Origin of the sequence: Micromonospora polyrhachis, assembly GCF_014203835.1 — a bacterium.
GTDB lineage: Bacteria > Actinomycetota > Actinomycetes > Mycobacteriales > Micromonosporaceae > Micromonospora_H > Micromonospora_H polyrhachis.
On sequence record NZ_JACHJW010000001.1, the window covers coordinates 3144729 to 3201034 of the forward strand.

The 56306-nt window shown below is 69.0% G+C and carries 59 protein-coding genes and 1 pseudogene (2 of these 60 cut by a window edge); 43 read left to right on the forward strand and 17 right to left on the reverse strand.

The genetic code is table 11. The annotated features are described in order from the left end of the window. Together FHR38_RS13535 and FHR38_RS13540 are read right to left on the reverse strand one after the other, a co-directional pair. Positions 1-695, reverse strand: partial view of an erythromycin esterase family protein gene (locus FHR38_RS13535; RefSeq protein ID WP_184535010.1) — the 5' portion only. It extends 661 nt beyond the left edge of the window; 695 of the gene's 1356 nt are visible here — the first part of the coding sequence; it begins with the start codon at positions 693-695; its stop codon lies off the left edge, out of view. Positions 696-1339: 644 nt separating this feature from the next. After that, on the reverse strand, positions 1340-1771 hold the full coding sequence (locus FHR38_RS13540; RefSeq protein ID WP_184535011.1) for a hypothetical protein: 432 nt from the start codon (positions 1769-1771) through the stop codon (positions 1340-1342). A 272-nt stretch (positions 1772-2043) separates the two neighbouring features. Here FHR38_RS13540 and FHR38_RS13545 point away from each other — a divergent pair, with 272 nt between their 5' ends. The 9 genes from FHR38_RS13545 (at position 2044) to FHR38_RS13585 (ending at position 12064) form a co-directional block, all read left to right on the forward strand. Further along, complete coding sequence (locus FHR38_RS13545) at positions 2044-2736, forward strand: response regulator transcription factor (protein WP_184535012.1); 693 nt, start codon at positions 2044-2046, stop codon at positions 2734-2736. Continuing rightward, a complete protein-coding gene (locus FHR38_RS13550) occupies positions 2733-3812 on the forward strand; it encodes a HAMP domain-containing sensor histidine kinase (protein ID WP_312882103.1) in 1080 nt (359 codons plus the stop codon). Before FHR38_RS13545 ends, FHR38_RS13550 begins: the two co-directional genes overlap by 4 nt. 890 nt (positions 3813-4702) lie before the next feature. Further along, entirely contained in the window at positions 4703-6001 is a 1299-nt protein-coding gene (locus tag FHR38_RS13555; RefSeq protein ID WP_312882105.1) for a DUF4153 domain-containing protein, read from the forward strand. A 60-nt stretch (positions 6002-6061) separates the two neighbouring features. Further along, positions 6062-6475, forward strand: coding sequence for a DUF485 domain-containing protein (locus FHR38_RS13560; protein ID WP_184535014.1), 414 nt, complete (start codon positions 6062-6064; stop codon positions 6473-6475). Positions 6476-6517: 42 nt separating this feature from the next. Further along, on the forward strand, positions 6518-8161 hold the full coding sequence (locus tag FHR38_RS13565) for a sodium/solute symporter (RefSeq protein ID WP_184539628.1): 1644 nt from the start codon (positions 6518-6520) through the stop codon (positions 8159-8161). Positions 8162-8315: 154 nt separating this feature from the next. Further along, complete coding sequence (locus tag FHR38_RS13570) at positions 8316-9077, forward strand: ABC transporter ATP-binding protein (protein WP_184535015.1); 762 nt, start codon at positions 8316-8318, stop codon at positions 9075-9077. 103 nt (positions 9078-9180) lie between these two features. Then, positions 9181-10890: an ABC transporter permease gene (locus FHR38_RS13575; RefSeq protein ID WP_312882107.1), complete on the forward strand. Its 1710-nt coding sequence runs from the start codon at positions 9181-9183 to the stop codon at positions 10888-10890. Between the two features lie 47 nt (positions 10891-10937). After that, positions 10938-11486 (forward strand): SRPBCC family protein, encoded by a 549-nt coding sequence (locus tag FHR38_RS13580; protein ID WP_184535016.1) that lies wholly within the window; start codon positions 10938-10940, stop codon positions 11484-11486. Positions 11487-11530: 44 nt separating this feature from the next. Then, complete coding sequence (locus FHR38_RS13585) at positions 11531-12064, forward strand: flavin reductase family protein (protein ID WP_184535017.1); 534 nt, start codon at positions 11531-11533, stop codon at positions 12062-12064. Between the two features lie 22 nt (positions 12065-12086). On the opposite strand, the gene FHR38_RS13590 is transcribed toward FHR38_RS13585, so the two are convergent. Next, positions 12087-12680 carry a dihydrofolate reductase family protein gene (locus FHR38_RS13590; protein ID WP_184535018.1) on the reverse strand — a complete coding sequence of 198 codons (594 nt, stop codon included), beginning with the start codon at positions 12678-12680 and terminating at the stop codon, positions 12087-12089. Between the two features lie 73 nt (positions 12681-12753). Here FHR38_RS13590 and FHR38_RS13595 point away from each other — a divergent pair, with 73 nt between their 5' ends. The 14 genes from FHR38_RS13595 to FHR38_RS13660 all read left to right on the forward strand — a co-directional run bounded on the left by FHR38_RS13595 (position 12754) and on the right by FHR38_RS13660 (position 26745). Then, a complete protein-coding gene (locus FHR38_RS13595) occupies positions 12754-13320 on the forward strand; it encodes a TetR/AcrR family transcriptional regulator (protein WP_184535019.1) in 567 nt (188 codons plus the stop codon). A 189-nt stretch (positions 13321-13509) separates the two neighbouring features. Beyond that, positions 13510-13863 carry a DUF485 domain-containing protein gene (locus tag FHR38_RS13600; protein WP_184535020.1) on the forward strand — a complete coding sequence of 118 codons (354 nt, stop codon included), beginning with the start codon at positions 13510-13512 and terminating at the stop codon, positions 13861-13863. Further along, positions 13860-15533: a monocarboxylic acid transporter gene (locus FHR38_RS13605; RefSeq protein WP_184535021.1), complete on the forward strand. Its 1674-nt coding sequence runs from the start codon at positions 13860-13862 to the stop codon at positions 15531-15533. Before FHR38_RS13600 ends, FHR38_RS13605 begins: the two co-directional genes overlap by 4 nt. 161 nt (positions 15534-15694) lie before the next feature. Beyond that, positions 15695-16672 carry an NAD-dependent epimerase/dehydratase family protein gene (locus tag FHR38_RS13610; RefSeq protein WP_184535022.1) on the forward strand — a complete coding sequence of 326 codons (978 nt, stop codon included), beginning with the start codon at positions 15695-15697 and terminating at the stop codon, positions 16670-16672. 78 nt (positions 16673-16750) lie between these two features. Continuing rightward, a complete protein-coding gene (locus FHR38_RS13615) occupies positions 16751-18034 on the forward strand; it encodes an LCP family protein (protein ID WP_184535023.1) in 1284 nt (427 codons plus the stop codon). A 358-nt stretch (positions 18035-18392) separates the two neighbouring features. Further along, a complete protein-coding gene (locus FHR38_RS13620; RefSeq protein WP_246446520.1) occupies positions 18393-19424 on the forward strand; it encodes an LCP family protein in 1032 nt (343 codons plus the stop codon). Between the two features lie 293 nt (positions 19425-19717). Then, positions 19718-20662, forward strand: coding sequence for an LCP family protein (locus FHR38_RS13625; RefSeq protein ID WP_184535025.1), 945 nt, complete (start codon positions 19718-19720; stop codon positions 20660-20662). A 45-nt stretch (positions 20663-20707) separates the two neighbouring features. After that, positions 20708-21043, forward strand: a complete 336-nt coding sequence (locus FHR38_RS13630) for a rhodanese-like domain-containing protein (RefSeq protein ID WP_184535026.1) — start codon at positions 20708-20710, stop codon at positions 21041-21043. A gap of 86 nt (positions 21044-21129) precedes the next feature. Further along, positions 21130-22248: an IS630 family transposase gene (locus FHR38_RS13635; protein ID WP_312882111.1), complete on the forward strand. Its 1119-nt coding sequence runs from the start codon at positions 21130-21132 to the stop codon at positions 22246-22248. Positions 22249-22364: 116 nt separating this feature from the next. After that, positions 22365-22880, forward strand: coding sequence for a TspO/MBR family protein (locus FHR38_RS13640; RefSeq protein ID WP_184535028.1), 516 nt, complete (start codon positions 22365-22367; stop codon positions 22878-22880). A gap of 71 nt (positions 22881-22951) precedes the next feature. After that, positions 22952-23746, forward strand: coding sequence for a glycerophosphodiester phosphodiesterase (locus tag FHR38_RS13645; RefSeq protein WP_184535029.1), 795 nt, complete (start codon positions 22952-22954; stop codon positions 23744-23746). A 58-nt stretch (positions 23747-23804) separates the two neighbouring features. After that, positions 23805-25265, forward strand: a complete 1461-nt coding sequence (locus tag FHR38_RS13650) for a sensor histidine kinase (RefSeq protein WP_184535030.1) — start codon at positions 23805-23807, stop codon at positions 25263-25265. 54 nt (positions 25266-25319) lie between these two features. Continuing rightward, positions 25320-25802 carry an ATP-binding protein gene (locus FHR38_RS13655; RefSeq protein ID WP_184539632.1) on the forward strand — a complete coding sequence of 161 codons (483 nt, stop codon included), beginning with the start codon at positions 25320-25322 and terminating at the stop codon, positions 25800-25802. 55 nt (positions 25803-25857) lie between these two features. After that, positions 25858-26745: a DUF5926 family protein gene (locus FHR38_RS13660; RefSeq protein ID WP_184535031.1), complete on the forward strand. Its 888-nt coding sequence runs from the start codon at positions 25858-25860 to the stop codon at positions 26743-26745. Between the two features lie 84 nt (positions 26746-26829). On the opposite strand, the gene FHR38_RS13665 is transcribed toward FHR38_RS13660, so the two are convergent. Next, positions 26830-28050: an arginine deiminase gene (locus tag FHR38_RS13665; protein WP_184535032.1), complete on the reverse strand. Its 1221-nt coding sequence runs from the start codon at positions 28048-28050 to the stop codon at positions 26830-26832. Between the two features lie 163 nt (positions 28051-28213). On the opposite strand from FHR38_RS13665, the gene FHR38_RS13670 reads away from it, so the two are divergent. The 5 genes from FHR38_RS13670 to pheA all read left to right on the forward strand — a co-directional run bounded on the left by FHR38_RS13670 (position 28214) and on the right by pheA (position 31763). Continuing rightward, positions 28214-28963, forward strand: coding sequence for a hypothetical protein (locus tag FHR38_RS13670; RefSeq protein WP_184535033.1), 750 nt, complete (start codon positions 28214-28216; stop codon positions 28961-28963). A 177-nt stretch (positions 28964-29140) separates the two neighbouring features. Next, positions 29141-29620 carry a hypothetical protein gene (locus FHR38_RS13675; RefSeq protein WP_184535034.1) on the forward strand — a complete coding sequence of 160 codons (480 nt, stop codon included), beginning with the start codon at positions 29141-29143 and terminating at the stop codon, positions 29618-29620. Between the two features lie 150 nt (positions 29621-29770). Further along, positions 29771-30160, forward strand: coding sequence for an ACT domain-containing protein (locus tag FHR38_RS13680; RefSeq protein ID WP_184535035.1), 390 nt, complete (start codon positions 29771-29773; stop codon positions 30158-30160). An 84-nt stretch (positions 30161-30244) separates the two neighbouring features. Continuing rightward, positions 30245-30796, forward strand: coding sequence for a hypothetical protein (locus FHR38_RS13685; protein WP_312882112.1), 552 nt, complete (start codon positions 30245-30247; stop codon positions 30794-30796). A 10-nt stretch (positions 30797-30806) separates the two neighbouring features. Next, on the forward strand, positions 30807-31763 hold the full coding sequence (gene pheA / locus FHR38_RS13690) for a prephenate dehydratase (RefSeq protein WP_184535036.1): 957 nt from the start codon (positions 30807-30809) through the stop codon (positions 31761-31763). Between the two features lie 159 nt (positions 31764-31922). On the opposite strand, the gene FHR38_RS13695 is transcribed toward pheA, so the two are convergent. The 3 genes from FHR38_RS13695 to FHR38_RS13705 all read right to left on the reverse strand — a co-directional run bounded on the left by FHR38_RS13695 (position 31923) and on the right by FHR38_RS13705 (position 33701). Continuing rightward, the gene (locus FHR38_RS13695; protein ID WP_184535037.1) at positions 31923-32648 is read right to left on the reverse strand and encodes an AIM24 family protein; all 726 of its coding nucleotides are present in this window, start codon (positions 32646-32648) and stop codon (positions 31923-31925) included. 85 nt (positions 32649-32733) lie between these two features. Next, positions 32734-33081, reverse strand: a complete 348-nt coding sequence (locus FHR38_RS13700) for a metallopeptidase family protein (RefSeq protein ID WP_184539636.1) — start codon at positions 33079-33081, stop codon at positions 32734-32736. A 191-nt stretch (positions 33082-33272) separates the two neighbouring features. Further along, on the reverse strand, positions 33273-33701 hold the full coding sequence (locus FHR38_RS13705) for an OsmC family protein (RefSeq protein WP_184535038.1): 429 nt from the start codon (positions 33699-33701) through the stop codon (positions 33273-33275). A gap of 108 nt (positions 33702-33809) precedes the next feature. Between FHR38_RS13705 and FHR38_RS13710 the strand changes: the two genes are divergently transcribed. From FHR38_RS13710 to FHR38_RS13725, 4 genes are all read left to right on the forward strand, one after another. Beyond that, complete coding sequence (locus FHR38_RS13710) at positions 33810-34514, forward strand: hypothetical protein (protein WP_184535039.1); 705 nt, start codon at positions 33810-33812, stop codon at positions 34512-34514. Positions 34515-34641: 127 nt separating this feature from the next. Then, complete coding sequence (serS, locus tag FHR38_RS13715) at positions 34642-35931, forward strand: serine--tRNA ligase (protein WP_184535040.1); 1290 nt, start codon at positions 34642-34644, stop codon at positions 35929-35931. 186 nt (positions 35932-36117) lie between these two features. Next, on the forward strand, positions 36118-36939 hold the full coding sequence (locus FHR38_RS13720; RefSeq protein ID WP_184535041.1) for an HAD family hydrolase: 822 nt from the start codon (positions 36118-36120) through the stop codon (positions 36937-36939). Beyond that, entirely contained in the window at positions 36939-37751 is an 813-nt protein-coding gene (locus FHR38_RS13725; protein WP_184535042.1) for an HAD family hydrolase, read from the forward strand. The genes FHR38_RS13720 and FHR38_RS13725 overlap by 1 nt, the downstream gene beginning before the upstream one ends. 113 nt (positions 37752-37864) lie before the next feature. On the opposite strand, the gene FHR38_RS13730 is transcribed toward FHR38_RS13725, so the two are convergent. Next, positions 37865-38494, reverse strand: a complete 630-nt coding sequence (locus FHR38_RS13730; RefSeq protein WP_184535043.1) for a bacterial proteasome activator family protein — start codon at positions 38492-38494, stop codon at positions 37865-37867. A gap of 135 nt (positions 38495-38629) precedes the next feature. Here FHR38_RS13730 and FHR38_RS13735 point away from each other — a divergent pair, with 135 nt between their 5' ends. Both FHR38_RS13735 and FHR38_RS13740 read left to right on the forward strand, forming a co-directional pair. Next, positions 38630-39433, forward strand: coding sequence for an alpha/beta hydrolase family protein (locus tag FHR38_RS13735; RefSeq protein WP_184535044.1), 804 nt, complete (start codon positions 38630-38632; stop codon positions 39431-39433). A gap of 76 nt (positions 39434-39509) precedes the next feature. Further along, positions 39510-40709: an ABC transporter substrate-binding protein gene (locus FHR38_RS13740; protein ID WP_184535045.1), complete on the forward strand. Its 1200-nt coding sequence runs from the start codon at positions 39510-39512 to the stop codon at positions 40707-40709. 94 nt (positions 40710-40803) lie between these two features. Here the strand turns inward: FHR38_RS13740 and ddaH are convergent, their stop codons facing one another. Beyond that, on the reverse strand, positions 40804-41676 hold the full coding sequence (gene ddaH, locus FHR38_RS13745; RefSeq protein ID WP_376771400.1) for a dimethylargininase: 873 nt from the start codon (positions 41674-41676) through the stop codon (positions 40804-40806). A 20-nt stretch (positions 41677-41696) separates the two neighbouring features. Here ddaH and FHR38_RS13750 point away from each other — a divergent pair, with 20 nt between their 5' ends. Continuing rightward, the gene (locus FHR38_RS13750; protein ID WP_184535046.1) at positions 41697-42155 is read left to right on the forward strand and encodes an Lrp/AsnC family transcriptional regulator; all 459 of its coding nucleotides are present in this window, start codon (positions 41697-41699) and stop codon (positions 42153-42155) included. Positions 42156-42477: 322 nt separating this feature from the next. On the opposite strand, the gene FHR38_RS13755 is transcribed toward FHR38_RS13750, so the two are convergent. The 3 genes from FHR38_RS13755 to mobA all read right to left on the reverse strand — a co-directional run bounded on the left by FHR38_RS13755 (position 42478) and on the right by mobA (position 44696). Further along, positions 42478-43584, reverse strand: coding sequence for a T3SS (YopN, CesT) and YbjN peptide-binding chaperone 1 (locus FHR38_RS13755; protein ID WP_246446523.1), 1107 nt, complete (start codon positions 43582-43584; stop codon positions 42478-42480). Positions 43585-43809: 225 nt separating this feature from the next. Beyond that, entirely contained in the window at positions 43810-44073 is a 264-nt protein-coding gene (locus tag FHR38_RS13760; RefSeq protein ID WP_184535047.1) for a DUF6457 domain-containing protein, read from the reverse strand. Then, positions 44070-44696, reverse strand: coding sequence for a molybdenum cofactor guanylyltransferase (gene mobA / locus FHR38_RS13765; protein ID WP_184535048.1), 627 nt, complete (start codon positions 44694-44696; stop codon positions 44070-44072). The genes FHR38_RS13760 and mobA overlap by 4 nt, the downstream gene beginning before the upstream one ends. 215 nt (positions 44697-44911) lie before the next feature. Between mobA and fdhD the strand changes: the two genes are divergently transcribed. Then, positions 44912-45769: a formate dehydrogenase accessory sulfurtransferase FdhD gene (fdhD, locus tag FHR38_RS13770; RefSeq protein ID WP_184535049.1), complete on the forward strand. Its 858-nt coding sequence runs from the start codon at positions 44912-44914 to the stop codon at positions 45767-45769. Between the two features lie 124 nt (positions 45770-45893). Here the strand turns inward: fdhD and FHR38_RS13775 are convergent, their stop codons facing one another. Further along, positions 45894-47126 (reverse strand): DUF4192 domain-containing protein, encoded by a 1233-nt coding sequence (locus FHR38_RS13775; RefSeq protein WP_184535050.1) that lies wholly within the window; start codon positions 47124-47126, stop codon positions 45894-45896. Between the two features lie 173 nt (positions 47127-47299). Here FHR38_RS13775 and FHR38_RS13780 point away from each other — a divergent pair, with 173 nt between their 5' ends. Genes FHR38_RS13780 through FHR38_RS13795 form a run of 4 tightly spaced genes read left to right on the forward strand, consistent with a single transcriptional unit; the run spans position 47300 to position 50900 of the window. Beyond that, entirely contained in the window at positions 47300-48202 is a 903-nt protein-coding gene (locus FHR38_RS13780) for a fructosamine kinase family protein (protein ID WP_184535051.1), read from the forward strand. Positions 48203-48219: 17 nt separating this feature from the next. Continuing rightward, positions 48220-49251, forward strand: coding sequence for a GTP 3',8-cyclase MoaA (moaA, locus tag FHR38_RS13785; RefSeq protein ID WP_184535052.1), 1032 nt, complete (start codon positions 48220-48222; stop codon positions 49249-49251). A 21-nt stretch (positions 49252-49272) separates the two neighbouring features. Then, positions 49273-49524 (forward strand): MoaD/ThiS family protein, encoded by a 252-nt coding sequence (locus tag FHR38_RS13790; protein ID WP_184539642.1) that lies wholly within the window; start codon positions 49273-49275, stop codon positions 49522-49524. Positions 49525-49547: 23 nt separating this feature from the next. Beyond that, positions 49548-50900, forward strand: a complete 1353-nt coding sequence (locus FHR38_RS13795; RefSeq protein WP_184535053.1) for a metallophosphoesterase — start codon at positions 49548-49550, stop codon at positions 50898-50900. 30 nt (positions 50901-50930) lie between these two features. Here the strand turns inward: FHR38_RS13795 and FHR38_RS13800 are convergent, their stop codons facing one another. The 3 genes and pseudogenes from FHR38_RS13800 to FHR38_RS13810 all read right to left on the reverse strand — a co-directional run bounded on the left by FHR38_RS13800 (position 50931) and on the right by FHR38_RS13810 (position 54034). Next, positions 50931-51191, reverse strand: a complete 261-nt coding sequence (locus tag FHR38_RS13800; protein ID WP_184535054.1) for a hypothetical protein — start codon at positions 51189-51191, stop codon at positions 50931-50933. After that, positions 51188-51472 (reverse strand): annotated as a pseudogene (locus tag FHR38_RS13805) (DivIVA domain-containing protein); the annotation flags it as partial. The gene FHR38_RS13800 and the pseudogene FHR38_RS13805, both read right to left, overlap by 4 nt. A 2271-nt stretch (positions 51473-53743) precedes the next feature. Further along, entirely contained in the window at positions 53744-54034 is a 291-nt protein-coding gene (locus tag FHR38_RS13810) for a hypothetical protein (RefSeq protein WP_312882116.1), read from the reverse strand. Between the two features lie 362 nt (positions 54035-54396). Between FHR38_RS13810 and FHR38_RS13815 the strand changes: the two genes are divergently transcribed. Further along, positions 54397-54621 carry a winged helix-turn-helix domain-containing protein gene (locus tag FHR38_RS13815; RefSeq protein WP_184535055.1) on the forward strand — a complete coding sequence of 75 codons (225 nt, stop codon included), beginning with the start codon at positions 54397-54399 and terminating at the stop codon, positions 54619-54621. Positions 54622-54704: 83 nt separating this feature from the next. Here the strand turns inward: FHR38_RS13815 and FHR38_RS13820 are convergent, their stop codons facing one another. Further along, complete coding sequence (locus FHR38_RS13820) at positions 54705-54995, reverse strand: hypothetical protein (RefSeq protein ID WP_312882119.1); 291 nt, start codon at positions 54993-54995, stop codon at positions 54705-54707. 341 nt (positions 54996-55336) lie between these two features. Here FHR38_RS13820 and FHR38_RS13825 point away from each other — a divergent pair, with 341 nt between their 5' ends. Both FHR38_RS13825 and FHR38_RS13830 read left to right on the forward strand, forming a co-directional pair. Then, positions 55337-55561, forward strand: coding sequence for a winged helix-turn-helix domain-containing protein (locus FHR38_RS13825; RefSeq protein ID WP_184535056.1), 225 nt, complete (start codon positions 55337-55339; stop codon positions 55559-55561). A gap of 186 nt (positions 55562-55747) precedes the next feature. Then, a protein-coding gene (locus tag FHR38_RS13830) for an AAA family ATPase (RefSeq protein WP_184535057.1) crosses the window boundary here: on the forward strand, positions 55748-56306 show its beginning. The gene runs 740 nt beyond the window's last position; only the first 559 of its 1299 coding nucleotides appear in the window; its start codon is at positions 55748-55750; its stop codon lies off the right edge, out of view.

Below are 56306 nucleotides of genomic sequence, written 5' to 3' on the forward strand. Positions count from 1 at the left end.
TTCCGCTCGGTCGCACTCTTTACGTAGAGCTGGTTGACCATCCACGGGCCGGCCTCGGTGTTGACTTCCGGCCGCAGGGAACCGTACGAGATCTCGATCCCGGCGGTCAGGTCCGGACGGTATGTGGCGAGGTAGTCGGAGACCTGGTCGAAGGCGGCCTTGCCAGCGAAGCCGAGGTCGTTGCCGACGAAGTGCAGCTGCAGTCGGTCGGGGTGGGCGACGTTGTAGCGGCGCATCCAGTGGATCAGGTCGAGGTACTCCTGGGTGTTCCAGAAGACGTACTGGCCCTGGAACTCGTTCCGCATGATCTGCGCGGGGTCGCCGACACCGCGGGTGACATAGGCGTCCAGGCGTAGGCCGGTGCTCCAACTCGCCTCCAGGGCGAAGGTGGTGAAGCCCTTGGTGGCCACGAGGTGGCGGAAGACGCGCTGCTTGAGAGTGAAGAATTCGTGGCCGCTGTGGCTGGCCTCGCCTACGCCCACGACGCGGGCGTCGCCGATCATGCGCCCCAGGGCGCCCAGGTCGGCCAGGGGGTGCGCACTGCGGTTCAGGGCATTCACCGGCCCTGCGTTCGGTGCGGTCTCTGCCGCGGCAGCGGTGCCAGCAGCACTGAGAGTCCCTGCGGTGAGTACGGCGACGGTGGCGGTGGCCAGGCCGAGCAGGCGGCGACGGCTGACGGGGCGGGGGTGGCTCATGACATCTCCTTGGGCCGGCGGGTACGGCATGACCCTACACAGAAATTGGGCGTCTGCGCAATGCGCTCGCCTGAGGCGTTTGCCCAATGCGTTCGACCGTTTCACCAAGCAGAGCTTCCGGTGGCGGTGAACTGGGAGGGAGGCGCAGGGCGACTACGCGCGGCTGCACACCACTGATTGTTTGCGGCTCATCACCGAACTACGGCTGGCCCACGGGTCGGAGCCCGGACGTAGCCGCGTACGAACGACCGTCGGTCGGGCTCGCAGCCGGCCTCGTCAGCCGGGTCCGGCCGACAATGAAGGCTTCAGCTTCAGCTTCGGCTTCGGCTTCGGCTTCGGCTTCGGCTTCGGCTTCGGTGGAACACCATGCACCTGATTCCGCCGTAATGACGTATGCGGTGTTCCAGTCAGGCTAGACAGCGACCTGACGCAACGGTGCCAGAGCTGGCCGGACTTCCTCATCCGCCACTAGCGCGGCCACCGCTACGCCGAGTTTCTCGCCGCCGCATTCGTGCTCGCCACCGGCCGCCGGTTTCCGTCGCGTCGAGACCCTGTCGCGCTGGACGACTTCCTGGCCGAGGTGGGGTCCCATGCTGCCCGGCGGCGACCTCCAAGTCACCGCCTGACCATTGACGCGACCCTGGTCAGGGCGTATAGATGTGCGCAATCGAGAGAACCGCCCCGTCCTTGATGACGATGTGGGCCAACAAGCCGGGACCATCACCGGCCACCCGCTGTGCGACCTCCGCCGCAAACTGCTCCAGGGTCAACTTGCACGGTTGTTCGGCACAGGAGACGGCCATGCTGTAGTACATCGTCATGGTCGCCCCAGCGGCCAGGGTCGCCTCGACCGTCTCCTGAACCGGGTTACGGATGTACATGTCGTTGCACCACTCGGCCGAGCGATCCTGGGCGGGAATTCCGTCCTCGTCGCAGGCCCTAGTCGCCGCGTCCCCACCGAAGAACTCGATCGGGTCGTAGCCCACGATGCCCCGTCCGGGATCGAGTTGCCGCACGTAGGCGTCGATGGTCCGGTCCGTCAGCGACTTCGACGGCTCCGGCGTCGAAGATCCCATCGGTGGTGAAGTCTCCGTTACCGACCTGTCGCCGCACGCCGTCGCAGACAGCAGAGCCACGGTGGACAGCAGCAAACCCAGACGACGAACCATCGTTCGACCCACCACAAATCCCCCGTACGTTCATGAACTGCCGTCGTCACTGTAGGACCATCACGCAGCCGCGGTTATCCACAGGATCGGAAAGTTATCCACAGAGAAAGCCGGTTCTCCACAGGTTATTCACAACGTGCTCTATGGCTCTCCACGAGCGCTGCCTAGAGTCCAGCATCATGAAGGAACGTCGCGTCCTGGTCGTGGAGGACGAACGCACCATCGCCGAATCAGTGGCCGCCCGACTCCGGGCCGAGGGTTTCATCGTCACCATCGCCGGGGACGGCCCGAGCGCGGTCGAAACCGTCCGAACCTGGCAGCCGGACCTGGTCGTACTGGATGTGATGCTGCCGGGCTTCGACGGCCTGGAGGTATGCCGACGCATCCAGGCCGATCGGCCGGTGCCGGTGCTCATGCTGACCGCCCGCGACGACGAGACAGACCTGCTGGTCGGACTGGCCGTCGGGGCCGACGACTATCTGACCAAGCCGTTCTCACTGCGGGAACTGGCCGCCCGGGTGCACGCCCTGCTGCGCCGGGTGGAGCGGACGGCTGCCACCACGGCCCCGGCCTCGACCCCGACCACGCTCCGAATCGGTGACCTGGAGATCAACCAGGCCGAACGGCGGGTACGCCGGGCCGGTGTCGAGGCCCACCTCACCCCCACCGAGTTCGACCTGTTGGTGCACCTGGCTGGCCGGCCGCGCACCGTACTGCCCAGGGAACGGCTGCTGGCCGACGTCTGGGGCTGGCCCGAAGGCTCCGGCACCCGTACGGTCGACAGCCACGTCAAGGCGCTGCGCCGCAAGCTCGGGGCGGACCTGATCCGCACCGTGCACGGCGTCGGCTACGCCCTGGACGTACGACCGTGAGCGCGTTCTGGGACCGGATCAACCGGGCGCTGGACCTGCTGCCCCGCCCCCTGGACCCGGTCCGCTCGATCAAGGTGAAGCTGGGCATCCTGCTGGTCACCGCCGGGGCGGTCGGCATGAGCGTCTTCATGCTCGGCATCGGCTGGGTGCCGCCCAAGACACTGATCGTCGCCATCACCGTCGCCCTGCTGGCCTCACAGGTGATGGCGCACGGCATGACCTCGCCACTGCGGGAGATGACGGCGGCAGCCCGGGCGATGGCCCGGGGCGACTACACCCGCCGGGTCCGGGCCACCTCCCGCGACGAGGTCGGCGAACTCGCCACCGCGTTCAACCAGATGGCGGCGGACCTGGCCGAATCCGACCGGCGGCGGCGCGAGCTGATCGCCAACGTGTCGCACGAGCTGCGTACGCCGATCACCGCGCTCCAGGGCGTGCTGGAGAACATCGTCGACGGCGTCGCCGAACCGGAACCCACCACTCTCCGGGTGGCCCTGGCCCAGACCGAACGACTCGGGCACCTGGTCAGGGAACTACTCGACCTGTCCCGCCTGGACGCCGGGGTGGTGCCGCTACGGCCGGTCCGGCTGGACGTCGCCGACTTCCTGTACGACGCGGTCCGGCAGGCCGAGGTCACCGCCACCGGCGCCGGACGGGTGGTGCACTTCGAGGTACGCCAGTCAGCCACCGACCTGACCATCGAGGCTGACCCGTGGCGGCTGCACCAGGTCTTCGCCAACCTGCTCGACAACGCGGCCCGGCACAGCCCATCCGGTGGCACCGTCCTCGTCACCGCCGAGTCGCAGGCCGGGCATCTGCGGTTCGAGGTGATCGACGAGGGCGACGGAATTCCGGTCGAGGAACGTTCGCGAGTGTTCGAACGGTTCACCCGGGGCGACCGCACCAGCGGTGGCGGCACCGGTCTGGGCCTGGCCATCGCACACTGGGCCGTGGAGCTACACGGCGGCTCCATCACCGTCACCGACCCACCAGAGGCGTCCCCGGGCCGGACTCGCACCGGGTGCCGCATTCAGGTAACCCTTCCGCTGACCGCCATCCGATCGGAGGCAGCTTGACCAGCAACCCGCCCGAGGCGACCGGTTCGACGCCCGAACCGCCGGCTCCGCCTGCGGCCGACCCGTCCCCAGCCGCACCGATAGAGCAGCCCGAGCAGACAATGCCCGAGCAGGCAGAGCAGCCTGCACCGGCAAAGCCTGAGCGGGCGGAACCCAAGCCCGCAGCGGCTGCGGCGGCACCGGACAGGCCTGGGCCGACATCGCCCGCCACCACGCAACCGCCTGCGCCAGCAGCGATCGGGGCGCAACCGATCCGGCCGCCAGCCGGGTCGCCAGGCGTACGGATGGCACCGCCGCCTCCACCGCCACCGGCGAGCTACTGGAATCCGCCCCGGCCACTGTTCACACCTATCCAGCCGTCACCGATGTACCGACGCTGGCCAGGGCCAGCGAGCGGGATCCATCGGCCGGTGCTCGGAGCGGTCGCCGCAGCAGCGGCGATCGGTGCGGTGAGCATCCCCCTGACCCGGCCCGGTGTCGGCTGGCTGGTTGGCGTCGTCGCCGGCACGGCGGCGCTGACCACCGCTGCGGTGATCGGTTGGTCCCGGAACGATGTCCGGCCCGACGGCACGGGGGTGCCGGGCCAGACCGGAACGGACCAGTCCCAGCCAAAACAGCAACCGGCACCCAGCCCGGCGACACCTCAACAACGGCCAGCACCACGGCCGTCAGCAGCGAACCAGCAACCGGCACCCAGCCCGGCGACACCTCAACAACGGCCAGCACCACGGCCGTCAGCAGCGAACCAGCAACCGGCACCCAGCCCGGCGACACCTCAACAACGGCCAGCACCACGGCCGTCAGCAGCGAACCAGCAACCGGCACCCAGCCCGGCGACACCTCAACAACGGCCAGCACCACGGCCGTCAGCAGCGGCCCCGGTCGAGCCGGTGGCACGTCGTACCCGGATCGGCCTGGACCGGCTGATCTGGGCGGCGGCTACCGTGGCCCTGATCGGAGTCGGCACGGTACGGGCAGCCGGCTGGCTCTTCGTACTCTGTGTCCTGACCGCCGGGGTGACCGCGTGCCTGGCGGTGACCGGCGGGCGTTCCCTGGGCGGGATACTGTACGCGGCCCGACTGCCGGTCGTGGCGGTGTTCCGGGCGATGCCCTGGACGGCGCGCGGCATGAACCGTAGCGGCCCACGGACCGGCGGCTACTCCGTCGGGCGGCTCCTCGCCACCGTGGCCGTCTCGGTCGGCCTGCTTGGCGTCTTCGGGGCCCTGTTCGCCTCGGCCGACGCCGCCTTCGCCGACCTCCTCGGCGGGCTGTTGCCCACTCTCTCCGTGGGCGACGTCGTCCGCTGGTCCTTCCTCTTCCCGATCCTGCTCATCGGGCTGCTCGGGGCGGCCCACCTGCTCACCGCCCCGCCCGACCTGACCGGCCTGGAGAACCAGCCGGCGAAGCGGGTCCGCCGGCTGGAGTGGGCACTACCGGTGGCCCTGCTCGACCTGCTCTTCGCCGCGTTCGTGCTGGTGCAGATCACCGTGCTGTTCGGCGGCTCGCGGCACGTGCTGGCCGAGGCCGGACCGACCTACGCCGAGTACGCCCGGGGCGGCTTCTGGCAACTACTGATCGTCTCCGGGCTCACCCTGCTGGTCATCGCCGGGGCCAGCCGGTGGGCACCTCGGGACAGCCGGGCCGATCGGATCGTGCTGCGCCTGCTGCTCGGGGTGCTCGCCCTGCTCAGCCTGGTCATCGTGGCCTCCGCGCTCTACCGCATGAACGTCTACACCCAGGCGTACGGCGCGACCCGGCTGCGGCTGCTGGTGGCCGCCTGCGAGCTGTGGCTCGGCGTGATCTTCGTGCTCGTCCTGCTGGCCGGCATCCGGCTGCGCGCCACCTGGTTGCCCCGGCTCGTGCTGGGTGCGGCGGTGCTGGCCCTCCTCGGGCTCGCCGCGCTCAACCCGGACCGGTTCATCGCCGAGCAGAACATCGACCGGTACGAACGGACCGACCGTCTCGACGTGAACTACCTGTCCCAGCTCTCCGCCGACGCCGCGCCCGCGTTCAACCGCCTGCCGGACGAGAAGCGCGCCTGCGCTCTCCGTGCCATCGCCGACGAACTGGCGGCTGAGCAGCATGACTGGCGCGCGGCGAACATCGGTCGGAGCCGGGCCCGGCAGCTGATCGCGACCAACCCAGTCGACTACAACCCCGCCAGGTGTCTCACGATCTATCCCCGTTGACGGGGTTCATCGATCACGCCCTGCTCTTGACATTCGGTGGTGGGCGGTGAGACTGCCGAAGTGGCCGCCCCCACCGAACCGTCCCGTGAACCAGCGTCACCGCCGACCGCCGGTCGGACCCGCATCGTGCTCTCCGAGGTGTCCGCGCGGCGTACCGGGGCGGACCGGACCCGCGCCGAACTGACCCAGCAGACCCGGGTCGGTGAGGCGCTGGTCCGGGGCCTGGTCCGGGCCCAGCTCACCCTCGCCGTACGGATGGCACTGGTCGTCGTGATCGGCTTGGGGGGACTGCCACTGCTGTTCGCGATCGCCCCGGCGGTGGGAACGGTGAAACTGTTCGGGGTCCACCTGCCCTGGCTACTGCTCGGGGTGATCTCGTTCCCGTTCCTGGTCGCGGTCGGCTGGGCGTACGTGCACCTGGCGGAACGCAACGAGCAGGACTTCACCGACCTGGTCCAGCGGCCGGAGCGGTGAGCGTGGACGTGAAGCGGTGAGCGTGGACGTGGAGCGGTGAGCGTGGACCACGCCTTCGTCGTACCGGCGATCGTCGCGGTCACCCTGGCCACCGTCGCGATCGGCTTCTATGGTCTCCGGCTGGCCCGGACCACCTCGGACTTCCTGGTCGCCTCCCGGATGGTCAGCCCCACCTGGAACGCCGCCGCCATCGGAGGCGAATACCTGTCGGCCGCCTCGTTCCTGGGCATCGCCGGTCTGATCCTCAAGAACGGCGTCGACGTGCTCTGGTATCCGGTCGGCTTCGCCGCCGGCTACCTGGCCCTGCTGCTCTTCGTGGCCGCACCGCTGCGCCGCTCGGGTGCCTTCACCCTGCCCGACTTCTGCGAGCTACGGCTCGGCTCGCGCCGGCTCCGCAAACTCGCCACCCTCTTCGTCGTCTTCATCGGCTGGCTCTACCTCGTACCGCAGTTGCAGGGGGCGGGGCTCACCCTGACCACGGTCACCGGAGCCCCGTACGAGGTGGGTGCGCTGCTGGTCGGCGCGGTGGTGACCGCCAACGTGGCGCTGGGCGGGATGCGGGCCGTCACCTTCGTGCAGGCGTTCCAGTACTGGCTGAAGTTGACCGCACTCGCCGTACCGGTGATCTTCCTGGTGCTGCACTGGCAGGCCGACGGGCGACCGGCGGTGACCCCGCCGGAGGGGCCGACCTTCCGGACCGCCACCACCGTCGTTGTCGAGGAGGCCGCGACCCTCACCCTGGCCGACGGCACGACCCGGACGGTACGCCCCGGCGACGAACTCTCCTTCGCCGCCGGTGACCCGGTGCCGGAGGTCTCCGGGGTGACCGTGGCGAACGGGCTGGACTGGCTGCTGCCCAGTGCGGCGGGCAGCGACGATCGGGGACTGTTCGCCACGTACTCGCTGATCCTGGCGACCTTCCTCGGCACGATGGGACTGCCGCACGTGCTGGTGCGCTTCTACACCAATCCGGACGGGGCAGCGGCCCGCCGGACCACCCTGGTCGTGCTCGCCCTGGTGGGCGCGTTCTATCTGCTGCCCACCCTGTACGGCGTACTCGGCCGGATCTACACCCCGCAACTGCTGGTCACCGGGCAGACCGACGCAGTGGTGGTGTTGCTGCCCGGGGCCGTGGTCGGCGACGGCCTGACCGGCCGGCTGCTGGCTGCCCTGGTCGCCGCCGGAGCGTTCGCGGCCTTCCTCTCCACCTCCTCCGGCCTGCTCACCAGCGTCGCCGGGGTGATCTCCACGGACGTGCTGGGTCACGGGTCGGTCCGCGACTTCCGGTTGGCGACGCTCTTCGCCGGCCTGGTGCCGGTGGTGCTCGCGCTCAACGTCTCCGGGCTGGACGTCTCGCAGGTGGTCGGGCTGGCCTTCGCGGTCGCCGCCTCCAGCTTCTGCCCGCTGCTGGTGCTCGGCAGTTGGTGGCGAGGGCTGACCGACGTCGGGGCGGCGGCCGGCATCCTGGCCGGGGGTGGCGCCGCTGTGCTCGCCGTCCTGCTCACCGTCGTCGGTCCACCGCTGAGCGGATGGCCGGCAACCCTGATCGCCCAGCCCGCCGCCTGGTCCGTACCACTGGCCTTCACCGTGATGGTGGCGGTGTCGGTGCTCACCCGGCACCGCGTACCTGCCGAGGTCGGCGCCACCATGCTCCGGCTGCACGCCCCGGAGACGCTCCGGCTGTGACCCAGTCGCCCCGGGGGGCTGTCGTCGCGGCAGTCGGCTACGCCCGGCCGGTGAGGTCCGTCGGCGGGTGGAGGGCCAATCCCGCTGGAAGGGGAGGTGCAGCTCATACCCCGGCCCGAGGAATGCGGCGCGACCAGCGGATACGGTCTGTGACATGAATGGTCCCGCGCCCGCTGCCCTCGCTCTCCGTGGATTGGTCAAACGCTTCGACACCAAGATCGCCGTGTCGGGTGTCGACCTCGACGTGCCGGCTGGCTCGTTCTACGGGCTGCTCGGCCCCAACGGCGCGGGTAAGACCACCTCCCTCTCGATGGCGGTGGGGCTGCTCCGCCCCGACGCCGGGAGTGCCTGGGTGCTCGGCCACGACGTGTGGGCCAGCCCGGTGCAGGCCAAGCAGCTCCTCGGCGTGATGCCGGACGGCGTACGGCTCTTCGACCGGCTCAACGGCGCGGAACTGCTGGCATACCACGGACTGCTGCGTGGCATGGACCCGGCCGTGGTCGACCAGCGGGCCCGGGAACTGCTCGACGTACTGGCCCTGGCCGACGCGGGCCGGACCCTGGTGGTCGACTACTCCGCCGGCATGAAGAAGAAGATCGGCCTGGCCTGTGCCCTGCTGCACAGCCCCCGACTGCTGGTGCTCGACGAGCCGTTCGAGGCCGTCGACCCGGTCTCCGCCGCGCTGATCCGGGACATCCTGCACCGGTACGTCACCAACGGCGGCACGGTGATCTTCTCCAGCCATGTGATGGAAGTGGTGGAGCGGCTCTGTAGCCACGTGGCGATCCTGGCCGGCGGCACGATCAAGCGCGTCGGCACCATCGACGAGGTACGTGCCGGCCGCTCGCTGGAGGACGTCTTCGTCGAGGTGGTCGGCGGCCGTACCGCCACCGGCGAGGAGCTGGCATGGCTTTGAGCGCGAGGAGCGAGCGTTCCGGGGTGGCTCGCGTGGGACACAGCCGGGCCGAAATGCGAGTTGAGCTTGCGAGCCCCGCAGTCGCGAACGTGAGGTGGGAACTGTGAACGTCGCCGCTCCGGTGACCCACGAGGTCACCCAGACCCGGCCGGTCCGCGCCCGACACTTCGTACGCCTCAAGCTGCGGGTGATGGGCAACAACTTCCGGGGCCAGAGCTGGCGGATCGCGCTTTTCATCGTCGGCGCGTTCTTCGGGCTCTGGTTCGCCGGGATGGGCTTCCTGCTCTTCGCCCTCCCGGGCCTGGCCGACGAGCCGGGCTGGGCCATGTCCATGGCCGGCCTGGGCGGCGGGCTGTTGGTGCTTGGCTGGCTGCTCCTGCCATTGGTGTACTTCGGCGTGGACGAGTCACTCGACCCGGCCCGCTTCGCGCTGCTGCCGCTGGGCCGCCGCACCCTGGTCACGGGTCTGTTTGCTGCCGCCCTGGTCGGCATCCCCGCGATCGCCATGCTGATCGCCACCCTCGGCCTAGTGGTCACCGCCGGGGCGCTGGGCGGGTGGTCGGCCGCCCTGGTCGCCGGACTCGGCGCCGTCGCCGGCCTGTTCGTCTGTGTCGCGGCCAGCCGGGCGGTGACCAGCGCGTTCGCCACCATGCTGCGGTCCCGGCGGGTCCGCGACCTGGCGGCGGTCCTACTCGCGGTCCTGGCCGCGTTGATCGCCCCATTGCAGCTCCTCGTCGTCGGCTCCGCCGGCCGGGTCGACCTGGACCAGTTGGAGACCGTGGCACGGGTCGTCGGGTGGACGCCGCTGGGTGCGCCGTACACGGCGGGCATCGAGTTGGCCGAGGGCCGCGCCTGGGCCGCGCTGGTCAAGTTGCTGATCGCGGTGGCGACCATCGTGGTGCTGCTCTGTTGGTGGTCCCGGTCGCTGGAGTCGGCGATGGTGGGGGCGGCCAGTAGCGGCCCCGCCGCCACCGGCAAGCCCCTGCCGGGTGGCGCGGTGGTGCAGCTCTTCCCCCGGATCCTGTCGTGGATCCCCCGGGACCGGTACGGCGCACTGGTGGCCCGCGAGGCGCGGTACTGGTGGCGGGACGCCCGTCGCCGGTCCAACCTGATCACCGTTGCCGTGATCGGTGTCTTCGTGCCGGTGATGGTCAACGTCGGCAGCCAGGGGATGTTCGAGGGGGCCAACTTCGGGGGAGCCGACATCGAGGGGGCCAACTTCGACGCGTCCCCGACGATGCTCAGCCTGTCGCTGCTCTTCGTCGGCATCCTCGCGGCGCTGACCCTGGCCAACCAGTTCGGCTTCGACGGCAGCGCGTACGCGGCGAATGTGATCGCCGGGGTGCCGGGCCGGTTGGAACTGCGTGCCCGGGTGGTCGCGTTCTCGCTCTATATCGTGCCGCTGTTGACGGTCATCTCCGTTGTACTGACCTTCTTCCTACGTGAGCCGGCCTGGATCGGTGTCGCGGCCGGTACCCTGCTCGCGTCGTACGGTGCCGGTCTGGCGGTGAACATGTACGTGTCGATCCTCGCGGCGTACGCGCTGCCGGAGACGAGCAACCCGTTCGCCATCAACACGGGTGCCGGAATCGCCAAGAGTCTGTTGAGTTTCGTGGCGATGTTGGCTGCGGCCGTGCTGGGTATCCCAGCCGTGCTGGCGACGGCTCTGCTCGGTGACGTCTGGTTGTGGCTGGCGCTGCCGGTCGGCGCGGCGTACGGCGTCGGCGCGGTGTTGTTCGGGACCTACCTGGCCGGGGACGTGCTCGACCGGCGGATGCCCGAACTGCTGATCGCGGTCACGCCCCGCCGCTGACCCGACTGGACCATCGGCGGGTTGCCGTCGCCACCCAGAATGGGCCGATGCCTGTCGTCGAGGCGGTAACCACCGTTCCCGTCCCGCCGGACCTGGCCTTCGCGGTGTCCCAGACCACCGCGCCGATCAGGTACCGGTGGGATCCGTTCGTCCGCGAGCAACACTTCACCGACGGCGCGAGCCACCCTGGCAAGGGGGTACGCACCTTCACCCGCTCCCGACACGGCCTGGGCATGGTCAGCGAGTACGTCTCCTTCGCCCCACCGAGCCACGTCGGCATGAAGATGGTGCGTGGACCGTGGTTCTTCGAGATGTTCGCTGGCGGCTGGCGGTTCGCGCCCGCCCCCGAGCCGGGGCACACCATTGCCACCTGGCGGTACAGCTTCCGGTGCCGGCCGGCGCTCGTCCGCCCGATCGCCGACCGGATCGGCGTCTGGCTGCTGCGTCGGGACATCCACCGCCGGATCGCCGGCTACGCCGAGGGCTGCACCGACCCGGTGGTGCTCGACGCCGCCCGGCAAACCCTCGACGCCGGTGAGCAGTCGCCCGATGCTGGCCAGCGGTCGCCCGATGATTCGCCGGCCGACGAAACCTGACACGGTCCCGTCCTCCCGGCTGCGAACAGGGCGGACGGGACAGAATGTTTCACGTGAATCCAGAACCGGGTGCCCAGATCCACCACACCGATCCGTTCGCCACGCCAGCCGGCGAACGTTCCCCCGTACGCCGGTTGCGGGGTCGGTTGGCCGCGACGGTGACCCTCTGGACTGCCCCGGGACCGGCGGGTCTGACCGTCTCCTCCACGGTGGTCGCCGAGGGCCAGCCGGACCGGCTGCTCGGTCTGGTCGACGAGGAGTCGGACTTCTGGGCGGCGGCGTCGGCCGCTGGCCGGTTCGCGGTCGCCGCGCTGCATCCCGGACACCGGCAGCTCGCCGACCGCTTCGCCGGGCTCTTTCCCGCGCCGGGCGGGCTCTTCGCCACCGGCTCCTGGACCTCCACCGAGTACGGCCCGGTGCCGGCCGACGCCACCGCCTGGGCCGGCTGCCGGCTCGACAGCAGCCGGGAGTACGGCTGGAACCTGCTGGTCGAGGCGACGATCGAGGCGGTCGAGCTGGTCGGCGACCTGCCGCCGCTACTGCACCACCGGGGCCGATACCGCGAGCTGGCGAACTGACCGAGCAGAATTACGAATGGCCCTATGCGTCCGCGCGCCTCGCGTACCAGGTGATGCTGGCACCGTTGGGGAACGACCTGTGGCCGGTCGGGGCGAACGCGGTGGGACGGAAGCCGCCCTCGACGAGGGTGGCACCCGCGCCCGCGATCACGGGATAGCTCTTGATGATCAGTTCGTCGATCTCGGGCAGCAGTGAGCCGGCCAGTCCTCCCCCACCGCAGAGCCAGATGTCCAGCCCGTCCTCACGCTTGAGGTCCCGGATGAGCGCAACCGGGTCGCGCACCAGTTCCACCGTAGGGTCTTCGATCCGGTCCAGGGAACGGGAGACGACGTACTGCCGCAGGTGCGCGTACGGGTTGCTGATCCCTTGGTCAAGCACAGCCCGGTAGGTGTTCAGCCCCATCAGGACGGTATCGAAGCGCTTGTTGGGGGCGTCCGCGAGGCCGACGTGCGGACGGTACTGCGTGGGAACGGTCTCCGGATAGCGCCCGTTGACCCAGGCCATGTACGCGGCAGCGGCCTCCCCTTCACCGACCGGGTAGAAGTCCACCTCCCCACTCGGGCCCGCGAGGCGGCCATCGATGGACACGCCGACGTAGTAGACCAGCTTGCGCAAGTTAGCACTCCGTTCGTAGTACTATAGGTGTCGTTGTTCAGACAGTAGAACTACAACTGGAGTGGTGTCAACCATGCGCAGGAACGACGAGAGGAGGGCGGCGCTCATCGACGCCGCCATCGAGGTGCTTGCCGAGCAGGGCGCGCGAGGGCTGACCTTCCGGGCAGTGGACGGCGCGGCACGGGTCCCCACGGGGACGGCGTCCAACTACTTCGCCAACCGCGACGACCTGTTCACCCACATCGGTGCGCGCATCTACGAGCGCCTCCAGCCGGACGAGGAGACCATCGTCCGGCACCTGGAGGGCGCACAGGACCGGGAGAAGTTCACTGCGGTGATGCGCGAGACCGTCCGCCGGGTCGCCGGATTCCGTACGGGCTACCTGGCACTGCTGGAACTGCGGCTTGAGGCGACTCGGCGTCCCGAACTGCGGGCCGTACTCACGCGGAGCGTGCGCGCCGACGTCGATGCCAACGTCGCCGGTCACCAGGCGTCCGGGTTACCCGGCGACGCGACCTCGGTGCGGTTGCTGCACATGGCGCTGAACTGGCTGATCGTCGAGCGTCTCACGCTGCCGGAGGTGTACTCCGAGCAGGAGGCCGACGACCTCGTCGCCCGCGCCGTGGAGCGGCTCGCCTAGGGGTCGTCCCGAAACAGGCCCTGGCCACCATCGACCACTGGGCGACGTGACCTGGGTCACTCGGCGCACGTATCGGCCCGTTCGGCGCAGCCGCCGACCACCGTCCGGCTTACCGCTTCCGGGGTAGCGACCCGGCTCCCTACCGTGCGCGAAACTTTCCTCCACACCTGTCAAGGTGGTGATTCGCGCATGTCAACGGACACTCCCGCACCGGCCGCCGCCCCCGCAGCCGACCGGTACGTCGAGGTACAGCGGTCCGAAGAGTTCATCGGTCTGCGAAACGCCCTACGTCGGTTCGTCTTCCCGATGACGGTGGCGTTCTTCCTCTGGTACGCCCTCTACGTGATCCTGTCCGCGTACGCGCGCGGGTTCATGGGCACCAAACTGGTCGGCAACATCAACGTCGCACTGGTCTTCGGGCTGCTCCAGTTCGTCTCCACGTTCCTGATCGCCTGGCTCTACTCCCGGTACGCCAGCCGCCGGCTCGACCCGGTGGCCGACCGGATCCGGGCCGAACTGGAGGACGAGGAGGTGCCGCGATGACCGGCGAGGTGTTGGCGGCGGCCACCAACGGCACCGCTCGTACGTTGACGATCACGCTGTTCCTGGTGCTGGTGGCGGTGACGCTGGGCATCACGGTCTGGGCCAGCAGACAGACCCGGACGGCCAACGACTTCTATGCCGGCGGCCGGTCGTTCTCCGGTTTCCAGAACGGCCTGGCGATCGGCGGCGACTACATGTCGGCCGCGTCCTTCCTGGGCATCGCCGGCCTGATCGCCCTGTACGGCTACGACGGCTTCCTCTACTCCATCGGCTTCCTGGTGGCCTGGCTGGTCGCCCTGCTGCTGGTGGCGGAACTGCTGCGTAACTCGGGCCGCTACACGATGGCCGACGTGCTGGCGTTCCGGATGCGGCAGAAGCCGGTACGTACCGCCGCCGCCGTCTCCACCATCACCGTTTCGATCTTCTATCTGCTGGCGCAGATGGTCGGCGCGGGCGCGCTGGTGGCGCTGCTGTTGGGCATCCGCCCCGGTACCACGTTCCTCGGCATGGGCGCGGAGACCGCGAAGGTCGCCACCATCATCCTGGTCGGCGCTCTGATGATCATCTACGTGACGGTGGGTGGCATGAAGGGCACCACCTACGTACAGATCATCAAGGCCGTACTGCTGATGGGCGGCACCCTGGTGATGACGATCATGGTGCTGGCGCACTACAAGTTCAACCTGTCCGCCCTGCTCGGCGACGCGGCGGCGGCCTCCGGCAAGCCGGACGACTTCCTCGAACCGGGGCTACGGTACGGCGTCGAGGTGGCCGGCAACGCCACCCAGACCTTCTACAACAAGGTCGACCTGTTGTCGCTCGGCATCGCCCTGGTGCTCGGCACGGCCGGCCTGCCGCACATCCTGATCCGCTTCTACACGGTGCCGACCGCCAAGGCGGCCCGTAAGAGCGTGCTCTGGGCGATCGGCATCATCGGTACGTTCTACCTGTTCACCCTGGCCCTGGGCTTCGGCGCGGCGGCCCTGGTCGGCGGTGCGGCCATCACCGAGCAGGACAAGGCCGGCAACACGGCGGCCCCACAGCTCGCCCAGGCACTCGGCATCGACTTCCTCGGCGGTGAGATCGGTGGCGCGGCGATGCTGGCCGTCATCGCGGCGGTGGCCTTCGCCACCATCCTGGCCGTGGTCGCCGGCCTGACGCTGGCCTCCTCGTCCAGCCTCGCCCACGACTTCTACGCCAACGTCATCAAGGGCGGCCAGGCGTCGGAACGGCAGGAGGTCAACGTCGCCCGGATCTCGGCGTTCGTCATCGGGGCGATCTCCATCGTGCTGTCTATCTACGCGCAGAGCCTCAACGTCGCCTTCCTGGTGGCGCTGGCCTTCGCGGTGGCCGCTTCCGGCAACCTGCCGGCGATCATCTACAGCCTGTTCTGGAAGCGGTTCAACACCTCGGGCGCGGTCTGGGCGATCTACGGCGGCCTGGTCTCCGCCGTACTGCTGGTGTTCTTCTCCCCGGTGGTCTCCGGCGCGCCCACCTCGATGTTCCCCGAGGCGGACTGGCACTGGTTCCCGCTGTCCAACCCGGGCATCATCTCGATCCCGATCGGTTTCCTCTGTGGCTGGATCGGCACGATGCTCTCGAAGGAGAGCGACGAAGAAAAGTACGCCGAGCTGGAGGTCCGTGCCCTGACCGGTGCCGGAGCACACTGACAACAACACAGGCAAGCACTGACCAGCAAAGAAGAGCACTGATCGGCGCACCGCCGCGTGGTGGGGAAGAGCCCCTTTCCATCGCTTTCCGCGTAGGAGGGGGCCCTTCCCAACCTGGCCCACACGGCCCGAAGATCAACTATTTGAGTAGGCTGAGCGGCATGGTGGTTGCGCAGCGCTTCGGTCCGGGTCATCGCATCCTCGTCACCGGCGGGGCCGGCTTCGTCCCGTCGCACCTGGTCGACGCCCTCGTCGAGCGGGGCTGCACCGTCGTCGCCGTCGACAACTTCGTGACCGGCTCGAAGGAGAACGTCGCCCACCTCGCCGACCACCCGAGGTTCACCCTGGTGGAGGCGGACGTCTCGGACGGACTTCCGCACCACCACCCGGCCATCGCCGAGCGCTTCGACGCGATCCTGCATCTGGCCTCTCCGGCCAGCCCCAAGGACTTCTCCACCCTGCCGATCGAGATCCTCCGCGTCGGCTCGCTCGCCACCCTGCACCTGCTCGACCGGGCGGTCGCCGACGGCGCCCGGTTCCTCATGGCCTCCACCTCCGAGGCGTACGGTGATCCGCAGGTGCACCCCCAGGTCGAGACGTACTGGGGCAACGTCAACCCGATCGGCATCCGAAGCGTCTACGACGAGGCGAAGCGCTTCTCCGAGGCGGCCACCATGGCCTACCACCGGTACCGGGGCCTCGACGCCGGCATCGTACGGATCTTCAACACGTACGGTCCCCGGATGCGGCCGGACGACGGCCGGGCCATCCCGACCTTCATCACCCAGGCGCTGCGCAACGAGCCGATCACCGTGCACGGTACGGGGGCACAGACCCGCTCCATCTGCTACGTAGACGACCTGGTCCGCGGCATCCTGCTACTGCTCGACTCGACCGAGACCGGCCCGATCAACTGCGGCACCGAGCACGAGGTCTCCATGCGGGAGTTGGCCGAGTTGATCGTGTCGCTGACCGGCAGCAGCTCGGCGGTGACGTATCTCACGCGTACCGCTGACGACCCGGAAATGCGACGTCCCGACCTGACCCTGGCCCGGGAACGACTCGGCTACGAGCCTGCGGTGAGCCCGCACGAAGGCCTAAGGCGGACAATCGAGCACTTCACTCAGCGACTCGCCTGACCGGACCGGACGCGCCAGGAGAGCGCCGCGCGGGCGGGGCAGAAGCCATTCTTGGTACCGCTACGTACCCTGAATTACATGTCGACGTCCATGCCTGCCGGCTCACTGCCTGCCAACGCCTACCACCGAGGGTCGCAGCGCCCCTCCTCGTGGCGGGCGTCCGTGCCGGGCACGGCCGGTGGCGAACGGGTTTCCGGCCGGGCCAGTGTCGCCGGGCCGCCACGCCAACACCAGCCCACCCGCTCGACGTACGGCGGGGGGCCCGGCGGCCACGGCGGTGGACCCGGCGGACCCGGCGGTCCGGGCCGACCCGGTGGACCGAACGGTCCGGGCGGTTCCGGCCGACGCGGGCCTCGTCCGCGCTGGGGGCGGATCGCGCTGGTCCTCGGTGCGGCGGTGCTCGTCCTGGCCCTGGTCGGTGGCATCGGTGCCTGGATCTACGCCGGCAGGCTCAACGACGACCTGGCCCGTACCGATCCGTTCTCGGAGATCACCGGGGGGCGGCCCCCCAAGACGGTCAGCGGGGCCATGAACATCCTGCTGGTGGGGACCGACTCCCGGGATCCGGACGCCCCACTGGACCAGGCGGGCAAGTGGCGGGCCGACACGGTCATCGTCATGCACATCCCGTCAAGCCAGGATCGGGCCTACCTCGTCTCGATCCCGCGTGACCTGTACGTTCCGATCCCGGAAAGTGCGAGCGCCGGCTGCGACACCGGTCAGCGCGCGAAGATCAACGCCGCCTTCGCCTTCGGCGGTCTTCCCCTTGCCGTCCGTACGGTCGAATGCTTCACCGACGTCCGACTCGACCACGTACTGGCGATCGACTTCGCCGGGTTCAAGGAGGTGACCGACGCCCTGGGCGGGGTCGACCTCAAGGTGGAGCGGACCATCACCTCGATCCACAAGCCCTTCCGGAAGTTCACCAAGGGCACCCAACACATGAACGGTGCCGAGGCGCTGGACTGGATTCGGCAGCGCAAGCAGTTCCCGGACGGCGACTTCGCACGGATGCGCCACCAGCAGGAGTTCCTACGGGCGCTGATGGACAAGGCGGCGAGTTCCGGCACGTTGGCCAATCCCGCCAAGCTGAACGCCTTCCTGAAGTCGGCCACCAACGCGCTCACCGCCGACCAGGACTTCTCCCTGATCGACATGGGGATCCAGTTCCGTAACCTGCGTGGCGAGAACCTGGAGTTCGTCACCAGCCCGCACAAGGGCAGCGAGACCATCAACGGCGAATCGGTGGTCGTCTCCGACCGGGAGAAGGCGCTGGCCATGTATCAGGCGATCACCGCCGACAAGATGCGCGACTGGGTGCAGGCCAATGCCTCTCCGGCTCCGCAGTCGAACGGCGGCTGAGCCGACCGGGGCCCATCCGGCGAGGCTTGTCCGACATTTCCCCGCGTACGGCGACAGCGGCAGGACACAGGGAACTTTGAGGAGGGGAAACTCGCAGGATCGGTTCGGTGTCCGTAAAGTGGGCTGGCCCCCCGATACATGACCTGGAGCAGGCATGCCGGTTCAGACCCGCCATAGTCCACCGTCTCCGGAACCGAACGGCGCGCATCCGCGCGGCACCTACGGCGTCCGAACAACAGCCCAAGATGCTAGGAGCGGCAAGACCAGAAAAGGCGGTAGAACCGGTAAGGCGGCCAAACGCAGTCGCCGGAAGGACCCGCTCTGGGCCCGCCTCGTCGTAATCCTGGGTGCCCTGTTGATGTTCACCAGCGGTGCGGGCATCGTCGGTGTCGAGGCGATGAGCAGCCAGATCAACAACAGCATCGAGCAGGACAACCTCATCGGTGACGCCGGCAAGTCCGACGCCGAGGGGGGTAAGGACCTCGACGGTCCGATCGACCTGCTGCTGCTCGGGGTCGACGCCCGCGCCCGCTGGGACGTCAACGACACCCGGGCCGACACGATCATCGTGCTGCACATCCCGGCCACGCACGACCAGGCATACCTGATCTCGATCCCCCGGGACACCGAGGTGCAGGTGCCGCCCTTCGCAAAGAGTAAGTACCCGGGTGGCACCACCAAGGCGACCGAGGCGTTCTTCCACGGCGCGCAGAACGGCGGCGGCTGGGCGGGCGGTGCGCAGCTGATGGCGCAGACCATCAAGAAGTTGACCGGGGTCAGCTTCGACGGTGCCGCGATCATCGACTTCAACGGCTTCAAGGGCGTGATCGACGCGCTCGGCAGCATCCCGATGTGCGTCAGCCAGGAGGTCGAGTCGCACCACATGACGCTGGTGGACGGTAAGCCGCACTGGAACGCGGACGCCAAGAAGATGAGCGGCACCAAGAAGAAGGTGGTGCACAAGAAGGGCTGCCGGCAGATGGCTGGTTGGGAGGCGCTGGACTACTCCCGTCAGCGGTACGGCCTGACGAACGGTGACTACGACCGTCAGCAGAACCAGCAGCAGCTGATCAAGGGAATGGCCAAGAAGGCGATCGACAGCGGCGTGATGACCAACCCCGCCAAGCTCAACGAGTTGATGAAGGCGGCTGGCCAGGCGTTCGTGCTGGATACCGGTAAGACCCCACTGATGGACTTCGTCTTCACCCTGCGCGGTGTCACCGCCAACGAGATGGTGCTGCTGCGCACCAACGACGGCACGTTCAGCGGCAACGACAGCGGCCGGGAGGCGCTCAAACCGGTCAGCCTGGAGATGTTCAAGGCGGTCAAGAACGACACGCTCGCCGACTTCATCATCAACAACCCGGGTGTGGTCTCCAAGAAGAAGTAGCGACACCGGAAGCCAGCGGCACCCGAAGCCGACGGCACCGAAAGTCAGCGGCACCCAATGCCGCAAAAGCCATGAGCGGCGCGAATCGGACCCGTAGCCTGACGTGAGGGAGTCTCAGGCTACGGAGTCCGGGAGGCGTCACGTCCAGATCGCAGTGGGCAGATCCCATTCAACCGGGTCGCCCAGACCGCAACCCCGGCGATGGAACGCCGCCGGAAGGGACCGGCTCCGGCCCGGCCCGGCACCGGTCCCCTCGCTGGGCCCGACTCTGCATCGGCCTCGGACTAGCGCTGTTGCTGCTCTCCGGAGTCACCGGATTCGGACTACGCGCGCTGCTCGACCGGTACGACCGGAGCATCACCAAGGACGACCTGCTCGATCCGGCGGCCCGGCGGCACCACGCCAACGTCACCGGCCCGCTCAACTATCTGCTGGTCGGCTCTGACCGGCGCCCGAGCAGCCCAGACAGCGAACAACGTGCTGACACGATCATGATTGCCCACATCCCGGCCAGCCTGGACCGGACATACCTGATCTCCATTCCTCGCGATCTGCTGGTCACGATCCCGCAATCGACGGTGACCGGCTACGAGGGCGGCTCCGACAAGATCAATGCGGCGTTCCAGCACGGCGGCGGTGGTCAGGGCGGCACCCAACTACTCTCCGCCACTCTGACCCGCCTCACCGGCCTACGGTTCGACGGTGCCGCCCTGATCGACTTCACCGGCTTCCAACGGGTCATCGACCTCGTCGGGGGGATACGCATGTGCGTCGACGCCCCAGTCCGGTCGATCCACACCAAGAGACAGTTCAACCCGGGCTGTCAGCAGATGGACGGCGCGCAGGCGCTCGACTTCGCCCGTCAGCGCTACGACCTGCCCAACGGCGACTACGACCGGCAGCGACACCAGCAGCAGCTACTCAAGGCGATCCTCGACAAGATCTCCACGGACAACCTGCTGACCAATCCGGTCAAGCTCGATCAGGTCCTACGGGCGATCGGATCCTCGATCACCATGGACACCAACGGGGTCGCCATCGAGGATCTCATCTTCGGTCTCCGCGGCATGCGCTCCGACGCGTTGACCGGCATCCGCGTGCCGGCGTACTCCGAGATGTTGGACGGCACCTCGTTCGAGATGCTCGACGAGGGCGCGGCGGACCTCTTCCAGTCGTTGGGCGGCCGGCACGTGGACGACTGGGTGAGCAGCAACCCAAAATGGATCAACCAGATCTAGTGGTGACGGTCGCCTTCAGCCGATCAGGCCCTAGGCTTGGTGACCGTGTTCGGACCTGAGATTCCCGCCGTGACCCCGACCGAGGTGCCCGAGGGTGCCTACCTGCTCGACGTACGCGAGCCGGACGAGTGGGCCGCCGGCCATGCGCCCGACGCCCACCACCTGCCGATGATGGAGATTCCGTCCCGCCTGGCAGAGGTGCCCACCGACGGCGAGGTGGTGGTGGTCTGCCGCTCCGGTGGACGGTCGGCACAGGTGGTGGGCTACCTGATGAACAACGGATGGGACAACGTGCGCAACCTGGCAGGTGGGATGCGGGCGTGGGCGGCGGCCGAGCGGCCCATGCTCAGCGAGGACGGGAATCCGGCCCGGGTCATCTAGTGCCGTGACCACGAACGTTCGCGGTGTTGGGTGACACGCCGTCCGGCCTGTCGGCTGGGCGGCGTCGTGGCGGTCAGGCTGTGGCGGTGGCAGATCCTGTACGTGTGCGGCGGCTCAGTGACCAGGAGGGTCAGCAGCTGCTCAGAATTACTCGCCGGGGAACCGGTTCAGCGATCCGACTACGGCGGGCGATGGTCGTGCTCGCCTCGGCCGGCGGGAACACGGTGCCGGCGATCGCCCGCCTCGTCCAAGCCGACGAGGACACGATCCGGCAGGTCATCCACCGGTTCAACGAGATGGGGATGGCCAGCCTGGACCCTCAGTGGGCGGGTGGCCGTCCCCGCCAGATCAGTCCTGACGATCAAGCGTTCATCGTCGAGACGGCCAACACCCGCCCCGAGAAGCTGGGGAAACCGTTCACCCGCTGGAGTGTGCGTAAGCTCGCCGACTACCTGGGCTCGCATACTGCCCGCCCGATCCGTATCGGGCGGGAGCGGCTGCGGCAGATCCTGCACCAGCAGAAGATCACCTTCCAGCGGACAAAAACGTGGAAGGAGTCCACCGACCCTGACCGGGACACCAAACTCGCCCGGATCGAGTACGTGAGCAGCCACTTCCCGCAGCGGGTGTTCGCGTTCGACGAGTTCGGTCCCCTCACGATCCGCCCGCAGGCCGGCGCCGGGTGGGCACCGGCCCGACACCCACACCGGCTGCCCGCGAACTATCACAAACTGCACGGCGTCCGGCAGTTCCACGGCTGCTACAGCATCGGTGACGACCAACTCTGGGGCGTCGTCCGATGCCGCAAGAGTGCCGTGAACACCCTCGCCGCACTCAAGTCGATCCGCGCCGCCCGTCCGGACGGGGCACCGATCTACGTGATCCTGGACAACCTGTCCGCACACAAAGGCCTCAAAATTCGCAGGTGGGCAGCCCGGAACAAGGTCGAGTTGTGCTTCACCCCGACCTACGCCTCCTGGGCCAACCCGATCGAGGCCCAGTTCGGGCCGCTACGCACCTTCGTCATCGCCGGCTCGAACCACCCCAACCACCCCACGCTGACCCGGAAACTGCAGACCTACCTGCGCTGGCGCAACGCCAACACCCGCCACCCCGACGTCCTGGCAGCCCAACGCCGCGAACGCGCCCGCATTCGCAGCGAACGACAACGACAATGGGGCCAACCCGCCACCCGCGCAGCCTGACCCCGACACTCTGAACGTTCGTGGTCACGGCACTAGCGCACTGATCGCACCGATTCCCTCACCCCACGACACCGGCGTGTCGTTTGTCCGTCGCCAGCCGTGGGAAGAGCTACGACATGGCGACGGACGACAGCACGACGGCCCCGGAGGAACGGTCCCGACGTACCAGCGGTGCCCGACCCTGGGTCGTGCTGCTCGGGTTCGTAGCGGCGGTCGCGGTGGCCGCCGCCATCGGTGGGCTGGGGGTACAGAACACCACCGAGACCTACCAGGATCTCCAGCAACCGTCCTGGGCTCCGCCGTCATGGCTGTTCGGACCGGTCTGGACGGTCCTGTACCTGCTGATCGCGCTCGCTGGCTGGCTGGTCTGGCGGCGCGTCGGCTTCGGGCCGGCGCTCGTGGTGTACGCGGCCCAACTCGTGCTCAACGCGATCTGGACCCCGCTCTTCTTCGGCGCCGGCTGGCTCGGCCTGGCCTTCGCCGACCTGGTCGTGCTCTGGTTCCTGATCGGCACGACCGTCGTGGCCTTCTGGCGGATCTCCCGGACGGCCGCTGCGCTGCTCCTGCCCTACTGGGCGTGGGTGACCTTCGCCGGCGCGCTCAACTTCGCCGTCTGGCAGCTCAACTCCTGAGTCAAGGGGCGCGGTGCCGATCAAGCGGGGCGACAGCCGGCCGCACAGTGCGCAGGTTCTAGGCTGACCTCATGGCCACCCCGTTGGTGTTCGCACACCGTGGCTCCTCGGCGGCCCTGCCGGAACACACCCTGGCCGCCTACCTCCGCGCGCTCGACGAGGGTGCCGACGGTCTGGAATGCGACGTACGGCTGACCCGCGACGGGCACCTCGTCTGCGTACACGACCGGCGGCTGGACCGGACCAGCAACGGCCGGGGCCGGGTCAGTGCCCACACCCTGGCCGAGTTGGACGCGCTCGACTTCGGCTCGTGGCACCAGGGCGAACCAGGCGACGACCTGGGCGACGTGCCGGCCGATCCGGATCGTACCCGGCTGCTGACCCTGGACCGGCTGCTCCAGGCGGTCCGGGACGCCGGCCGACCGGTCCAGTTGCTGATCGAGACGAAACACCCCTCCCGGTACGGGTCGACCGTCGAGCGCCGGCTGATCGCGATGCTGCGGCAGCATGGGCTGGCCGACCCGAAACCCGACGATCCGGTACGGGTCACCGTCATGTCCTTCTCGCCGCTGGCCGTACGCCTGATCCGGGGACTCGCCCCGAAGCTGCCCACCGTGCTACTGCTGGAGGTCGCACCGAGGTGGCCCCGGATGACCCGGCTGCCCTTCGGGGCGCAGATCGCCGGTCCGGGCATCAGCCTCGTACGCGCCCGCCCCCGGCTCATCCGCGCCCTGCGGGACACCGGCCATCCGGTCTACGTCTGGACCGTCAACGAACCCGCCGATCTGGACCTGGTCCTCGAAGCTGGCGTCGACGGCATCATCACCGACCGGCCCGCCCTGGTCCTCGACCGTCTGGGTCGGTGACCGTCTGGGTCGGTGACCCGCACTGCCCAATGCCGACCGGAGGAGGCAGACTCGGAGCATGCCGGAGCGCCTTGACTACGCCGCTCTCCTCGCCGGCCACACCGCCGTCCTGGAAATGATCAACTCCGGCGACGCCGGGTTGCCGGTCCTGAACCAGCTGCTTCGGGTCGCACAGCGGTCCATCGGCGCGGTCGGCATGGTGTTCGTGGAGTACAGCCCGACCGGGGGACGCATCGTGGCCGCCTCCGGTGCGACCCGGTGGACGGTGGGCCGCCCGGTGTCCACTGCCGAGCCGGTAATCGGCAACCTGCTGACCGGGCCTCGCACCCAGAAGCTCCGCGTCGACGCGCTACCCGCCGACCTGGCCAACCAACTGATCGGCCGGGGCATGCGACAGATGCTCACCGCCCGAGCCGAGATCAGCGGCCTGACGGTCGGCAGCCTGCACGCCCTCTTCGCGGAGACCGACATCGGCTACGACGCCGAGCAGCGGGTGGTCCTCACCTATCTGGCCGCCTGCATCGCGCACCTGTACGGCGACCAGACCGGCCTGCCGATGCACGGCGATGGCCCGGTGGTCGCCGCACTCGCGGACGGACTGGCCATCATCGACCAGGACACCTTCGTCCGGCTGTGGAACCCGGCCGCCGAACGGATCACCGGTCGCCCTGCGGCGCAGCTCCTCAACCGCCCGTTGCCGTTCCCGGTTCCACCGTCGGGGCAGGTGATCGACCACCGACTCCCCGACGGACGATGGATCAAGATCACCTCTGGCGAGCTGTCGGGTACGTCGGCGCATCGGGTGGTCACCTTCCGGGACGTGACCGACCAGCACCGACGCATCCCGGACCACGACCTGTTCGTCGCGGTCACCAGTCACGAGCTCCGCACGCCGGTCACCGTCATCAAGGGGTACGGGGACACCCTCAGCGACCACTGGGACTCCCTCTCCGAACCGCAGCGCCGGCAGGCGGCCCGGGTGATCGGGCAACGCGCCGACGAACTGGCCCGACTGGTCGACCGGCTGCTCGCCGCCACCAACGAGGCCGGAACGGTGGGCGACGCGCCGGTCGTACCCTTTGATTTCGGCGAAGCGCTCCGCACCGCAGCGGCCAACCTGCCCGCGGACCTGCGCCACCGGCTACTCCTCGACCTGCCCGTCGACCTGCCCAAGGCCCTCGGTGATCGGGCCAGTCTGGCGACGATGCTGACCGAGTTGGCCACCAACGCCGGCAAGTACTCGGAGCCGGGAACGCCGGTGGAGATCAGCGCACGCGCCGACCGGCGGGTAGTGAGCTTCCGGGTCAGCGACCGGGGGATCGGCATCCGCCCGGAGCACGTCGAGCGGGCATTCGAGCGGTTCTGGCAGGGTGAGTCGGGTGACCGACGCCGCTACCCGGGGGCCGGGCTCGGTCTCTATCTGGTCCGGCGGATCGTCGAACGACAAAATGGATGGGTATCCCTCCGTCCGCGGGAAGGGGGCGGTACGGTCGCAGAAGTGCGACTTCCCCGAGGGTGAGCCGCAGCGACCGATTCACTGCGGGGTCCGAGGAGGAACGTCGTGTCGACGGCAATGGCCGAGCGCTCATGGTGTGTGGTCGTGCCACACCATGCTCAGGGGGCGCGGATGGCCCGCCACCGGCTCACCGTCGAACTGTCCGACGTGATCGACCCGCACCTGCTGGCCGATGTGGTCTCGGTCGTCGGTGAACTGGTCGGCAACGCGGTGCGCCACGCCGATCCACTCCCCGGCGGTGTGATCCGGTTGGCCTGGCGGCTCCGGTCCGGGCCGGAGGGCGACGTGGTCGGGGTCCGGGTGACCGATGGTGGTTCGGCCGCCGCGCCGCAGATGCGCCTCGTCGGGCCGGAGGCGCTCGACGGTCGCGGGCTGCACATCGTGGCCGCGCTCACCATGCGCTGGGGGGTCGAACGGGACGGGCTCGGCCAGAGTGTCTGGGCGGAGCTGCGTATTCCTGTCGAGCAGGGGCTCCGTATTCCTGCCGAGCAGGGGGTGCGTATTCCTGCCGAGCAGGGGGTCACTGCGGCACCGCAGTAGCCGGGATGTGGTCCGGGCCGACGATGCCGCGCTTCGGGGCATAGGCTGTCTCGCCGTGAGCAAGCGTCGAAAACAAGCCCGATCCACCACCGAATCGGCCCCCAAGCGGCAGAAGTTGCGGGACGTGTTCGTGCCCCGCCCCTTCGAGGGCCTGGTCGACGAGCCCGAGTGGATCGCCCTCCGCGAGCTGGTACCCGCCGCCACCGCACCGTTGCGGCTCACTCCCGACCTCGTGGAGAAGTACGGCGACCGCCCGCTGACCCTGGCCACCGTCCTGCCGATGGCCGCCCCCGCGATCACCAAGCCGGACGGGCAGATCATGCTGGGCCTGCAACGGCACGTCCAGTCCGGCGACATCTCCCGGGACCTCGCCGTAGCCGTCCTGTGCGCCCTGGAGACCACGCCCGGCGGGACCGTGTCCGTCCCCGCGTTGCCGGGCGAGGGACCACGCCTGCAGGACATCCTGGTGGACGGGCCGCTCGACGTCACCATGCATGACGGCTTCGAGTTCTGGCTGGACGAGGGGGCCACCGACGACCCGAACGTGCGGGCCTCGCTCGAACGTGCTGATGCCTCGATCTACCCCACCGTTCGGCTCGCCGCCGCGCCGGCCGCGTACTGGTGTCAGGTGCCGGAGAAGGCACACGTGCGGTGGGTCCTGCCGGACAGCGAGGACGCCGCCCTCGACGCGCTGTCCCGGCTCAGCGCAGCCGGTGAGTTGTTGCTTGGCGACGGTACGAAGTTCGCCGGCATGTTCCGGGCGCACGGTCGCCTGGTGCCCGTGTGGGACATCCCCCGTGACCCGGCCGCCAGCGAGTGGGAGACCCCGCTGGCCGAGTTCGCCAAGCGGTACGCCGAGACGCTGGCCGACTCGACGCCGCTGGACGCCGCCGCCCGCCGCTCCCGGCAGGGCCTGCTCGGTCGTCAACTGACGCTTCGTTAGGTGATTCGCTAGGTGTTGGGAAGGGCCCCTTTCTATCGCTTCCTGCCGTGGGAAGGGACCTTCCCAACCGCAAAGCGGGCGGAGCTACGGCGTCCCACCGTCCGTCCCACCGTCGCGGACCAGCGGGCAGGACAGGCAGCGCGGGCCACCCCGGCCCGAGCCCAACTCGGAGCCGGCGATCCGGATCACCTCGATGCCGGCCCGTTCCAGCAGCCGGTTGGTCTCCACGTTGCGCTCGTACGCCACGCAGAGCCGGGGCGCGATGGCGAGGGTGTTGTTACCGTCGTCCCACTGCTCACGCTCGGCGGTGACCGGGTCGAGGCCGGTGTCGATGACCCGCAACGTGTCGAGGTCCATCGCGTCCGCCGCCGCCCGGAGGAACGGTGCTGGACCGTCGATCTGCAACTCGCCGTCGGCGTCGACGACCACCGTGTACGCCGACAGCGAGTCGGCGAGGTTCGGATACATCAGCACCGCGTCGACGTCGACCATCGTGCAGACGGTGTCCAGATGCATGGTGGCCCGTCGCTGGGCCACCGGCACCACCAGGATGGTGTGTGCCAACCCGCCCGCGAAGACCTGTCGGGCCAACCGTTCGGCTCCGGCGGGGGTGGTGCGTTCCCCGACGCCGACGGCGACCACGCCGGGAGCCAGCAGTAATACGTCACCGCCTTCGACGTGTTCGAAGTCGGGCCGGTAGACGAACTGGGTGCCGCCGAACCGGGGGTGGTGCCGGTAGATCGCATCGGTGAGGCTGGTCTCCCGGTGGCGGGCCGGCATGGCCAGGCTCATCACCGCCGCCCGGTCCCGGATCCACACCGACTGGTCCCGAGTGAAGATCAGATTCGGCAGTGGATCGATGACGAAGTCGTGCCGGTCCATCAGCGTGTAGACCAGGCCGCCGGGCCTGTCCCAGCCGATCCGCAGTTCCTCGTGCGCGAGACCGGAGACGAGTATGTCGCCCAGCGCCACCGGGTCGAGATAGGTCAGATGGTCGGCGACCCGGCGGCGCAGCGTACCGCCCAGCCGGGGATCGCGTAGCACCCAGTCGGTCAGCTCCGTCCGGGCTTCGTCGATGGCCAGTGTCTCGGCGAGCAGGGTGCCGAGGTAGAGCACTTCGACGCCACGCTCGCGCAGCGCGGCGGCGAAGGCGTCGTGCTCTTCCTGAGCCCTACCGACCCAGGGAATGGCGTCGAAGAGCAGTGAGTCATTGTTGCGTGGCGTCAGCCGGGCAAGCTCTGGCCCGGGCCGGTGCAGCAGGACCGTAGTGAGTCGCCCCACTTCGCTGTCAGCGTAATGACTCATTTCCGCAGCGTAAGGCAGCGGTTGACGCCATCCGGGAAATAGGGCTCTCCGTGAATGTGGCATTCATCCGGACTCACTCCGGCGCTTCGACTTGCCGAACTACCGGTGTCACCACGTACTGTAGTGGAAGGATAACTTCGAGGACCTTTTGCCGGAGGTCACGATGACTGTATTTCCCGCGCGTAGAGCGGTGCCCTCCCCCCGGGCGCTGCCCTCCCCCACCGCACGGACCGCCACCGACTCGCCCGGGATGCTCGAACCGCTTCGCCCCAGTCCGATGGACTGGGCCCGGCGGCGTCGGGCCGAACGCGATGCCCGTCGGGTAGAGGCAGCCGGTGCCCGGGCGCTCAACCAACTCGACCACCTGGGTCCGTCCTGGCACGTGATCGACTGGCCACGCACCGACGTACCCGAGGCGAATCCACTCGACCTGGGTCGTGGCGCCCAGGACGAGCGGGCCGGATTCCTCGCCATCGGCCCCAGCGGGCTCTTCGCCGTCACCATCGCCGACCACGGTCGGTCCCGGGTGATGGTCGCTGGAGACGTGGTGCAGATCAACGGCAAGCGCCCGGCGTACGTGGCCGAGGCACGCCGGGAGGCCAAACGGGCGAGCAAGGCGCTGAGCAAGGCGGTCGGCCTGAGCGTGCCGGTCACCCCGGTGCTGACCTTCGTCGGGTCGGGCGTCATCAGCGTCTACGGACTGCCGAAGGAATGCCTCGTCGCCACCCACCGAGAGCTGGACCGGCTGCTCATCGCCGGCGGTAGCCGGATCAGTGCCGCCACCGCGGAGAAACTCGCTCGGGTCGCGCAGGCACCGAGCACCTGGCAAAGCTCGTCATATCGGCCAGGAGCCGACTACCGGTGGTACGAGGACGGCCGAACGGCCGCTGACAAGCGGGCGACCCACCGGTAACGTCACCAACCGGTGCCACCCTGCCGGGGCGAACATCCAGTGCCGTTTCCGTGACGTGGCGAGGCTCATCGGAGCCGCGCCACGTCATGCTGATCGGTTCCACGTCGCGGCAGGCGTCGGCGTTCCGGTCTGAACCGGCTTAGCGTGGATAAGCCGGCGGGGTGCATAGGAGGCGCGGTGGCGCACGTCGAACTCTCGCTCTCGGAAGCACCGCTGCCCCCCGCCAACCTGCCCCCCGCCAGCATGCAGGCCGAGGCGGATCCCGACGACAGCTTCACCCGATGGTCCGCGACGGTCTCCCAAGCGGCCGAGCCCTGCCTGCTCATCGACTTCCAAATGATCATCGCGGCGGTCTCCGACTCCTGTTGCCAGCTACTCGGCCTCGGTCGGCCGGTAGATGTGGTCGACCGGCCGCTACTCGGCGGAGAGTTGCGTCTGCTCGATTTCACCGCCGCCCGGGCCGAACTGACCGAGCAGGAGATAGACAAGATTCCACCGCTGCTCGCACTGGCCTCCGGCCGTCTCGCCCGAGGACTCCTCCGGGTCCGCCCAAATACCCCGGCCGGCGGCGCGGACGCCACTGTCGACGCCATCAGCACCCCTATCCTGGAACAGGGCCTGGTAGCGGGCTCGCTCACCTTCTTTGCCAAGATCTGACGATTATCCCGATACGCCACCCTGCGGCCATCAGACCGTTAGCGCAACGTAACCGTCCGCAATAGGTCGGCGGCCGACGCCACACCATTGTGGCGATCGCCGCACCCTACGGAGTTGGGACATGCCCCCACTCACGGTTAGGTTCCCATCATGTTGGATATCGCTCTGCTGCCGGAGGAATACGCCGTGTGCCGGCTTCCCGCCGGCTCGTCGGTGCCGCCCGGTCTGCTGAGTGGTCCCTCGGATCCCGGGATCGTCTCGGTCACCTGGACCGCCGACGAGGTGTCGATCATCTGCCCGGCGGACCGGGTACCAGCCGAGGCCACCGTCGAAACGCCGTGGCGCTGTCTCCAGGTGGCCGGACCGATGGACCTCGCCCTGACCGGCATCCTCGCCTCGATGGTCGTCCCCCTGGCCGATGCCCGGGTGAACATCGTGGCCTTCTCGACCTACGACACCGACTACCTCCTGGTGCCCTCGGTACGCCTCGCCGAGGCGCTGGCCAGCCTCACCCACGCCGGGCACCGCATCAGCACCTGAGCACCCACCCGCGATCCACAAGCTCTACCATGGGGCCCGACAACAGACACAATGGCAAACGCCTATGTTTCAAGGAGTCGGCTCGTGGTGCACGTACCGACCCCCGGCGCCATGTCGGCCCGGCTGCTGAACATCACCAGCGTGCTCGCCGTAGCCGCTCTGCTGGCCGCGTGCGGTGTCCCACCCGAGCTGGAGCCACCACGAAGCACGCTGCCCACCCTGGTCAGCCCGACCGCCAGTGGGCCGGTGACGGCCACCCCGCCACCGCCGTCGGCCGCACCGACCCCAACCCCCTCACCGACCGTACGCTTCCCGGAGTCGACGACGACGGACTGTCAGGGCAGCCCGAGCCGGACCCAACTGACCGCCCTGCTCCGCCGCCAGACCGGGCTACTGCCGGCCGGCGCCCAGATCACCGTGACGACGGGGCCGCTCTGCTCCGGCGAATGGCAGTACAGCGTGGTCCAGATCCCCGACCGGGAACCGCTACAGGTCGTGACCAAGGGCGAGTCGAACGCCCTGACCCTGGTCACCGCCGGTACCGACGTCTGCAACATCCCGGTCCGAATCGGAGCACCCACCGGAATCCGGTTCATCGCCTGTGAGCGGACGGTAGTCCCCGCCCCCGGTGGCTAGGCTGAACGCCATGCCAGGCACCCCACCCACCCGCTTCGTCTACCTCGGCCCCGAGGGCACCTTCGCCGAGCAGGCGCTGCGCACCATCTCCGCCGCCGAGCACGGCAGCCGTACGCCGGCCCGGAGCGTGCCCGAGGCGCTGGACGCCGTACGGGCCGGGGACGCCGACGCGGCCCTGGTGCCGCTGGAGAACTCCATCGGCGGCGCGGTCGGAGTGACCCTGGACGAGATCGTGGCCGGCGAGTCGCTGGTGATCACCAGGGAGATCGTCCTACCGGTCGAATTCGTGCTCGCGGCGCGCACCGGGACAGTCCAGGAGAGCATCCGTACGGTGGCCGCCCACCCCCAGGCGTCGACCCAGTGCCGGGGCTGGCTGGGCAACCATCTGCCGGACGCGATGGTGGTCGACGTGCTCTCCAACGGCGCGGCTGCCGCCGCTGCCGCCAGCGGCGAGTACGACGCGGCCATCTGCGCACCGATCGGGGCCACCCGACACCGGCTGACCGTCCTCGCCGACCAGATAGCCGACCACAAGGACGCGGTGACCCGGTTCGTCCTGGTGTCCCGCCCCGGCCCGGCCCTGCCACCCAGCGGCGACGACGTGACCTCCCTGGCCGTCTACATCGCTCACGACCGGGTCGGCGCCCTGCTGAACGTGCTGATGGAGTTGGCCGTACGCGGCGTCAACCTCACCCGCATCGAATCCCGCCCGACCGGCGAGGCCCTGGGCCGGTACGTCTTCTTCCTCGATTGCACCGGCCACGTCTGCGACGAACGGCTTGGCGAGGCGCTCCGTGGCCTCCGGCAGGTCTGCGCCGACGTGCGCTTCCTCGGGTCGTATCCGAGGCATCGCTGGGGCGGCGCGACGGGTGACCGTCCCTCGGCCCCGGCCCAGGGACGCACCGACGTCGACTACGCGGACGCGTCGGCCTGGCTGGCCCGGCTGCGCACCGGCGACCTGACCTGACCGGCGACCTCGCCCGACCGGCGACCTGACCTGACCGGTGACATCGCCTGACCGGCGCTCTTACCCGACCAGCGGCCTCGCCCTGACCAGCGACCACGCCCGACCGGGTATCGCCCGGTCGGGCGGATGCGTGCCTCGGCTCGGGCTACCCGCCTCGGCTCAGTCCATGAGTCCGCCGAGCAGTCCGCCACCGCCCTGTCCCTGCTGCCCGCTGCCGGCGATCGGCGGCTCCTCGGACGGCTGGACGATCACGAACCCCTGGCCGGCAAAGCTCATGGTGAACGCCTCACCGGTACGTCGACCGATCAGCGTGCCCAGGCCCAACTGCTCGGCCCGGTGGTAACCGGTCTGAAGGCTGGCCGACCAGCAGACCGCGGCCTGCGGGTCGACATAGGTCGGCTGGTCGACGTTGAGCACTACCGGGGTGCCCTTGGTGGTGATGGCGATCCGGCCGTACCCGGTGAAGACACAGTTGAACAGTCCGGAGGAGGACATCATGCCGGCCCCGCCGACCATCTTGACGTCGTATTGCAGGGTCGAGTCGAAGGCCAACACGCTGGAGCCGTTGATCGACAGGGCATCCCCCGGCTCCAGGTCGATCAGGTGCACGTCGGAGGCGTTGTCGGCGAGGAAGACGTCACCTCGGCCGGTCAGCTTCATCAGCGGCACGCCCTCGCCGGTGAGCTTCTGCTTGAGGAACTTGCCGATCCCGCCGGAGCCGAGCGCCTGGAACTGCACCTGCCCCTGGTAGGCGACCATCGAGCCGGTCCGGGCCATGGCCTCGCCGTTGAGCTCGATCTTCAGCATCTTGTGGTTCTGCAGCCGCATGCCGGGCTGGGCAGATTCCTTCTCCATGTTCTCCGGGGAGAACAGCGCACTGCGCATCTGACGGTTCCTCCTGATCTGGCTGGTCGCCCTGAGCCTAGGCACCTGCCGCAAGAGCCATGAAACCGCAGTCCAGTGGGGTGGTTCAGCCCCAACCCAGCTCGTGTAGCCGGTCGTCGTCGATGCCGAAGTGATGGGCGATCTCGTGTACGACGGTGACGGCGACCTCTTCGACGACGTCCTCGTCGTTGTCGCAGATCCGCAGGATCGGGTTGCGGTAGATGAGGATCCGGTCCGGCAGCACCCCGGAGTAGTCCCAGCCCCGGTCGGTCAGCGCGTGGCCCTCGTAGAGGCCGAGAAGCTCCGGCTCGTCGGCGGGGGATTCGTCCTCGACCAGGATCACCACGTTGCTCATCAGACCGAGCAACTCCTCCGGAACCTCATCGAGGGCCTCGGCGACCAACTCCTCGAAGTGTTCGCGGCTCATCTCCACCGGCACATGCACCATTGTGCCGGACGAGAGCGATCCGGGTGATCAGCCAGTGGGGCTGGAGTCGCCCCCCGCACCGGCCGACAGCCGACGGGCACAGCCGCCGGTCAACGTCCGCCAGTCGCCAGCCGCAGCCGACGGCCGCCAGCAGTAGGCCGACAATCGGTCGGTGACCACCCGGATCACCGGTCGGATCAGGCGAGGCGGGCAGTCAGGGTGATCTCGGCGCCCGGGGCGAGCAGCCGGGAGATGGGGCAGTTCTCCTTCGCCCCCTCGGCGAACTTGGCGAACTCCGCCCCGTCGAGGCCCGGCACCTCGGCGACGGTATCCAGGTCGATCCGGGTGACGGTCATACCGGCGTCGGTCTTGTCGAGGTGCACCCGGGCAGTCGTCTCCACGGAGGTGGCGGGGGAGCCGGCGTCAGCCAGCGCCTTGGACAGCGCCATCGAGAAGCAGCCGGCGTGTGCCGCACCGATCAGCTCCTCCGGGTTGGTCCCCTCCCCCTCCTCGAAGCGCGACTTGAACGAGTAGTTCCCCTCGTAGCCGCCCTTGCCGGTGCGGATAGTGCCGGAACCCTCGGTGAGATTGCCCTGCCAGCGGGCGGAAGCGGTACGAATAGGCATGGGATCGACGCTAACCCAAAGCTGGCGTCCCCGCCGCGTTCCGCCGTCGAACCCGGAAGGCTGTGCCATGATGCGGCGAAGCCGGGCCATCGACGGAAAGGCGTTCGGATGTCTGACGATCGACTCGTTCCTCGGCAGGACAGCAGATCCGACAGCCCGGCAGTGATCGAGTGGGGCAACGAAGCACCGGCCCGCCCGTCCCGATTCGTCGATGGCCTGCTCCGGGACCGTCGGCTCGTGGCTGTGGTCGCTGGTCTCGGCGCGGTGGCTGTTCTCGCCTCGCTGGTGGGCGAGTGGACGATCACCACCCTGGCCAACCACGGCTCCACCGGCGAGTTGCCCAATGTCCGGGTGCCTGCCGGGGTGGCTGCGGGCGGCACCTTCGGCGTCGGCTACCTGGTCGGGCTGCTCGGCATCATCGGCGCACTGGCGTTGGCGCTCGTCGGGGCGACACCAACGGTCCGGCACAACGCCCGGGTGGTCGGGCTGGTGCTCAGCGGTGGCCTGCTCGGCATGCTGGCCGCGATGGCCTCGTCCCTCGGCGACGAGCGTCGGAGCCTGTCGCTGTCGGACGACGGATTCCGGGTGGAACCCGGCCGAGGGCTGGTGATGGCCTTCGTCGGGACCGCTCTCTTCGGGCTGGCGCTCTACCTGGCTGGCCGAACAAGGAACAGCTCCACCGATGGTGGCCGGTGGCGGCGGCGCCCCGAACCGGAGTTCGAGTCCGGCGAGGAGCAGGCGGGACCAGCGGACCTGACAGTCACGCCTACCGTTCCCTTCGCCCACCCGAACGAGTCCCACCGACCGACGTAGCTGGGCCAGCCGCCCCGGCCGGAGAACCCGCTCCAGCCAGTGACCGACAACGACGACCGGGCCGGGCGGCCCGCCGGGCCGGTATCGCGGTGTCCCCCTGATCCTTCCCCCGGTAGGATCGGATTTCGTGATTGACCTGCGCCTGATCCGCGATGATCCGGAAACCGTCCGTGCCAGCCAGCGAGCCCGGCGCGAGTCCGAGTCCGTCGTCGACGATCTGCTGCGCGCAGACGAGGAGCGCCGCGCGGCGGTCCAGCGCTTCGAGGCGCTACGCGCCGAACAGAAGCAATTGAGCAAGCAGATGCCCAAGGCGACCGGCGCGGAACGCGACGACCTGCTACGGCGTACCAAGGAGCTGTCGACCGAGGTCAAGGCGGCGGAGGCGGCGACCGGCGAGGCCGACGCGGCACTGCGGCGAGCGCAGTACGCCATCCCCAACGTGGTCGAGGAGGGTGCGCCACCCGGGGGCGAGGACGACTTCGTCGTTCTCCGTGAGGTACGCCCCACCGGTGAGGCACCGCTCGGGTCGGCGGACAACCCGGCCGACTTCCCGATCCGCGACCACCTGGACCTGGGCGAACGGTTCGGCGCGATCGACGTCGAACGGGGTGCCAAGGTCTCCGGCAGCCGGTTCTACTACCTCACCGGGGTTGGCGCGCTGCTGCAACTCGGCCTGCTGCAACTGGCGATGGCCCAGGCGGTGGAGAACGGCATCATCCCGGCCATTCCCCCGGTGCTGGTCAAGCCCGAGACGATGGAGGGCACCGGCTTCCTCGGCGCACACGCCAGCGAGGTCTACCGGCTCGAAGCCGACGACCTCTTCCTGGTCGGCACCAGCGAGGTGCCGCTGGCCGGCCTCCACTCCGGCGAGATCCTGCCGCTGACCGCGCCGATCCGCTACGCCGGCTGGTCGTCGTGCTTCCGCCGTGAGGCCGGGTCGTACGGCAAGGACGTCCGGGGCATCCTGCGGGTGCACCAGTTCGACAAGGTCGAGATGTTCTCCTACTGTCGACCGGAGGAGGCGCACGCCGAGCACCTGCGACTGCTGGCCTGGGAAGAGGAGATGCTGGCCAAGGTCGAGGTGCCCTACCGGGTGATCGACGTGGCCGCCGGTGACCTTGGCACCAGTGCCGCCCGCAAGTACGACTGCGAGGCGTGGGTACCGTCGCAGGGGCGTTACCGTGAGGTGACCTCGTCCTCCAACTGCACGACCTTCCAGGCTCGCCGACTGAACATCCGTTACCGGGACGAGAACGGCAAGACGCAGACCGCAGCCACCCTGAACGGCACCCTCGCCACCACCCGCTGGCTGATTCCGATCCTGGAGAACCACCAGCAACCGGACGGATCGGTACGGGTACCGAAGGCGCTTCAGCCGTACCTCGGCGGTCGGGACGTGCTCGAACCCTCACGTTGACCGGCCGGATTCACCCGAAAGCCGGCTGACCCCTGGACCACGCGAGGTACGGTTGCTCCCCGTCGTCATGGGCGGATGCCTGGACTGCCGGCTTGTCGAAACCCGGGTTATGTCGAGACACGGGTTTGGTCGAGACACAGGTTCCAGGAAGCCAGTCGGCTCCGACGGCGGGGAAAAGGAGGAGACATGCCCCGCCCCGGACTACCGAAGCTGATCGCCACCGACCTGGACGGCACCCTCGTACGCAGCGACAACACCGTTTCGGCGTACACCCATCAGGTGCTCGACCGGGTCCGGGCCGCCGGGATCCCGGTCGTCGGCGCGACCGGGCGTGGTCCCCGACTGACCGAGCTGACCCGTAACGACATCCGAGCGGCCGACTTCCTGGTAATGGCGGGCGGCGGCTGGGTGGTGGACCAGACCGACCCGATCGGGCCGGTGGTGCTGCGCGACGAGCGGTTGCGCAGCGAGGTCCTGACCGAGTTGCTGGCCACCCTGGAGGCCGAGGTCGGCCCGTTGATCGTGATGGTCGAGGCGGCGGACGGACACGAGGCCCCACTGTGGGGCGACTTCGATCCGAGCTGGCCCTACCCGGACCGGTTCGAGGCCCGCAGCCGTACGGAGTGCCTGTCCACCGACGTGATCAAGGCGTTCGCCCGGACCACCGACCACGACGTGGACGTGCTGCTCGCCACCGCTCGGCGGATCATCTCCCCGAAGGTGGCCTCGCTCACCCAGGCCGGGCTCGGCTACATCGAGATCTCCCCGCCCGGCGTCGACAAGGGCACCGGGCTCGACGTGGTCACCCAGGCCCTCGGCGTCGATCCCGCCGAGGTGCTCGTCTTCGGGGACATGCCCAACGACCTGCCGATGTTCGAGTGGGCGGGCTGGGGCCGGGTGGCGGTGGCCAACGCCCACCCCACGGTACGGGCGTTGGCGGACGAGGTGACCCTGCGCAACGACGACGACGGGGTAGCGATCTTCCTCGATCAACTACTGTCGCGCTGATGGAACAACCGCCTCGTCTGGTCGCCACGGATCTCGACGGCACCCTGCTCCGCTCCGACCGGTCCATCAGTGCCCGTACCGCCGAGGTGGTGAACCGGATCATCGCAGCCGGCGGCCAGGTCGTGCTGGTCACCGGCCGACCGATCCGGTGGATGGCCCACGTGTACGACCACCTGGGCATCCAGGTGCCGGCGATCTGCGCCAACGGGGCGGTGGTCTACGACCCGATCGAGGACACCGTGCTGCGGGCCGACCCGCTCGCCCCCGAACTGCTCGCCGAGGTGGCCCGGCGACTGCGGGCCGAGGTGCCCGACGTCCGGTTCGCGGTGGAGATCCTCGACGGACGCGAGATGCGCCACGAAATCGGCTACCCCACCCACCAGTACGAACTGCCGGAGACCCTCCGGGTCATCGACGCCCCGGAGGAACTGCTCTCCGCCCCGGCCGTCAAACTGCTGGCCCGGGCGGGTGTCCAGGACCCGGACGCGTTCGTACAGGTGGTGGCAGGGGCGCTGGAAGGGCTCGCCGAGGCCACCCACTCGTCCCGCTCCGGCCTGGTGGAGATCTCCGCTTCCGGGGTGACCAAGGCCGCCGGGCTCGCCTGGTTCTGCACCCGGCACGGCATCACCGCCGACGAGGCGGTCGCCTTTGGCGACATGCCCAACGACGTACCGATGCTGACCTGGGCCGGTCGGTCGATCGCGGTGGCCAACGCACACCCCGACGTGCTGCGGATCGCCGACGAGGTGACGCTCACCAACGAAGAGGACGGCGTGGCCGCGTACCTGGAGAAGTTCTTCCCGGCGGCCTGACCTCGACGGACCGGCACCCGGTTCTTGGGGCCGGTCCGTCGAGGTTCTTGGGGCCGGTCCGTCGAGGTTCTTGGGGCCGGTCCGTCGCGGTTCTTGGGGCCGGTCCGTCGCGGTCAGAGGTACTGACCGGTGCCGCCCTCGCCGGGATGCGGATGCGGATGACCGACGCCCCCCGGCATGCTGGGCATGATGTCCGCTCCGGCGGGACCCATCGGCAGCGCCTGGCGTCCACCCGAACGCATCTGCTCCAACTGCAACCGGGCGGCCATCTGCTGCGCCACCAGCGCGGCCTGGATACCGTGGAACAGGCCCTCCAACCAACCGACCAGCTGGGCCTGGGCGATCCGCAGCTCGCTCTCGCTCGGCGTGCTTCCCTCACTGAACGGCAGGGAGATCCGGGCCAACTCCTCCCGTAGTTCCGGAGCGAGCCCGTCCTCCAGCTCGACGATCGACCGTTGGTGGATCTCCCGCAGCCGGTGCCGACTGGCGTCGTCGAGCGGCGCGGACTTCACCTCTTCGAGCAACTGCTTGATCATGCTGCCGATCCGCATCACCTTCGCTGGCTGCTCGATCAGTCGCGCCGGATCGTCGCCCGGCGACTCGCTGTCGGCATGCGTCGTGCCGACCGGTCGGCCATCCGGGCCCACGACCAGAACAGTGCCGGGACGCGCTGCACCACCGGTGCGCTTCGGCTCGTCGTCGTTCTCTTCGGGGGAGTGTATGGCTTCGGTCATGCCATCCATCTTCCCGCAATCCGAGGGCAGCAGTCCGACCGGGACCGGTTGAGCCGACCGGCGCTGTTCCGGGACCGATCGATCAGCCGGCCGCCGCTGTTCCGGGGCCGATCGATGAGCCGGGACCGCGCTAGCGTCTCGCCCATGGTCGCCGACCCGAGATCCGTGCTCACCCGTCCCGCACCCGCCCCCGACGTCACGGTCCGCTACGGGGACCAGCCCGAACAACTCGCCGACCTGCGCCGACCTGCGGCACCCGCCGACGTGCCCCCACCGCTCGTGGTGGTGATCCATGGCGGCTTCTGGCGGGCCGAGTACGACCGGTCACACACCGGTCCGCTCGCGGCCGACCTCGCTGCCCAGGGCTATCCGGTGGTCCAGCTGGAATACCGGCGCACCGGACAGCCAGATGGGGGCTGGCCAGGGACGATGGCGGATGTGATCACCGGGGTGACCACGCTGCCGGCCCTCTTCGCCGCTGCCCTGCCGGAGGTGGCACTGGCACCCGGCGGACCCATCCTGCTCGGCCACTCCGCCGGTGGTCACCTCGCGCTGTACTGCGCCGCGAGCGCGCCGGAACACGTACGTGGGGTCGTGGCGTTGGCCCCCGTCGCCGACCTCGCCGAGGCGTACCGGCTGGATCTGGACGGCGGCGCGGTGGCGGCCCTACTCGGCGGTGGGCCGGACGACCTGCCCGACCGGTACGCGGCGGTCGACCCGGTCCGTCGACTGCCGATCCAGGTCCCGACGGTGCTGATACATGGCGTTCGGGACGAACAGGTCCCGATCGGGATGAGTCGCCGGTACGTCGACCTCGCCCGATCGGCTGGCGACGATGTGCGACTGGTCGAACTTGCCGGCTGTGAGCACTACGGTCTCATCGACCCCACCGCGTCGGCCTGGTTACACGTGTCGATGGCGATACGGTCGCTGTCGCGTCGACGGTAGCGGAATTTACGAAGCCCGCGCACTGGATACAACGCCGTCGGACGCACTCCTGCCCGTACTCCGGAAGGGAAGATCCTTGTCTCAGATAAGCCGCCGGCAGGCACTCAGTTTTCTGGCCGCGCTCGGCGCGGCCGGACTGACCACGGCGTGCGGTACCGACAGCGATCCCCGGACCGACCCCCAGCTCAGCGACGATCCGATCAGGATCGGCCTGGTCGCCCCACGAAACGGGGGTGACAAGCCGATCGGCGACGAGATCGTCAACGGCTTCCGGCTCTACCTCGAACTCAACGACCAACTGCTCGGCGGGCACCCCGTGACCCTGGTGACCGCCGACGAGGGGGAGACCGTCGCGACCGGCACGGCGGCCGTAGACGACCTGCTCAAACAGGGTGTGCTCGCGCTGACCGGGGTGGCCGGTTCCGCGGTCATGCTCGGCATCCGCGACACCGTCGAGCAGGCCCAGGTGCCGTTGGTCGGCTCGAACGCCTCGCCGACCGCCCTCGAAAAGGTGGACTACATCTGGCGCACCTCGTTCCGGGACGACGAATCCGGCCGGGCCCTCGGGGCGTACGTCGCCAGCCAGCTGGTCCGCGAAGGCAAACTGGTGATCATCGCTCCGGACCACCCCGCCGGCCGCGACGCGGTCACCGGGCTCCAGGAGAGCTTCGGACGGACTGACCCGCGCCTCGTCGAACCGGTGATCTGGACCGATGCCACCAGCAACCCCACCCCCAGCACGTACCGAGCGAAGATCACCCAGTTGACCGCTGCGAAACCGGATGCGATCTTCTGCCCGTACGGCGGGACGGCGGCAATCGCGTTCCTGCGGCAACTTCGCGCCGCCGGCTACCGCAACCAGGTCTACGGCCCCGGTTCGCTCACCGAGGGCATCGTGCTCGACGAATTCAAACCAGCTGAGATCGAGGGCATCATGACCGCCCTGAACTACTCAACCGATTTGACCAACGCGGTCAACCGTCGGTTCGCCTCGGCCTACCGGAAACAGCACGGCGCCTCCCCGACCACGTACGCGGTGGCCTCGTACGACGCCGCCCAGGTGCTGGACAAGGCGATCCGGATCGCCGGGGTGCGCCCGAGCCCGCAACAGGTCAACGTGGCGCTCGGCAAGGTGGGGCGGATCGACAGTCCGCGCGGGGTCTGGCAGTTCAACGACTTCCGGACCCCGCTACAGAAGTGGTACCTACGCAACGTCCAGCACGACGGGCAACTCTTGGCCAACGTACTCGTCAACGAACTGGCGACGCTGGGCTGAGCATTCTGGTGGGGTAAGGAAGGAGGGCCCCTTCTTATCGCTTAGCGCCTTGGCAGGGAGGGGTCTGCCTCGCACCACACCCGGGCGGCGCTGCTCAGTGCCGCAGTTCGGCGACACAGCACTTGACGCTGCCCCCGCCCTTACGCAGCTCCGTCAGCTCGACGGGGACCGGGGTGTAACCGGCCGCTTCGAGCTTGGCCGCCAGCCCGGTCGCCGCACTGTTGAGTACGACGTTCCTGCCGTCGCTGACCAGGTTCAGCCCGAAGGCGAATGCGTCGACCTCGTCGGCGATCACCGCGTCGGGGAAGAGCTGCACGAGCACCCGCTGGGCAGCGTGGGAGAACGCCCCGGGAAAGTAGCTGATGGTGCGGTCGTCGAGGACGGTCAGCGCGGTGTCCAGGTGGTAGAAGCGCGGGTCGACCAGACGCAGGGACACCACCGGCCGACCCAGCACCTCCTGCGCCTCGGCGTGCGCGACCGGCTCGGTACGGAAGCCGTACCCGGCCAGGATCAGTCCACCATGTGCCTCGGGCAGGTAGGCGAAGTCACCCTCCCCCTCGTTGGTTTCCGCCGCCGCGACGTACCGCCAGCCGTGCGTCTCGTAGAACGCCTGGTGAGCCTGGGCCTCGGCCGTCCGCTGCTCGTGCTTGAAACGGGCACCGTAGACGGTGCCGTCGACCACGAACGCCCCGTTGGCCGCATAGACCATGTCCGGCAGGCCCGCCTCGGGGGTGAGCAGGTGCACGGTGTGGCCGAGACCTACCAGGGTCTCGCGTAGCCGGCCCCACTGGTGGACCGCCGACGTTCGATCGACCGAGACCGCCGGGTCCATCCATGGGTTGATCGCGTACGTCACTTCGAAGTGCTCCGGCGAACACATGAGAAATGTCCGCTTTCGGGGGATCTGCTGGTGGCTCACGGACACCAAGAGTAGGTAGGCTGAACTTTCGATAACAGCCGTAAGCATTGCTTCCGAGAGGCGAAACGTTGCAGATCGACGAGGTAGACCAGCGAATCATTGCACTACTGGTCGCCGACGCGCGTTCCTCGTACGCGGACATCGGAGCCCGGGTGTCACTCTCCGCTCCCGCAGTCAAGCGGCGGGTGGACCGACTCCGGTCGGCCGGCGTCATCCGGGGATTCACCGCCGTCGTCGACCCGGCCGCGGTCGGTTGGAACACCGAGGCGTTCGTCGAGTTGTTCTGCACCGGTCGGACCACCCCGGCACAGATCGCGGTGGCGACTCGGCGTCACCCCGAGGTCGTCGGCTCCTACACCGTCTCCGGCGAGGCCGACGCGTTGGTCCACCTACGGGCGGCCGACATCGGCCATCTGGAACAGGCGCTGGAACGGCTGCGGGCCGAACCGTTCGTCACCTCGACCCGAAGCATGATCGTGTTGTCTCGGCTCGTCGAGTCGCCGACCGTCGTACCGGCACCCGGCTGAATCAATCAGCGAACGGGGGAACCTGTCCGGTTCCCGCTCCGTCGAAAGGCCCATGAGTAACATCCGGGGCTTTCGATCCGCCGACCGTCGCCGGCCTCGGCCAGTCCGCGCTGACATCGCCCCGGCCGGAGGGCTGGTCCTGGTCAACGGCGTGCTCCGGACCGTTTCGGATGCCAGTCTCCGAGGCAACGACGTGTCAACGACGGCCACGCTCGGCCGGCTACCCATGACGTGACTCCTCCCCTGAAAGAGGTGGGGCCCGGTCTCGGGTTCCGGGCCCCACCTCCCCCCTCCAGGAGTCAGAGATAGATCCCTCCAGGAGTCAGAGATACATCCCGGTCCGGTGCTCGCCGGAATCCCGTCGGCCGCCCTTGTCGCCCTCACCGAAGAATCGCTTGCCACCGAACTCGCCGTGTAGCCGGTCGTCCAACTCGTCGGCAAGGCCGGTCATCACCTGGACGGCGAGCATCAGATGGCTGGCTTGGAAGTTACGGCCGAAGACCGGGATCGAGGCCCAAACGGTGTCGTCGGTGCAGTAGAGCCGACCGATCGGCATCCGGTTGGTCAACTCGGAAAGCTTGACGTAGAGCTGCTCGGTCGGTTCGACCTCGGTCAGCACCGGCGAGAAGACATCGACCAGCGGCGGGTTGTCCCGGACCCGTACGAACACCATCGCGGAGCCGGCCCGGATGTTGATGTCGCCGTCGGAGTCGACCTGGAGTTGTTCCGACGACGACTTGAGCATGGCGGAGACCACCGTACGGACCCGCTCGGGTAGCGGGAGCGACTCCTCGACGGCGGCCTGGGCGGCCTGGGCCGACTCCGACGCCTCGTCGAGTTCCAGGGCGAGGCTCTGGTCCGCCGCCACCTCGGGACGGGCGGTGCCGAGCGGCTCGACGGCGATCGGCTCGTCAGACTCGTCGTGCACCAGGTAGACGAGGAACGCGGGGTGCGGCGCACCGTAGACGTCCCGCAACGTACGAGAGACCGTGGTGGCGAGACGGGTAGCCGAGTTGACGTTGGCGCTCAGTCCAAAGTGCTCGCCGGAGCCGGCGACCACCCCGGGTGGCGACCAGCCAAGCGCGATCATGTCGGCTACGGCGGAACGATCCAACCGGTAGCCCTGCGGCAACACCGAGTTGCCGACCGCCCGCGCGCCGACCTGCCCTTCGCTGGCCGCCTCGATGCTCACCGAGTAGATGGCGTCGTCGGTGCCCGATGCGGTGGGGTCGAGAGTCACGTCGACGCGCGCCCCCGCAGGTAGCGTCCGTACGCAGGCAGCCAGGGCACGGGCGAACTCCTGCCACGCTTCGGTCACCTTGGACCGCAGGTCGGCGGTGGTCGGCTCGTCGAGCAGGACCGACTCGTGGTGAGCGGAGAAGTGGTCTTCGGCCGCGTCTTTCTCGGTCACCGGGGGGTGGTTTGCCATCACGATCGCCTCCGTCCGTCAGGCACCCACACCCTATCCAGAGGGTGACCGGTGGGGCACAGCCCGGACCCCGATCGGACACTCAGCAACGCACCCAGCGAGCCCGAAGTTCAGGGAAGGCCCAGCTTCGGGTCACCGTTCGGAGCCGCGAGTCACGTCAGCCGAGCCGCGAGTCACGTCAGCCCCGGGTCACCGTTCGGAGCCGCGAGTCACGTCAGCCCCGGGTCACCGTTCGGAGCCGCGCACCGGGTCAGGTTCGGCGTCCGGCCAGTCCCGGGCCAGGTCAGCGAGGCGGGCCGCCGCCTCGGCCGGGTCCGCACCGCGCCCCACCGCAACACCGAGCAGGTACGCCGCCACCGGCGCCCCCGGACGGAGCACCTGGTGCGCGACGTCCCGAGCCAGGTCGAGCACGACTTTCACCTCCACCCCGGCTGGATCGAGGCCCAGCTCGGCGCAGGCAGCCGACACCCAGTTGTCCATGACCGTCATCGATTCCACTCCTCTGCCCGGCGTACGTCGTCGTCAGTGTCGCAGTCGAACCACGGGGGCGGCCCCGAACCAGCCCAGGAAACCTCTACCACCCGCAATCGGGACAGCAGCGCCCGCATCGATGCGCCGGCCAGGGTGTCGCCCCGCGCGGCGCGCTCAGTGCGCAGTCGGTCGATCGCCGCCCGCAACGCGTCGGTACGCCACACCCCGCAGAGCGGCTGCCGTCGGCCGGTGTCGTCGAGATAGACCACGCCGTCGGCACCCGATGCGTCCAGCCTCTCCGCCAGCTGCCGGATCGCCTCGCCGGTCAGCATCGGCAGGTCACCGGCGAGCAGGGCCGTGGTGGCTACCGCCGGGTCGACCAGGGCCAGGCCGGCGGCGGTTGCGGCAACCGGTCCACCACCCGGCGGATCTTCCCGGGTTACCCGGACGTCGGTCGGCAGATCGCTATCGACACCAGAGGTACGTCCCGGGCCCACGACGATCCGCGGCACACACCCGGCAACAGCGTCGAGCACCCGGTCCCGCATCGGTCGACCGCCCACCGGCATCGCCGGTTTGTCGGCACCACCCATCCGGCGGGCAGCGCCCCCGGTCAGCACCACCGCCGCGAAGCCCGTCATGCCGCCACCGTAGCCCCGCCCAGTCGACCGGCTCCGGGCAGTCCCGTCCATCGGGCCCCGGCAGCCCCGTCCACCGGGCCCCGGCAGCCCCGCCGACTAAAACGGGCAGTCTTGTCCACCAGGCCCGTCCAGTCCCATCGGCCAAAGCGGGCAGTCCCGTCGATTGGGCCGGACAGTCCCGCCCGCCTCGCCGCCCGACGGTGGAGGATGGGCCCATGGGCCGTGCCACTGATCGCCGCACCGTGCTGCGCATCGATATCTCCGACTCGGGCGCTGGTATGCGAGCCTCGGTGCGCCGGCAGGACAGTCTGGCCGCCGAGGAGCCGTTGGAGATCCGGGCCGGGGTGGTCGGGCCGGGTCGTCGGCCACCGCTCGCGGTCACGATGCGCACGCCTGGACACGATCTGGATCTGGCCATTGGTTTCCTGCTCACCGAAGGACTCATTCGATCCGCCGAGGACGTGGTGACCGCCCAGTTGTGCGCTGGCGCGGAGACGCCAAACACGTACAACGTGGTAGATGTCGTGCTCGCCGACGACGTACCGGCCCCACAGGTCGATCCGGCCCGAAACTTCTACACCACCAGCTCGTGCGGGGTATGCGGTAAGGCGAGCATCGAGGCGGTACGCACCCGGTCCCGCTACGACGTCGCGGCCGACCCGCTCACCGTGCCCGCCGCCGTACTGGCCGCGTTGCCCGACCGGCTGCGCGCCGCCCAACGCGGATTCGACCGCACCGGTGGGCTGCACGCCGCCGGACTCTTCACCGCCGACGGGGAATTGGTGATCCTTCGGGAGGATGTCGGTCGGCACAATGCGGTGGACAAGGTAATCGGCTGGGCGGCACGTGAACGACGGCTGCCGTTACGTGGCCAGGTGCTGTTGGTCTCCGGCCGGGCCAGCTTCGAGTTGACGCAGAAGGCGTGGATGGCCGGGCTGCCAGTGTTGGCCGCCGTCTCCGCACCCAGCACACTCGCCGCCGACCTGGCCGAGGAGGCCGGGGTAACGTTGGTCGGCTTCCTGCGCGGCAGCACGATGAACGTCTATACGGCACCGGCCCGAGTCACCGTCTGATCGATTCCGACCGGGCATGCTTCAGCCGACCGCGTGCGTTAACTGATCGCATGTTTTCGTGCTGGCCGCACGATTGATCAGAACGCGAGCTTCAGCTGACCTGCAATTGATCAGAAAGCGAGCTTCAGCTGACCGAGGGTCTGCTCCGACGCTGACTGGCCCGGTTCCGGGCAGCTCGGTGTCGGCTGTCCCGATTCCGGGCGTCCCGGGGCGATCGGTGTCTGCCCGGTCTCCTCCGGTACGGCCCGTGTTCGGTTCCGGGATCGCCCGCCGGACCGCCCGGCCAGCCATCCAGTGTGGATGGCTGCACACCGTTGTGGAGGATCTCCCCCAGCAGCAACGCCAACGAATAGTCGGGCTGGTCCCGTAAAGCCCGTTCTACCGCGACAGCGGCCAGTGCTCCGTCCCCCGAACGCCAGGCGGCGAAGGCGAGCAGGCTGGCCGGGGCGGCAACGAGGCCCGGCTCGGCGCGGCGGGTCAGGTCGAGCCAGAGCGTCTGGTGCCAGTCGACGTCGTCCGTCCGCTCCCAGGCGTGGTCACGGACCGGCAGGTGGGTGAGGAGGACGCTGAGCCAGGCCGCCTCGTCGTCGGTGAGCCGACCTCCCGTGCGCTGCCGCTCCATCGCCGTTCGAATCGCCGATTCACCGGCTCGGCCCAGTGCTCGCTCGCCGAGCAGGTCCGCCGATGGGGCCGCGTTGATCAGGGTGGCTGCGCGACTCTGGGCTCGCCGGGTGGCCTGGTGCATCGACTCGCGTACCGGGCCGTCCACGGGAGCGACCTGCCGGACGAGGGTTGCCCGATCGGGCAACGCCACCTTGCCGGCGAAGGTCGCGGCGGCGGCGATCGGGCTGGCCGTCGGGTCGTACCGGTTGCCTTCCGGCGGGCAGCATTCCGGCGTGACACAGAAGTAGGACCAGTAGCGCCTATCAGTCACGCGCAGGACGTCGAGCACCAGCAGTCCGGCGATCTCCAGGGCGGGGCGTACCGCGTCGACGGCCGGGGTGACCCGCTCGGCGGGACCGTAGCCGACCACGACCGCCGCGTCAGCGTCTTGTCGGGTAACGACCTCCGTGATGTATTTGGCGACCTCCCGCGCCGCTGCCGCGATCCCGGAGAGTGTGTCTCCTCCGCTCTGCCCTCCTGACATCGCCAGGTCAGGGGGGAGGGAAAGGTCAGGCGGGAAGGGGCGGACCGACCCGTCGGGTAGGTCGGCTCGCGCGACGAAGACGACCCGTTTCTCCCGGAGCGCGACCACCACCAGACTGTCGGCGGGGTGGAAGCCCAGCAGGTAGGGCACGGCGGCGAGCAGGTCGGCCGGGGAGCGTACGGACAGAAGTGGCAGGTCAGCAGGATCCATGTGGGGAGCGTGCTATCGACCTTCGATGATCGGAAGACCGTCTACGAAGCCTGTGGACGACACGCATCCTGTCCACAGATACGGAGCGTAGTCACCCTGGTCAACGTACATATTGACCGCAGTCAAAACGATGCTGGCGCCCATTGGTCCGGGAAAACGGATACCTTGCCCTGATGGACCTGGCGTACCTCCGGGCGCACCCCCAGCATCTCCCCACCTTCCTCACCCACCAGCGGATCCGGGAGACGCCGGTCTCCGGCGGCGACATCTGCGCCGCCGCGCGGCTCACCCTCGACGACGGCAGTTCCCTGTTCACCAAGACCTGGCCGGACGCCGGCGGGACAGACGCCAGCAGGACGGCACCGGAGGGGTTCTTCGCCACCGAGGCGGCCGGTCTCGACTGGCTGCGGTCGGCCGGGGCGGTGCCCGTACCAGAAGTGATCGTGGCTCTGCCGGGGCTGCTGGCCCTGGAGTGGATCGAGCCGGGGTCCGCGACCCCGGAGGCGGCGGCCCGCCTCGGGCGGGAGCTGGCCGCGCTGCACCGCGCCGGATCCTCCGCCTTCGGTGCCGACTGGCCCGGCTTCATCGGCCGCCTGCCGCAGGACAACACCCCCTCGGCCGACCCGTGGCCGGTCTGGTTCGCCGAGCACCGGCTGGCCCCGTACCTGCGGCTCTCGGCGGACAACGGCGCGCTCACCGCAACCGAGGTCGCCCTGGTCGAGCGAGTCATCGCCCAGATCGACCAGTACGGCGGTGCCGAGCCACCCGCCCGAATCCACGGCGACCTGTGGCCGGGAAATGTGCTCTGGGCAACAGATGGCCGGGCCTGGTTGGTCGACCCGGCCGCGCACGGTGGCCACCGGGAGACGGATCTCGCCCAGCTCGCCCTCTTCGGCGGCGCACCGCACCTGGACCGCCTACTGGCGGCCTACCAGGAGGTGTGGCCGCTCGCGGAGGGCTGGTCAGTCCGGGTGTCGGTGCATCAGCTACATCTGCTGCTGGTGCACACGGCATCGTTCGGATCCAGCTACCGGGAGGCGGTACGCGCCACAGCGACCAGCGCACTCCAGGTCTGACGCGCTACCGTCGAACGGTGATCGCCTCTGAGTCGACCGTCGAACCTCTCATCGACCGGTACGGCCGTGTCGCGACCGACCTGCGGGTCTCTCTGACCGACCGGTGCAACCTGCGGTGTACGTACTGCATGCCGGCGGAGGGCCTGCCCTGGCTGCCCAACGCGGACGTGCTCACCGACGACGAGGTGGTCCGGCTGGTCCGGGTGGCGGTGCATCGGCTCGGCGTGACCGAGGTCCGGTTCACCGGGGGCGAGCCGCTGTTGCGTCCCGGGCTGCCGGCCATCGTCGCCGCTGCCGCCGCACTCACTCCCCGGCCGGAGCTCTCGCTGACCACCAACGGCATTGGGCTCGAACGGTTGGCCGAGCCGTTGCAGGCGGCCGGGCTCGACCGGGTCAACGTCTCCCTGGACACCCTCGATCCGGAGCGGTTCGCGCAGTTGGCCCGTCGACGCCGGTTGCCGGACGTGCTGGCCGGGCTCCGCACCGCCACGGCCGTCGGGCTTACCCCAGTCAAGATCAATACGGTGCTCATGCGCGGAGTCAACTCCGACGAGGCACCCGCGCTCCTTCGGTTCGCCCTGGAGCACGGCTATGAGCTGCGGTTTATCGAGCAGATGCCGCTGGATGCCCAGCACGCCTGGAACCGGGACACCATGGTCACCGCCGAGGAGATCCTGGCCGCATTGCGTACCGAATTCACCCTGCTGCCCGACCCGGTGGAACGCGGCGGCGCTCCCGCGGAGACCTGGCTGGTCGACGGCTACGTCAGCGACGCCGGCCTGCCGGCCCGAGTCGGCGTCATCGGCAGCGTCACCCGGCCCTTCTGCGGCAACTGCGACCGGACCCGCCTCACCGCCGACGGGCAGGTCCGATCCTGCCTGTTCGCCACGGAGGAATCCGATCTGCGCGGGGCGATGCGGGCCGGTGCGGACGACGCGGAGTTGGCCCGCCGCTGGCGTACGGCGATGTGGGGCAAACGCGCCGGACACGGCATCGACGACCCGACCTTCCTGCAACCGAGCCGGCCGATGTCGGCGATCGGTGGGTGACCCGTGGCAGACAGGCTGACGATGCGGGACGGCCTGACCGTCCGCTACTTCGCTGGCGCTCGCGCCGCCGCCGGGGTCGATGAAGAGGCCGTGCCGCTCAGCCCCAGCCTCGATCGACTGGCCGAGAGCCTGGTCGATCAACACGGCCCACGACTCGCCACGGTGTTGGCCGCCGCCAGCTATCTGGTGGACGGGGTCGCCTGGCATGATCGTCAAGCGCCGCTCCCGCAGGGAGCCACGATTGACGTGCTGCCGCCCTTCGCTGGCGGCTGAGAAAGGCGAACAGGTTAGCGATCATGGGTTTCGTCGCTGCAGTCACGGTGATCACCGGCCTGATCCACCTCTACCTCTGGAAGCGGCTGGTCCAGGACACCACCCGACGGGGCCGCCGACGCCTCATCGGCACCTTCGCCATGCTCGCGCTCGGCCTGCTCATCCTGGCCACCCTCGTCGGCACCCGGATCGGGTTGCACTGGTTGGCCTGGCCCGGGTTCCTCTGGCTGGCCACCATGTTCTACCTGCTGGTGCTGCTGCTCCTGCTGGAATTGCCGATGCTGGCCGCAAAACTGGTGCTGCGGCGAAGGTCGGCCGCCCGTACCCCGGCCGAGCAGCCTGCTACCGAAACGGTTGCCGAACCCGTCGCCGACCCGGCCGCTGATCTGGTCGAGGAGCCAGCGCTCAAACCGGCCGCTGACCTGGTTAAGGAGCCGGCGCTCGAACCAGCGCTGGTCGGCGGCAGCGGTGGCCCGGCCGCCGCCGTACCGCCGCCGCCACCACCGGCCCCCGTCGAACCGTCGCCCACCGACCATGATCCGAGTCGTCGGCTGCTGCTGGCCCGGGGCGCGGCCATCTTCGCCGGTCTCACCGCCGCCGGGATCACCGGGTACGGCGTACGCACGGCGCTCTCCCCGCCCCAGGTCGACCGGGTGCAGATCCCGCTCGCCAAACTGCCCCGGAGCATGGACGGACTGCGCATCGCCACCGTCTCCGACATCCACATCGGGCCGTTGGCCGGTCGGGCGCACACCGAACGGATCGTCTCGGTGATCAACCGGCTCGACGCGGACATCGTCGCGGTCGTCGGCGACCTGGTCGACGGCACCGTCGCCGAGTTGGGCGGCGCGGCGGCACCCCTGCGGGACCTGCGTGCCAAGCACGGCAGCTATTTCGTCACCGGCAACCACGAGTACTACTCCGGCGTCGAGGAGTGGGTGGTCGAGGTGGACCGGCTCGGTCTGCGGGTGTTGCAGAACGAGCGGCAGGAGATCCAGGCCCGGGGCGGTGTGCTCGACCTGGCCGGGGTAAACGACCCCGCCGGCGAGGGCCTGGGATTCGCCGCCGGTCCGGACTTCGCCGCCGCGCTCGGCGACCGGGACACGAGCCGGCCCGTCGTACTCCTGGCCCACCAGCCGATCCAGGTACACGAGGCGGCGAAGCACGGCGTCGACCTGCAACTGTCCGGGCACACCCACGGTGGGCAGATGGTGCCGTTCAACCTGCTCGTCGGGCTTCAGCAGCCGGTGACCGCCGGGCACGCCACCATCGACGACACCCAGGTGTACGTGACCAACGGTGCCGGTTTCTGGGGACCGCCGGTACGGGTCGGGGCACCGCCGCAGGTGACCCTGGTCGAACTCCGTTCCGCCTGATCCGTACCGGTCGTCACGATCCGGCGCCGGTCATCGCGGCACCCGTGCGGCGCACGGTGTCTCGTGCTCGGCCCGTAACACGCAGCGCCGGCTGTCGTCGAGCAACCGATCGCAGAAGACCCGATACCGTACGCCCTGGTTGTCCTCCTCGGAAACGGTCACCTCGCCGGGGTCGATGGCGGTCAGGAACGCCAACGAACGGGTGGCGGTCCGCGCCATGATCCGGGCGCGGGCCAGGTCGGGCACCATGATCGGCAGGTGGATCACGAAACGGGCAGAATCGAAGCTCATCGACGGGCCAGTTCCCGCATGCTGGGGGCCTGGCGCGACTGCCACTGCCGCAGTGCTTCCTTGACCCGCATCGTCTCGTCCTGGCTACGGGCCAGCTCGGCGTAAAGATGGGCCAGGTCGTCGGCGACCCGGTCCAGGTAGGCGGTGACCTCCCCGGCGTCCAACCCGCGCCGGGCCGTGGAGAACCGCCGGCCCCGTACCTGCCAGGGCCGCAACGGCAGGTACGACCTGGAGCGGTACGCCCGGCCCGTCCGGTGCCTCGGCTCGCGCCTTGGTTGCCGGTCGCGCCTTGGTTGCCGGTCGGGCCTTGCTTGCCGGTCGAGCCTTGGTTGCCGGTCGAGCCTTGGTTGCCGGTCGAGCCTGGGTTGCCGGTCCGGTCGACCGAGGGCACGACGTAGTAGAGCCCATCCGATGGTTGGTCCTCTCTCCGATCGGGCGGTTGTGCCAGGGCAAGCGGTCAGGGCAAGCGGTCAGGGCTTGCCGAGTCCGAGTGCACCCAGCGCGATGGTGACGGTGGGGGCACTGACCAGGTGTCGCAGACCGTCCGGTTCGTGGACCTACAGGTGACAGCCGGTGTGGTGGTAGCGGATGCTCACCGGATTTGCCGGCGTGGTGATGGGCGAGGCTGCGGATCAGCGGCACGGGGTCTTCGACGGGTGGGATCGGCTGCGGGGTCTGCGGGACCGGGATGCCCTGCCGAGGATCGGCGGGTACGGCGGCGTAGACCGCGTTTTCGAGGTATTCGAGGAAGTACGCGGCGGCAGCTTCGACCGTTGGCCGGTACGGGTGCAGGTCCGACTCGACCGGACGTTCGGCCGGGATAATTTCGATGTTCCAGCCTTCGCCGTGGATCCAGCGTGCGTCCGGCTCGTTGAGGCGGTGGTCTTCGAGGGTGAGCAGCAGGGTCAGGTGCAGCCCCAGGGCGAGGCGGATCGGGTCGGATACGGGTACGGCCACTGGTGGAACGACGCTGACCAGCAGCCGGCCGGCGGGCTGGCCGCGGTTGGCCTCGGTGATGTACTGGGCGACTGGGGTACCCCGGGCAGGGTCGACGGTGACGACGCCTTCACGGAGGTCCTGCCCGACGTGCTGCCCACCGTCGAGGTGGGTGAGGTCGGCCGGTCGGGCTCCGATGATCCGCGCCCAGTGCCGGAGTTGATAGCCGACAGGCAGTTGGTGGACCGGTTTGCCACCGGGTTGGGTGGCGACCTGCGGAGTGTCGACCGGCTGGTCCGGGGCGAACCAGTTGCGGTGCATGGTGGTCTGGTCCAGGTCGGTGAGGGTGACGACCGTGCCGTGGTAGACCCGCTGGGTGCCCTGACAGGTGTCGCAGTTCCCCGTGGCCGGGGCGACTCCCGCACCGGAACAGCCGGGGCACTCCGGATCGGGTGCCCGGCTGCCGAGGGTGCACAGGCAGGGCCGGAGCCGGTGGTGGGGGTCGCAGTCCGGGCACGGGCCGTACGGGATGGGGTCGCCCTGCCAGGTGGGGGCCGGCGGTTCCCAGGCACGATCCAGCAGCGTCACGGTGCGGCGTACGACCTGACCGGCGCTTTCCGTAGCCAGCACCTCGATGGTTTCGGCGGGCCGCAGGCTGGTGTGTCGCCACTTGCCGTCGCGCCAGATCGCCTGCGCACCGGGTGCCTCGCCGCCGAGACCGTCCAGGTCGGCGTAGATGCGCCGTTCGACCTGGTCGAGGTCCACCTCGGGCGGAGCGGATGCCGCGACATAGTGTGGCCGCAGGTAGTGGGCGGGGGCGGTCGCCGATCGTTCCACCAGGTCGAACATCGCGTCGTCGATGCTGCTGTCGGCGACTGCCCCAGACAGATCACCGGGCCAGCCGCGACTCCCGGCGGGCACCTCACTGCCGGGGATCTCATAACGGATGTCCCAGCTCAGGTTGCCACGCTCACCGCGTCGCGCCTCCACCACCAGGTCAAAGCAGAGCTGGTCGGCCAGGTGACAGAGCCGGCCCAGCTCAGCAGCCAGGTCTCGGGTGGGCATGGGGTCGGTGCGGGCGTAGTAGAGCCGCCACGGGTGCCAGCAGTGTCGGGCGATCGCCTCGCCCTCCAGCCGCTGGCGTTGCGCCACCGGTAAGTCCGGCGACCAGGCGGTGGGTAGCAGAATCGAGAATCTTGCGAAGTTCTCAGTGCCATAGGCGGCTCGGCATTCGGCCGACCCGACCTCGGCAGCGAGTGCGGCGAGGATCGGCGACAGAGCCAGCTCCCACCGCCCGCCGGCGTTGCGTCGTGGCTCCAACCCACCGGGTACGACGTTGGCCGAGCGCACCACGCCGGTGTCCTGGTTGACCACGGTGAGCACCAACTGCGCCCGGCGTTTGCCGGTACGTCGGCACTGCCCGCAGTCGTAGCCGATGTAGCCGCTGCCGAGGCACAGCTCGCAGTCGTGGTAGACCTGCCCGTCCCCAGGCTGGTCCTTGTCCGCATCGACCAGGAACCGGTCGCCCCAACGTACGCATCGGCACAGCTGGAGGATGCGGCCCTGCCCTTCGCAGTGGTCGCACACCACCACTGGCGGCGTGAAGGTCTCCAGGGTCACCGGCGCAGCCCACCTCGGGGCTGACACGAACCCTCGTGACCGGGCCGCCGCTCGCAGCGCCGCCCGTTGTCGAGCAGCAGGTCGCAGAAGACCCGCTGCTGGTCACCCTGCTCATCGGCGTACGCCGAGACGGTGGCCTCGCCGCCGTCCAACTCATCCAGGAACGCCAACGACCGCACCAACGTACGCGTGAAGATCAACGCCGAACTCATGTCGGACGCCGTGAACGGCAGATGCGCCACGTACCGCACCGACGAGCCCGACGCGACCCTACGAACCTCACTCACGAAACGACCAGCCTTTCCAGCAGCAGGGACGGATGGGTGGCCCAGCCCCTGCCGCAGGGACCGGGCCACCCGCGCCGCCAGCAGGGAATCCCAGGGGGTACGGGATTGGCAGCGCACACAGCGAAGGCGGAGGGCTGGCGCGGCTGGTCTCCCTCTCAACCAGCCGCGCCAGCATGGACACGGATGCCCAACCGGGGAGAGCCGGTTGCCTACCAGGCTTCCTGTGCGCCAGGCGTCCGCACCGAGGAACTTACAATGCAAAGCATTGCAAGACAAGGGGCCTATGCATGCTTTGCACTCAAAGTCTTGTACCTCATCTGGCTGGCATGGGAAGATCTTGGTGCCTACCAGGAGTTGCCAGCATGCCGCGAATTTCAGACCGTCAACGCATCGCCCAAGACATCCGTGATCGGATCGCCTCCGGCGAGTATCCGCCGGGTGCGAAGCTACCCTCGCTTCGCGAGTTGATCGAGCACTACGGCGTATCCGCCGAGCCCATACGTTCGGCGCTGCTCATCCTTCAGGCCGAAGGCTTGACCGAGGGCCACCAAGGCAAGGGTGTCTACGTACGCGCGCCTGAGGCATGAAGCTTCGTCGCCGTACCGAAGTAGCGCCGTCTGCCCTTCGCAGTGGTCGCACACCACCACTGGCGGCGTGAAGGTCTCCAGGGTCACCGGCGCAGCCCACCTCGGGGCTGACACGAACCCTCGTGACCGGGCCGCCGCTCGCAGCGCCGCCCGTTGTCGAGCAACAGGTCGCAGAAGACCCGCTGCTGGTCGCCCCGCTCATCGACGTACGCCGAGACGGTGGCCTCGCCGCCGTCCAACTCATCCAGGAACGCCAACGACCGCACCAACGTACGCGTGAAGATCAACGCCGAACTCATGTCGGACGCCGTGAACGGCAGATGCGCCACGTACCGCACCGACGAGCCCGACGCGACCCTACGAACCTCACTCACGAAACGAACCAACCTTCCAGCAGCAGGGACGGGTGGGTGGCCCCGTCTCGGGGTTCGACAGGGCTACCCCGAGCCCCACGACCACAGCCTTTCGGCAAACACGAGAGCGGGGCAGCTTGTGCTTGTGCTTGTGATAGGGACCGGGACGACAGGTGCGCAGGTACACCGGCCGCCCCGGTATCGGGTGCACCCGGGGTTGGGATGACCTACCGCCAAGCAGGCTTCCCGTCAGTGACTTAGAATTCTATGTGCGTCTAGTCAACGAGCTAGCAACACTATGTGCTTGATGTAGAACGCCATGGCGTGATCAAATCGATGGGCCGCCAAGCAGGGAGTCCGCCATGCCCATCGAGCCCATTTACACCCGAATTGTCGCTGACATCCGAGCAAGGATCGCCTCCGGCGAGCTCAAGCCCGGCGACAAGCTGCCCTCCATGGCTCAGCTACGCACCCAATACAACGCCAGCAACACCGCCGTCCGGAACGCGATGTTGGTGTTGCGCGAGGCTGGCTTGACCGAGGGGCACCAGGGCAAGGGTGTCTACGTACGCGCGCCTGAGGCATGAAGCTTTGGCCAGCCGAAGAGATCGCACGCCAGATCCGTAGCCGGCCGTTCCAGCTCCAGCACATGTCGGTATGGGCACATCCCAAACTTGATGTCGACGCCACCGCTGCACGCAGAGCCAGATTTTCGTCATAATCTGACGAAGCGCCGGGGGTGCCGACGTCACGAGGTGCGGTAACGTGGGCTTGTGCTGATCAGGTTCGAGGCCAGCAACTACCGGTCGATCGCCGAGGGCGTCGAACTATCGATGGTTGCCGTGGACCGCGATCGGGAGGCAGCTCGGGAGGCACCCCACCTCGGGGAGAGCCTTCTGACGCTAGCGGCGGTCTACGGACCGAACGCCTCCGGCAAGTCGAACGTCGTCAGCGCGCTCGCCTGGCTACGCGACGCGGTAGAAGACTCGCTCCGCTTTTGGGAGGACGAGATCCCGTTGGAGCCCTTCGCCTTCGGGTCTGGTCCATCCCACCCCAGCGAGTTCGTCATCGAAGCCACAGTCGACGGTGTGCGCTTCGAGTACGTCCTGGAACTCGACACCCGCCAGGTCCGGTACGAGGGGCTCTTCCATTACCCGGAAAAGAAGCGCCGCAGAATCTTCGAGCGCGAAGGCTCCGAACTGAAGCTTCAGCGCGGCCTCGGCGCGTTGTCTGGCACTCGCGAATTGCTCACCGAACGGACATTGGCGCTGTCTGTCGCGCGACGCTTCGATGAGCCACTCGTGTCGCTTTTCGCCAAGGATATCCTGCGCA

Bases quoted from the DNA above. Each gene is read 5' to 3' on its own strand.
- FHR38_RS13540 (WP_184535011.1), bottom strand. From the start codon at position 1,771: ATGGGATCTTCGACGCCGGAGCCGTCGAAGTCGCTGACGGACCGGACC.
- FHR38_RS13545 (WP_184535012.1), top strand. From the start codon at position 2,044: ATGAAGGAACGTCGCGTCCTGGTCGTGGAGGACGAACGCACCATCGCC.
- FHR38_RS13570 (WP_184535015.1), top strand. From the start codon at position 8,316: ATGAATGGTCCCGCGCCCGCTGCCCTCGCTCTCCGTGGATTGGTCAAA.
- FHR38_RS13580 (WP_184535016.1), top strand. From the start codon at position 10,938: ATGCCTGTCGTCGAGGCGGTAACCACCGTTCCCGTCCCGCCGGACCTG.
- FHR38_RS13585 (WP_184535017.1), top strand. From the start codon at position 11,531: ATGTTTCACGTGAATCCAGAACCGGGTGCCCAGATCCACCACACCGAT.
- FHR38_RS13595 (WP_184535019.1), top strand. From the start codon at position 12,754: ATGCGCAGGAACGACGAGAGGAGGGCGGCGCTCATCGACGCCGCCATC.
- FHR38_RS13600 (WP_184535020.1), top strand. From the start codon at position 13,510: ATGTCAACGGACACTCCCGCACCGGCCGCCGCCCCCGCAGCCGACCGG.
- FHR38_RS13605 (WP_184535021.1), top strand. From the start codon at position 13,860: ATGACCGGCGAGGTGTTGGCGGCGGCCACCAACGGCACCGCTCGTACG.
- FHR38_RS13610 (WP_184535022.1), top strand. From the start codon at position 15,695: ATGGTGGTTGCGCAGCGCTTCGGTCCGGGTCATCGCATCCTCGTCACC.
- FHR38_RS13615 (WP_184535023.1), top strand. From the start codon at position 16,751: ATGTCGACGTCCATGCCTGCCGGCTCACTGCCTGCCAACGCCTACCAC.
- FHR38_RS13620 (WP_246446520.1), top strand. From the start codon at position 18,393: ATGTTCACCAGCGGTGCGGGCATCGTCGGTGTCGAGGCGATGAGCAGC.
- FHR38_RS13640 (WP_184535028.1), top strand. From the start codon at position 22,365: ATGGCGACGGACGACAGCACGACGGCCCCGGAGGAACGGTCCCGACGT.
- FHR38_RS13645 (WP_184535029.1), top strand. From the start codon at position 22,952: ATGGCCACCCCGTTGGTGTTCGCACACCGTGGCTCCTCGGCGGCCCTG.
- FHR38_RS13650 (WP_184535030.1), top strand. From the start codon at position 23,805: ATGCCGGAGCGCCTTGACTACGCCGCTCTCCTCGCCGGCCACACCGCC.
- FHR38_RS13655 (WP_184539632.1), top strand. From the start codon at position 25,320: ATGGCCGAGCGCTCATGGTGTGTGGTCGTGCCACACCATGCTCAGGGG.
- FHR38_RS13665 (WP_184535032.1), bottom strand. From the start codon at position 28,050: ATGAGTCATTACGCTGACAGCGAAGTGGGGCGACTCACTACGGTCCTG.
- FHR38_RS13670 (WP_184535033.1), top strand. From the start codon at position 28,214: ATGACTGTATTTCCCGCGCGTAGAGCGGTGCCCTCCCCCCGGGCGCTG.
- FHR38_RS13680 (WP_184535035.1), top strand. From the start codon at position 29,771: ATGTTGGATATCGCTCTGCTGCCGGAGGAATACGCCGTGTGCCGGCTT.
- pheA (WP_184535036.1), top strand. From the start codon at position 30,807: ATGCCAGGCACCCCACCCACCCGCTTCGTCTACCTCGGCCCCGAGGGC.
- FHR38_RS13695 (WP_184535037.1), bottom strand. From the start codon at position 32,648: ATGCGCAGTGCGCTGTTCTCCCCGGAGAACATGGAGAAGGAATCTGCC.
- FHR38_RS13705 (WP_184535038.1), bottom strand. From the start codon at position 33,701: ATGCCTATTCGTACCGCTTCCGCCCGCTGGCAGGGCAATCTCACCGAG.
- FHR38_RS13710 (WP_184535039.1), top strand. From the start codon at position 33,810: ATGTCTGACGATCGACTCGTTCCTCGGCAGGACAGCAGATCCGACAGC.
- FHR38_RS13720 (WP_184535041.1), top strand. From the start codon at position 36,118: ATGCCCCGCCCCGGACTACCGAAGCTGATCGCCACCGACCTGGACGGC.
- FHR38_RS13725 (WP_184535042.1), top strand. From the start codon at position 36,939: ATGGAACAACCGCCTCGTCTGGTCGCCACGGATCTCGACGGCACCCTG.
- FHR38_RS13730 (WP_184535043.1), bottom strand. From the start codon at position 38,494: ATGGATGGCATGACCGAAGCCATACACTCCCCCGAAGAGAACGACGAC.
- FHR38_RS13735 (WP_184535044.1), top strand. From the start codon at position 38,630: ATGGTCGCCGACCCGAGATCCGTGCTCACCCGTCCCGCACCCGCCCCC.
- ddaH (WP_376771400.1), bottom strand. From the start codon at position 41,676: ATGCTTACGGCTGTTATCGAAAGTTCAGCCTACCTACTCTTGGTGTCC.
- FHR38_RS13755 (WP_246446523.1), bottom strand. From the start codon at position 43,584: ATGGCAAACCACCCCCCGGTGACCGAGAAAGACGCGGCCGAAGACCAC.
- FHR38_RS13760 (WP_184535047.1), bottom strand. From the start codon at position 44,073: ATGACGGTCATGGACAACTGGGTGTCGGCTGCCTGCGCCGAGCTGGGC.
- mobA (WP_184535048.1), bottom strand. From the start codon at position 44,696: ATGACGGGCTTCGCGGCGGTGGTGCTGACCGGGGGCGCTGCCCGCCGG.
- fdhD (WP_184535049.1), top strand. From the start codon at position 44,912: ATGGGCCGTGCCACTGATCGCCGCACCGTGCTGCGCATCGATATCTCC.
- FHR38_RS13775 (WP_184535050.1), bottom strand. From the start codon at position 47,126: ATGGATCCTGCTGACCTGCCACTTCTGTCCGTACGCTCCCCGGCCGAC.
- FHR38_RS13780 (WP_184535051.1), top strand. From the start codon at position 47,300: ATGGACCTGGCGTACCTCCGGGCGCACCCCCAGCATCTCCCCACCTTC.
- FHR38_RS13790 (WP_184539642.1), top strand. From the start codon at position 49,273: ATGCGGGACGGCCTGACCGTCCGCTACTTCGCTGGCGCTCGCGCCGCC.
- FHR38_RS13795 (WP_184535053.1), top strand. From the start codon at position 49,548: ATGGGTTTCGTCGCTGCAGTCACGGTGATCACCGGCCTGATCCACCTC.
- FHR38_RS13800 (WP_184535054.1), bottom strand. From the start codon at position 51,191: ATGAGCTTCGATTCTGCCCGTTTCGTGATCCACCTGCCGATCATGGTG.
- FHR38_RS13815 (WP_184535055.1), top strand. From the start codon at position 54,397: ATGCCGCGAATTTCAGACCGTCAACGCATCGCCCAAGACATCCGTGAT.
- FHR38_RS13825 (WP_184535056.1), top strand. From the start codon at position 55,337: ATGCCCATCGAGCCCATTTACACCCGAATTGTCGCTGACATCCGAGCA.